This is a genomic window from Microbispora sp. ZYX-F-249, from assembly GCF_039649665.1.
GTDB lineage: Bacteria > Actinomycetota > Actinomycetes > Streptosporangiales > Streptosporangiaceae > Microbispora > Microbispora maris.
In genome coordinates this window covers 1-54,967 of the sequence record NZ_JBDJAW010000012.1, presented here as the reverse complement: position 1 = coordinate 54,967, position 54,967 = coordinate 1, and the positions used below count along the sequence as shown (strand labels likewise).

Genomic DNA, 54,967 nt, shown 5'->3' with positions numbered 1-54,967 from the left:
CCATCACCAGGCGCCCGCCGAAGCCGACCTGATCGTCGACGGCACCGGGCTGCTGTGCGTCACCCTCCTGCTGCGCCTGCGCGCCGCCATCGACGGTCTGCGACCCGGCCGCGTCGTGCACATCATCGCCACCGACCCGGCCGCACCCCTGGACCTGCCCGCCTGGTGCCACACCACCGGGCACACCTACCTCGGGCCCGTCCCCGGCGGCCGGCCGGTGTACGCGGTCAAGATCGGCGCTCGTGTACGCCCCACCCAGCCGAGCAAACCCTGGCACACCCGGCAGGACTGACTCCCGCTCTCGGCGCATGCGCTCGATTTCACGTCATCGCCTGGCACGGGCCCCACACCAGCAGCGCCTGCGGGGCCGGGTCGACGGTAAGCTGCCGCGCCCGTTCATCGGGGGCCTGCCGCGTTGCCCACCGCACCCGTCGTGGCCGCGATCCAGACCTGGACGGCACGCGCGACGGCTGAACGAGGCGGAAATGAGCCGGAGTATCGGGCGAACCGCTGGGTGCACTCCCCGGGGAGGTTGGTGACGCGGCTGAGGGGTGGCACCGTCGGTCATCTACTCTGCGGGAACATTTGTCCAAGATGGATAGTCGACCGCCCGTGCATAGTCTCCGCATGAGTGAGTACGACATCGAGCACTCCCATCGGATGCACGTGGTCCATGACGGCCCGCGGCAGGCGCCGCCGTTGCTGCTCATCCACGGATCGGGGGCCTCAAGCGGCTTCTGGAGCCCGATGGTCCCGGCACTGGCCGCCCACCATCACCTCATCCGGGTCGACCTGCCGGGCTGCGGCCAGTCCCCGCCCGCGCCGTCCTACGACGTGCCCGCGCAGGCGGGCCAGGTGGCGGCGCTGCTGGACGACCTCGGCCTTCGTCACGTCGCCGTGGCCGGGCACTCCAGCGGCGGCTACGTCGCCACCGCGCTTGCCGAACAACGTCCCGACCTCGTGGGTTCGCTTGCACTGATCAGTAGCGGCCCGAGCCCGGATGCGCTCCTTCGGCAGCCGTTCGTCCTTCGGCTCCTGCTGGCCCCGCCGTTGGGCCCGCTCCTGTGGCCGAGGCGTTCGGATGCGATGATCCGCAAGGGGATCAGTGCGACGGCCGTCCGCCCGGTGGACCTCCCGGACGACGTGGTCGCCGACGTACGGAGCATCACCTACCGCGTGATGAGAACGGTCCTGCGCCGCAACACCGCCTACATCGCCGCACGGAGCGTGCCCGAGCGCCTGGCCGCCCTCCGGGTCCCCGTTCAGGTGATCTTCGGCTCTGCCGACCCCCGTTGGGAGCCGTCGTCGGCGCACCGGTACGACGCGGTGCCGAACGCACGGGTCGAGCTGCTGCCCGGCGTCGGGCACCTCCCCATGATGGAAGCGCCCGAGACGACCAGCGAACTACTGCTGCGCTTCACGGCAACGACCGCCGACAACCCGTGACCCCTGATGCCTAGATGGCGGCTGGGCGCCCACCCACCGGTCGATCCGCAGGTCGCCTACGTCTGGCGGCGGACGCTCACCAGCCGGGGGCGGGTGCGGGTCGACGGCCTGGCGGACGAGGTCGGCTGGAGCCGCAAGCGCCTGTGGTCCCGCTTCCGGTCCCAGCTCGGCATCACACCCAAAACGCGCCGCCCGGCTGGTGCGCTTCGACCACGCCGCCCACCTGCTCGCGGCGGGCCACACTGCCGCCCGCGTTGCCGCCGAGAGCGGCTATGTCGACCAGTCCCACCTGCACCGCGAGGTCACGACGTTTGCCGGGCTCACGCCCACGGCCCTGGCCGTCGCGCCGTGGCTCGCGGTCGACGACGTCGCGTGGCCGGCTTCATCGCCGGCCCAGCCCGGCGAAGGATGGCGAACGCATCCCCGGCTTTCGTGCGGCATGCCGCCCCACAACGGACCTTCCCCCCGGCGTCTAGCATCGGGTCATGGGTTCCGGCGTGCGCGTACGTCACGACGACGCGGCGGTGTGGGACGTCGCACGCCCGGCACGGCCCGGCCGGATGGCCGGGGTTACCATGGCCGGGTTCCGCGACCGGGGCATGACCCCGGCCGGCCTCCGGCTGATCCCGCACCCGGCCGTGACGCTGGCTCTGGTGTTCGGCGCCGGTCCGGTCGTCGTCGACGACGCCGGGCGGCAGCGGCGCGGGAGTCTCGTCGCGGGACTCGCGTTCGGGCCGGCCCGGGTGCGGCGGGCGGAGGCCTTCGAGTGCGTGCAGGTGCGTCTGTCCCCAGTGGTCGCACGCGCGGTCCTGGGTGTCCGCCCGGCCGACCTGGACGGCGCCGTCGTGGCTCTTGAGGACCTGTGGGGCCGGGAGGCGGCGCGGATCGGCGAGCGGCTGGGCGGCCTGTCCTCCTGGGAGGATCGCTTCGCGCTGACCGAGGCGCTGCTCGCCCGCCGGCGTGAGGCGGGGACGCCCGTGGACCCCGAGGTGGCCTGGGCCTGGCACCGGATCGTCGCCGGTCGCGGCAGGGTCCGCGTCGACCGGCTGGCGGCCGAACTCGGCTGGAGCCGTAAGCGCCTGTGGTCCCGGTTCCGCTCGCAGATCGGGCTGCAGCCCAAGCGTGCCGCGAAACTGGTCCGCTTCGACCACGCCGTCCACCGTCTGGCCGCCGGGCAGGACGCGGCCGGTGCCGCGGCGGACTGCGGCTACACCGACCAGTCGCATCTGCACCGGGACGTCGTGGCGTTCACCGGGGTCTCCCCCGCGGCAGTGGCCGGTGCGCCTTTTCTGGCGGTCGACGACAGGGCGTGGGCCTGGCCGCGGAACCTCCGGTGAGGGCTCAGCCGTCGGGGGCCACGCCGTACACGCGGGACAGGTCGGCGACGGCCTCGGCCATCAGCGCGCGCAGCCCGGCCGGCTCCAGCACCTCGATGAGGGCGCCCATCCGCAGGAACAGCCACCGGGCGTGCGTGAGGGACTCGATCGGCAGCGTCAGCCAGGTCCAGCCGCCGGGCTCCGGCTGCCCGTCCGCCAGCGCCTTGTCGACGACGTCGCGGCCGAGGGTGTACCGCAGCAGGTCCTCGGCTCCCGGCGCGAGCCGTACCACCGCCTCGGCCGTGTACATGCGTGCGGCGAACTCCGCGGCGAAGCCGCGCCAGAACTCGGCGAGGTCGAAGTCCGGCGGCCGGTCGAAGCGCTCGGGCAGCACCTCGGCCTCGATGATCCGGCTCACGCGGTAGGTGCGCACCGTGCCGTCGCAGGCGGCGGCGAGGTACCAGGATCCGCCCTTGAGCACCAGGCCGTAGGGATGCACCAGCCGATCGACCTCGGTCGGCCCCCACCGGCGGTAGCGCAGCCGCAGCGCCCGCTCCTCCCAGACGGCCTCCGCGACCTCCGTGAGGAACGGCGCCTCGTCGGCCCCCCGGTACCAGCCCGGCACGTCGAGGTGGAACTTCTCCCGCATCCTGGCCGCGTGGGATCGCGGCTCGGGCGGCAGCGCGGCCAGCAGCTTCAGCTCCGCCGCCGCGGCGAAGTCGGCGAGCCCCAGCTCGGCGGCCGGGCCCGGCAGGCCGGCCAGGAACAGGGACGACGCCTCCTCCACGGTGAGCCCGTTGAGGCGCGTGCGGTAGCCGTCGAGCAGCCGGTATCCGCCGAGCGGCCCGCGATCCGCGTAGACGGGCACGCCGGCGGCCGACAGTGCCTCGACGTCGCGGTAGACCGTGCGAACCGACACTTCGAGCTCTTCGGCGATTTCCGTGGCGGTCATCCTGCCGCGGGTCTGCAGCAGGAGCAGCAGGGACAGCAACCGGCTCGCGCGCATGTGCCCAGTGTGCCACCTTTACAAAGTAGATTTATTTGCTTTCGCACATCCAGTGTGTTCAAATGCACACATGGAAAGTGCCGACCGGATCCGGGCCATCATGAACGCGCTGCGCACCTCCGACAGCGTCTCCGTGGCAGAACTGGCGCTGGCGTACGGCGTGTCGGAGATGACCATCCGGCGCGACCTCGACGAGCTCGCCCAGCAGGGAGTGGTCCGGCGCGTCCGCGGTGGTGCGCTGAGCCTGCTGCTGCGCGGCGAGGAACCGCCCTTCGGCGTGCGAGAACGGGAGGCGATCGACGCCAAGCGCCGCATCGGCGCGGAGGTCGCCGCCCTGCTGGCCGACGGCGAGGCCGTGCTGCTGGACGGCGGCACGACCGCGCTCGAAGTCGCCCGCGCCGTGCGCGAGCGCCGCCTGACCGTCCTGCCGCTGGCACTGCAGGCGGCTCAGGAACTGACGGGCGCCCCCCGCGTCCGCCTCGTCCTGCCCGGCGGGGAGGTGCGGCACGGGGAGTTGAACTTCGTCGGGCCGCTCACCGAGACCTCGATCAGGGCCCTCCGGTTCGACACCGCGGTGATCGGCTGCTGCGGCCTGTCGGCCGAGCACGGCCTGACCGCGCACGACCTGCCCGAAGTGGCGATCAAGCAGGCCGCGATCGCCTCGGCGCGCCGGGTCGTCGTCGTGTGCGACTCGGGCAAGTTCACCCGCACGGCCTTCGGCGCGGTCTGCGGCCTCGACCGGCTCGACGTGGTGGTCACCGACGAGGGCATCCCCCGGGACCAGCACGACGCGCTCACCGCCGCCGGAGTGACCGTGAGGACCGTCCCCGCCTCGGCTCCCGTCTCGACCACCGATTCCAGCCCCGTCACCTGAGCGTCGCCCTCCCCGAGCACGCTCCGCCCAGGCTCACGTCCGCGCCGTACAGGCCCGGGGCGGACGCGAACCAGACGACCACCCCACTCCCCCGCCCGCCCTAACACCCGGCCTCCGCCTCATGGCAGCGCGCCGCGAACGCCACATGTGAGCGTTCGCACAGCGCGCCACCACCATTCGGCACGGGCCGTCCACGCAGCAGCGGGCCTCGGCCCGCCGCGCCGTCCACCGGACCTTCACCCCGGCCCTTCACCTCGGCCCTTCACCCCGGTCACGCCCCGGCCCTTCACCCCGGTCACGCCCCGCCCGGGCCTGCACAGAAGAACCTTCCACTCCGAACCTCCAGTGCCCCCGAGGAGCACGACATGGTTGCTGCCCTGTCCGCCCCCGCCCACCCGGCGCTCCTACGCGCGCGCGTGGCCGTCTACGGACTGTTCCTGCTGTCCGGCATGGCCATCGGCACGTGGACCAGCAGGATTCCCGCCATCAAGGCGGACCTGCGGCTCAGCGACGGCGCGCTCAGCCTGGGACTGCTCGGCATCGCGGCCGGCGCCATCACCGGCATGCAGGTCGTCGGCCGGCTGGTGGACCGGCACGGCAGCTACCGGACCATGCTGCCGATGGCCCTCGTCCAGGGGCTCGTCCTGGTGATCCCCGCCTACATGCCGAACCTCCCGGCGCTCGCGCTGTCCCTGTTCGCGTTCGGCGCGGTGCACGGCACCCTCGACGTGGCCATGAACGCCAACGCCGTCGTGGTCGAGCGGGCCTACGGCAAACCGATCATGTCGTCCTTCCACGCGGTGTTCAGCGTCGGCGGGTTCGCGGGGGCGTCGGCAGGCGGTCTGTTCGCCCACGCCGGGGTGAGCCCGGGAGTGACCTTCGCCGCGATGGGCGCGGTGATCCTGCTGATCGCCCTGCTGAGCGCGCGCTGGGCCGTCCGGGACGACCCGGCGCGAGAAGCGGCGCCGGTCGCGTCCCCCGCGGCCGGCCCGGCACGGCGGCGGCGTGTCAACAGCGCCGTGCTGTTCCTCGGCGTCCTGGCCTTCTGCTGCCTCGTCGGAGAGGGCGCCTCGGCCGACTGGGGCTCGGTCTACCTGCGCGACAACCTGGGCTCCTCCCCCGGCTTCGCCGCCGCCGCGTACGCCGCGTTCTCGATCATGATGACGGCCGGCCGGTTCGCCGGGGACCGTCTCGCCGCCCGGCTCGGGCCGGTCACGCTGGTCCGCTGCTGCGGAGGGCTGGCCGGGGTGGGTCTCGCGGCCGGGATCCTCGTCGGTCACCCCGTCGCCGGGGTGGTGGGGTTCGGGCTGTTCGGCGCGGGCCTGTCGTGCATCGTCCCCCAGGTGTTCTCGGCCGCCGGGCACCGCGACCCCGCCCAGTCGGGCCGTGCGCTCGCCGCCGTGGCGAGCCTCGGCTACACCGGTTTCCTCACCGGGCCCGTTCTCATCGGCGGCCTGGCCGAGGCCGTCACCCTCCCGTACGCGTTGCTGGTGCCCGCCGTGCTCGCGTTGTTCGTGGCCCTCGCAGCACCGGCGCTGCGCTCGCCCCGGCCGGAACCCGCGGCCGATCGGGACGCCGAGCCCGCCCGATGACGGCCGGAGGGACGGTGCCCGGTCAGGGCCGGAGCAGCGCCTTGACGGCGCGGCGTTCGTCCATGGCCCGGTAGCCCTCGGCGGCCCGGTCGAGGGGCGGTGTACCGGCAGGGCACCCCTCGGGACGCGGCCGAGGGCGAGGGTTGGAGAGGGACGGGCCGGGCAGGGGTGGGGCGTGTCCGTCACCAACGATCCCCAGAAGCCGGTCCCGGCCTACCGGAGGCTCGCGGCGATGCTCCGCGAGGAGATCGTGCGGGGCCGCATCGAACCCGACCGCCCGCTGCCGCCGGAGGAGCGCCTCGTGCGCGAGCAGGGAGTCGCCCCCGAGGACGTGCGCCGCGCCGTGGAGGTGCTCAGCGGCGAGGGCCTCGTGTACACGATCGAGGGGCGGGGGGCGTACGTGTCCACCCGCGCCGAGGAGACGGGCGGCGGCTGAGCGGCCGACCGTCCCGTCCCCACCGGCGGGTGCTATCCGGCCTGACCGGACGAGCGGGGCTCCCGCCACATGGGATACATGACCGGGCCGCCGGGAATCCGGAGCAGCTCCGGCATGTCGGTGTAGCCGTGGCGGAGATAGAGCCGCCGGCTCGCCTCGCTGCTGGCCTCGAGGTAGGCCGGGATCCCTTCGGCGTCGAGCCTGCGGTGGTGCTCCTCCAGCAGCAGGCTGCCGAGGCCGCGGCCGGTCCTGCCCCGCTCCAGGGCGATGAACGCCAGGAAGTGGTGCGGCTCATGGGGGTGGAGCTTGTCCATCAGCTCTCCGAGGACGCGGTAGCGTTCGGCGTTGTCGCCCGCGAAGGACGCGATGGCCTCCTGCTCTCCGGGGATCTCGGGGAACGGCGCGGCGAACCAGACCGCCACACCGGCCAGTTCACCCGATTCGTGGATGCCGTACACGTCGCCGTGCTCCAGCGCGTGCCCGGCCCACATGGTGAAGAACCGCCGCTGCATGGGCAGGCGGTCCTCCACCCGCGGGACGAGCCATCTGGTGATCTCGTCGACGTGGAAGGTGTCGGCGATGAGCCCGCCGGCGGCGTCCGCGTCCGTCATCCGGGTGATCTCGACCGTCATTTCACGCCCCCGCCGACTGCCTGCGCGCCCAGTCCGATGTTGGCGTACACCTCGGGCCGGATCGACTTCAGCACCCGGCCCCAGACGAGGCCGAGGATGATCGCGACGACGAAGATGCCAGGCAGGATCCAGCGGAGGATCGAGTCGGGCTCGACTCCGAGGACCGTGTCGAAGTTGACCAGGGTGAGGCCGATGATCACGCAGAGCGCCAGGATCGCCAGCGCCGGGGCGATGCGGGTGCGCCAGGTCGTCTCCCCCCGCGGATCACGGGAGAAGAACACGATCACCGAGATCGAGGTGACGGTGAGCAGGGTCAGCAGCCCGAGACCGCCGAATGTGCCGAAGATGAAGAACATCTTGGTGACCGGGTCGAGGCCGGAGATCGCGTACACGGTGATCACGATCAGCCCGAGCACCGTCTGCAGCAGCGAGCCGGCGATCGGAGCGGCCGTGCGGGCGGACGTACGGCCGAAGATCGAGGGCAGGACGTTCTCCCGGCCCAGGGCGAAGATGTAGCGGGCCGTGGTGTTGTGGAAGGCGATCATGCAGGCGATGCTGCTGGTCACGAACAGCACCGAGCCGATCGTCGAGACGGCGGAGCCCAGGTGTGCGGCGGCCTGGTTGAAGATGAGCTCGGTCCCCTGCTCCGAGGCGGCCTTGACGATCCCGTCCGGCCCGGTCGGCACCGTCTGCGCCCAGGCGGAGAACGAGTACAGCAGGGCGATGATCGCGATGCCCAGGTAGGTGGCGATCGGCACGGTCCGGTGGCGGTCCTTGGACTCCTCGGCGAAGACCACCGACGACTCGATGCCGGCGAAGCCCGCGACGACGGTGGCGAGCGCCGCGCCCACGCCGGGCACGAACAGCGCGCCGGGGCTGAAGCCCTCGAAGCTGATCCCGCCCGCGCCCGCGTGCGTCACGTCGCCGAGGTCGAACAGCAGCACGATGGCGATCTCGCTGATCAGCAGCACGGACAGGATCTTCCCGTTGACGTCCACCCGCAGCAGCCCGAGCAGGCCGGTCAGCGTCCAGGCCACGAGCGCGATCACCCACCACGGGGGCGAGCCGCCGAACCAGCCGACGAGCAGCGGCTCGGCGGCCGACCCGATGATGCCGTAGAGGCCGAGTTGCAGCGCGTTGTAGGCCAGCAGCGCCACCCACGCGGTCGCGACTCCCTGGGTCCGGCCGAGCCCCTGGGCGGCGTAGGCGTAGAAGGCGCCCGCGTTCACCACGTGCCGTGCCATGGTCACGTATCCGACGGCGAAGAGCGCGAAGACGGCGCCCAGCAGCAGGAACGCGAACGGGACGCCGATGACGCCCGTCACCGTGTACGCCGTCGGGACCGAACCCGCGACGACCATCAGCGGCGCCGCCGCGGAGATGACGAAGAACACGATGGACGGCACGCCGAGCCGGTCCTCGGCCAGTGCGGCGTTGACGACGCTGGGCCGTTGCTCTGTGAGGGACACCTGGAACTCCGTGTGAGGGGGTCGGAGGTCACCGGCGGCTGATGACAGCCTCGCCGACGGCGACCTTGGTCTGGGCGATGAGTCGCTGCAGGGCTGCGGGGAGCGTGGCGGTCACGGCGGCCACGAACCGGGGATCGTGCTCGGACAGGACCCGCTGCGCGCAGCCGGCCGCGGCCAGGAGCCCCAGCAGGACGCAGTCCCGGACCGCCGGCGGCTTGCGCCGCTGCACGGCGAGGTTCAGCCGGGCGAGCGGCCACGCGGCCGTGTTGATGTCCGCCGGGGCCGCGGGCTGCTGCTTCAGCAGGTGCCTGACCGGGGGCTTCAGCAGGTTCGCGACGATCATCCGGGCGGTGACGTCGGCGTAGATCGTCCGGGCGAAGAAGCGCAGCCACGTGCCGACCGGGTGGTGCGGTTCGGCGATGACGTGACCGAGCACCGAGCTGGTGAGCGGGTCCCCCGTTGCCTCCCGGACCGTCGCGTGGAGGCGCTCGGGGTTCGAGGTGAGGTCGAACGCCACGCGCTCGGCGAGCATCAGCTCGGCGAGGACCGCGCCGGCCAGCGCCAGGCCCGTGAGCCGGGGATGAAGCAACGGATGACCCGTCACATCGTCGTGCAGGACAAAGTACAGATCATCGACAAGGGACGGGCTCGAAAGATCGCTTTCAGCCACGGTCGGCGATCATATAGGCGAATTGTTTCATCTGTCATCGCACGAAATCGCATTGTGTGGGCGACTTCGCGTTTCTCCGCCCGATACTCAAATTATGCCAACCGGAATGCGCTTTTCGGGTAATGCAATTACAGCGCGTCGCACCGGCGGGTGCGGAACGTGTCAGCGGATCAGGACATTCACCAGGATCGTGAGCAGGATCGACGCGACGATCGAGATGACGATCATCATGAGGCAGCCCGACGCTCCCCCGAGTGGCCGAATCTTGAAATTTCCTGGCATGGCGCCCTCCTCCGCTGCTGCTCGATGTGCGCCTACCCCCGGACTGCAGGCCGAACCGAGCGCGGTTTGTCCGTTTTGCGGCCGGGCATCGTCGGCCTATGACGATCCGGGACGACAGGAGCGCGGCGGCTCTGGCCCGCGCCCATGGGCTCTTCAACATCGCGGGCGGGCTGTGGCCGCTCCTGCACATGCCGAGCTTCGAGAAGGTGTTCGGCGCGAAGACCGACCGGTGGCTGGAACGCACCGTCGCCGGGCTGCTCGTCGGGATCGGCTGGACACAGGTCCGCGCCGCGTCCGCGCCCGGCGGCGCCGACCACGCGCGCCGTCTCGGCATGGCCACGGCGGCGGCGCTGCTCGCCGTCGATCTGGTCTACGTGCCCGCGGGCCGCATCCGGCCCGCCTATCTCCTCGACGCGGCGGCCGAGGCGATGTGGCTGCGCGCCTGGCGGGCCCGGGCCGTACGGCCGGAGCCTCCGTCCACCCGGACCGGCTCGGTGTTCGCCGCCGCGGCGGCGCTGGCCGCGGGCTGTGCCACGGGCGCCGTGCTGGCCACGCGGATGCTGCGGCGGCGGTCGGAGCCCGGCGACTCCGAGCTCACCCGGGCCCGCTACCTGCGCCATCCGGCGGCGCGGTGAGCCAGGTTACGGGCCACGACGACGGGTAGAGCGAACGGCAGTTCGACAATGGAGGAGTCATGGACCGAGGACCGGTGGAGAAGGACCCCGAGGAGTGGGCGACGGGGGACGAGCCGATGACCGCGCCGCAGGAGTCCTACCTGCGCACGCTGGCCAGGGAGGCCGGGCGGGACGTGCCGGAGGGACTCAGCAAGGCCGAGGCCTCCAAGCTGATCGACGAGCTGCAGGACCAGAGCCGCCGCCTGAGCGACAACGGGTGAACGGAGCCGAAGGGCCGCCCGGGACGACCCCGGGCGGCCCTTCGGCATGCTCGGGCGCCCTCACCCGGGCAGCGTCTCGCCGCCGATCGGGGCGAGGACCTCTCCCGTGTAGTACGACGACAGCCGGTTGGCGGCGAAGAACACGTACGAGGGAGCGATCTCGTCCGGGTCCGCCGGGCGGCCCATCGGGACCTGCTGACCGAACTTGTCCACCTTCTCCTCCGGGAACGTGGCCGGGATGAGCGGCGTCCAGACCGGCCCGGGAGCCACGGCGTTGATCCTGATCCCCCGTTCGACCAGCACCTGGGCCATCGAGTAGGTGAACGCGTTGATCGCGCCCTTGGTCGCGGAGTAGTCGATCAGCTGCTTGTTGCCGCGCAGCCCGTTGATCGACGAGGTGTTCACGATCGATCCGCCCTCGGGCATGTGCCGCAGCGCGGCCTTGGTGACGCGAAAGTAGCTGTGGATGTTGACGGCGAAGGTGCGCTCCCACTGTTCGTCCGGCAGCTCTTCCAGCGACTGCACGGGGGTCTGCGTGGCCACGTTGTTCACCAGCACGTCGATCCCGCCGAGCTCGCGGACCGTGCGCTCGACGACCTCCTCGCAGTGGCGGGGATCGGCGAGGTCGCCCGGGATGGTCACACAGCGGCGCCCCTCCTGCTCCACCAGCTTCCTGGTGTGCTCGGCGTCCTCGTGCTCGGTCAGGTACGCGATCGCGACGTCCGCCCCCTCCTTGGCGAACGCCACGGCCACGGCCCGCCCGATGCCGGAGTCGCCGCCGGTGACGAGCGCGCGCTTGCCGGCCAGCAGGTCGCGTCCGGTGTAGTCGCGCATCTCGTCCCTGGGCTCGGGCGTCATCTCGCCCGTCCGGCCGGGATACTGCTGCGTCTGCGGTGGCGGTGTGGAGTTCGGCTGCTCAGACATGCACGTCGGGTACCCCTGGCCCGCCAGGGCAAACGGCCGCCGGCGAGCCCCCGGGGCGATCGCGATCGATACACAGTGTTACCTATCCATCACGCTTTAACGTCCCGAGATGGGACATCGGGTATGACGTTGCCATGACACCCCGGTCGCGGATCGCTCCGCTCGACGTGGTCTGGAGAACCTGCGACGCCGTGCCCGAGTGCCTCGGCGTCGCCTGCGCACCGTACGGCAGGTGCCTGGCGCACCTCACGCCGGTCGAGTCGGCCGGGGTCCTGCGGGGCCTGGTGCCGGGTCAGTCCCTCGACCTGCGCGGCACCGTCCTGCCGGAGGACCTGCTCACGCGGGTTCTCGACGGCGTGGAGCGCCGTCTCGGCCGGGCCAGGTTCGACCACGCGGTCTTCCCCGGCCCGGCCCGCTTCGCCGAGGTCGTCTTCGCCGGTGACGCGACCTTCGACCACGCCCGTTTCGAGCGTCTCGCCTCGTTCTACGGAGCCCGGTTCCTGCGCAACCTCTCCTTCCGCCAGGCCCGGTTCCTGCGCGAGCTGTCCCTGCACGACGCCCAAGTGGGCGGCCACGCCGCCTTCGACCGGGTCACGGTGCGCGGCGACGCCCTGTTCAGCGAGGCACGGTTCGGCGGGGCACGGTTCGGCGGGGCACCGTTCGGTGGGGCGCCTCCGGGAAGGACGGGGACGGCGTCGTTCCAGGGCACGCGGTTCCACGGGTTCGCCACGTTCGACGCGGCCGTCATCCACGGGGACGCCGCATTCCGCGGGGCCCGGTTCCACCGGGCCGTCTCCTTCCGCGGCTCGGGCTGGGAGTCGGGCGCCGACTTCCAGGGGGCCCGCTTCGAGGGGGCGGCCTACCTCGGCCCGATGCGGATCGCGCGGCGGCTGTCGCTGGCGGGCGTGCGGGCCCGCGCCTCGTTGCACCTCGACACCGGCACCGGCACCGGCGGGTGCCGGGTGGTGCTGCGCTCGGCCGTGCTCGCACGGCTCACCGCGCGGCTGTCCGACGCCGAGGTCGACCTGCGGAACGCGACGCTGGCCGGGCCGTCCGCCGTCACCCGTCGCGCCGGGCGGCTGCGCGTGACCTCGCTCGACGGCCTCGACGCGGACGTGCTCACGCTGACCGGGGCCGACCTGCGCGGGTGCGGTCTCGGCGGGCTGCGCCGCCCCGAGGGCCTGCGTCTGCGGGAGTGCCTGTTCGCCGCGCCGCCGGGCGGGCTCGGGCTGCGGCTGGGCTGGCCGCCCGTGCGGTGGTGGAGCCGCCGCCGGGTCATCGCCGACGAGCACCTGTGGCGGGGCTGGCCGCCGGAGGCGGATGGGCGCACCGCCGTCCCCGCCGCGGACAGCGCACCCGGCGCCGCACCCGACCCGGCGCGCCTGGCGGCCGTGTACGAGCGGCTGCGGCCGGGCGTCGACGACGCGCGGGTGGCGGCCGACTTCGCGTTCGGCGCGATGGAGATGCGGCGGCTGGGCAGCGCACGCGGCCGGGCGAGGCTGCTGCTTTCGCTGTACTGGCTCGCCTGCGGGTACGGCCTGCGCGCGGGGCGGGCCCTCGGGTGGCTCACGCTGGTGGCGGCCCTCGCCGCGGGCGCGGTGGGCTGGACCGCCATGGCGCGCCCGGCGGGCAAGCACGGCGTCCAGCGGGCCCGGGTCGCGGTCGTGCGGCCCGCGGCGTCCGCCTCCCGCCCGGCGCACAACGCCGGCGGCTGAGGCACAGCGCTGAGGCACAGCGCTGAGGCGCGGGGCGCCCCGAGCCGCCCTGCGGTTCCCAATAGTCGGGCCAGGTGACGTACGTGGCCGCGTGTCCCCGGCCGGCCTTCCGCGGCCCCTCGAACTCGGCGTGTGCCCGGCGCCTGCCCACGAGCATCGAAATCTTCGATGCTCAGACCCGCAAGCGTTCACGAGTGTTACAGCCGTTACCTCCCGTCGCCAGCATAAGCTCAATCGTTCGCAAAACAGGAGGTTCCATGACAAAGCGCCTTTATGTGGCCATAGTTGGCGCGCTGATGGTGTCGGCGCTCGCCGGCGGCTGCGGGCGTTCGTCGTCCGGGACCGCCGCGGGCGAGAACGCGGCGGCGACGACGGGCAAGACCGCGAAAGACCTGGTCCCCGAGGACGTGCGCAAGACGGGCACGCTGCGGGTCGCCACGTCGGAGGGCTACCCCCCGATGGAGATGTACAAGGAGGGCACCCAGGAGCTCACCGGGGTCGACCCCGATCTCGGCGCGGCCATCGCGGCCAAGCTCGGGCTGAAGTTCTCGATCACCAACGCGGCCTTCGACGGGCTCATCCCCGGCCTGCAGGGCGGGCGCTGGGACATCGTGATGTCCTCGATGAGCGACACCGAGGAGCGGCGCGCGGCGGTCGACTTCGTCGACTACTTCAACGCCGGCGGCGCCATCATGGTGAAGAAGGGCAACCCCGACGGCATCAAGAACCTCGAGGACCTGTGCGGCCGCACGGTGGTGCTGGCCAAGGGCAGCTCCAACCTCGCCATCGGCGAGAAGCAGAACGAGAAGTGCGCCACGAAGATGAAGATCATGCAGAGCGAGGACGCCCCCACCGGCCTGCTCTCGATCGACTCCGGGCGCGCGTCCGCCACGATCGTGGACTACCCCGTCGCCGTCATGTACGCCAAGGACACCGGCAAGTACGACGTGCTGCCCGAGCAGTACGACGCCGGGCCGTGGGGCATCGCCATCGACAAGCGCAAGACGGCGCTGCGCGACGCGGTCGCCAAGGCGATGGAGGAGCTCCAGGCCGACGGCGGCTACAAGGCCGTGCTCGACGAGTACGGCGTGACGGCCAACGCCGTCGACGGCGTGCTGGTCAACACCCAGCCGTGGAAGTGACCCGGGAGCAGGAGGCCGCCGCCGAGCTGCCGATCGAGGCCGTGCGTCCCGTGCGTCCCGGCCGGTGGCTCGGGGCGGCCGCCGCCCTCCTCTTCCTGGTCTGGCTGGCCTACACGGTCATCGTCAACGAGAACCTGCACTGGGACGTCATCGTCGCCTACCTGACCGACGGCAGGATCCTCGGCGGTCTGTGGGTCACCGTCCAGCTCACCGTGCTGTCCATGGCCATCGGCCTGGTGCTCGGGGTGCTCGCCGCCGTCATGCAGCTGTCGGACAACCCCGTGCTGCGCGGCACCTCCGCGCTCTACACGTGGTTCTTCCGCGGCACGCCGCTGCTGGTGCAGCTCATCTTCTGGTTCAACATCGGGCTGGTCTTCCCGACCTTCGCGATCGGCGTCCCGTTCGGCGGGCCCAAGCTGATCGAATGGCAGGCCAACGAGGTCATCACGCCGTTCACCGCGGCGCTGCTCGGCCTGGCCATCAACGAGGGCGCGTACATGGCGGAGATCGTCCGCGCCGGCATCCGCTCCGTCGACCCCGGCCAGCGGGAGGCGGCCGAGTCGCTCGGCATGTCGCACCGGCAGGTGCTGCGCCGCGTGGTGCTGCCGCAGGCCATGCGGGTGATCATCCCGCCGACGGGCAACCAGTTCATCTCGATGCTGAAGACCACCTCGATGGTCTCGGTGATCGCGGGGGCCGAGCTGCTGACCGTGGCGCAGCGCATCTACCTCGGCAACTTCGAGGTCATCGCGATGCTCGTGGTCGCCTCGATCTGGTACGTCGTGCTCACCACGATCGCGAGCGTCGGCCAGCACTTCGTGGAGAAGCGGTTCGAACGCGGCCACGTGCGGCTGTCCTCCCGGGTCCGCCGCAACCTGCGGCCCCTGCAGAAGGAGCCCTCATGAGCGAGCGGCGCGAGCGAATCAGTAAGCACAGCGGTCTCGACCAGCCGATGGTGCGCGTCCGCGCGGTCCGCAAGCGGTTCGGCGCGCTGGAGGTGCTCAAGGGCATCGACCTCGACGTCCCCGCCGGCGAGGTGGTGTGCATCGTCGGCCCGTCGGGGTCGGGCAAGTCGACCCTGCTGCGCTGCGTCAACCGCCTGGAGACGATCGACTCGGGGCGGATCTGGGTGAACGGCGAGCTGATGGGCTACGCCGAGCGCGGCGGCCGGCTGCACGCGCTGCGCCCGGCCGAGCTGTCCCGGCAGCGGCGCGGCATCGGCATGGTGTTCCAGCGCTTCCACCTGTTCCCGCACCGCACCGCGATCGAGAACGTCATGGAGGGGCCGGTCACCGTGCTGGGCACGCGCGCCGCCCAGGCCAGGCGGCAGGCGGAGGAGCTGCTCGAGCGGGTCGGCCTGGCCGACCGCGCCCACCACTACCCGGCCCAGCTGTCCGGGGGCCAGCAGCAGCGGGTGGCCATCGCCCGCAGCCTCGCCATGCGGCCCAGCCTGATGCTGTTCGACGAGCCGACCAGCGCCCTCGACCCCGAGCTGGTGCAGGAGGTGCTGGCCGTCATGCGGGACCTGGCGGCGACCGGCATGACCATGATGGTCGTCACGCACGAGATGAACTTCGCCCGCGAGGTCGGCGACCAGCTCGTGTTCATGGACGACGGCGTCATCGTCGAGCGCGGCGACCCGCGCGAGGTGCTCTCCGCGCCCCGCCACGAGCGGCTGCGCACCTTCCTCGGGCAGGTCCGGTGACCGGCTTCGACCTGCTCGTGCGGGGCGGCCTGCTGGTGGACGGCACGGGCCGCCCCGGACGGCCCGCCGACGTCGGCGTGGCCGCCGGGCGGCTGACCGTGCTGGCCCCGGGCGAGGCCCCCCGCACGGGCGGCGCGACGGAGGTGATCGACGCGCGCGGGCGCGTCGTCTCCCCCGGGTTCGTCGACGTGCACACGCACTCCGACGGCGTCACGCTGCTCGGCCCGTCCGGCGGCGGCGCAGACGACGGCTCCGGCAGGGCGCTGGTGCGGGCGTCGGTGCTGCAGGGCGTCACCACCGAGATCTGCGGCAACTGCGGGTCCGGCCTGTTCCCTGCCCTGCCGGAGCGGCTGCCGGCCATGCGCGCCGAGGCGCGGATCACCTTCGGCGGCGACGTCGGCATGTACGCCGACTTCGCGGCTTTCGCCGCCGCGCACGCGCGGGTGCCCCGGGCCAACCACCTGGCCTCGCTGGTCGGCCACGGCACGCTCAGGGCGGGCGTGCTCGGCCCGGTCGACCGGCCCGCCCGGCCCGCCGAGCTGCGCACGATGTGCGCGCTGCTCGACGCGTCCCTGTCGCAGGGCGCGGCCGGGCTGTCCACCGGCCTCATCTACACCCCCGGCTCGTACGCCGGGACCGACGAGGTCGTGGCGCTGGCCGCGGTGGCCGCCCGGCACGGCAAGCCGTACGTCACCCACCTGCGTGACGAGATGTCCCGCGTGGAGGAGGCGCTGGAGGAGGCGATCGAGATCTCCCGGCGCAGCGGCGCGGCGCTGCACGTCTCGCACCACAAGACCGCGGGCCGGTACGCCTGGGGACGCACCGAGCGCACCCTGCCGCGCATCGCCGCGCTGCGGGCCGAGGGGATGGACGTCACCTGCGACGTCTACCCCTACACCGCGGGCAGCACGGCGCTGGCCGCCATGCTGCCGCCCTGGGCGAACGACGGCGGCCTGGCGGCGCTCACGGCGCGGCTCGGCGACCCCGCCGAGCGGGACAGAATGCGCCGGGCCATCGCCGAGGGCGTGCCCGGCTGGGAGAACACGGTCGGCAACGGCGGCTGGGACCGCATCTCGGTCGCCTGCGCGCCCCGCCATCCCCACACCGAGGGCAGGACCATCGCCGACCTCGCGGCCTCGGCCGGCGCCGACCCCCTCGACGTGGCCGCCGGCCTGCTGGTGGCCGAGGCGGGCGAGGTGACGATCATCAGCCACTCGATGGTGGAGGAGGACGTGCGGCGGGTGCTGGCCGCGCCGTACGCGATGATCGGTTCCGACGGCGTGCCGAAGCCCGGCGGGCGTCCGCACCCGCGCTGGGCCGGGACGTTCCCCCGGGTGCTCGGCCGGTACGTCCGGGAGCTGGGGCTGCTCCGGCTGGAGGAGGCGGTGCACAAGATGACCGGGATGGCCGCGGCCCGTTTCGGGCTGGCCGGGCGCGGTGTGATCCGCGACGGCGCGCACGCCGACCTGGTGGTCTTCGACCCCGCGGCGGTGGCCGACCTGGCCACGTTCACCGAGCCGCTGCTGCCGCCCGCCGGGATCGACGTGGTCGTCGCGGGTGGTCGGGTGGTCGTGCGCGACGGTGAGGAGACCGGCGCGCGTCCGGGTTCGGTGCTGGCATTGTGAAAGGGACGACGTGGTGAGCGGAAAGGACGCCGGCGGCGTGCCGGGGGCGGCGCGGCTGGCCGCGGCGGCGGCCGCCTGTCCGGGCACGCTGGCGGTCTGCGTGCCCGGCCTGCTCGGCGTGAACGAGGACGTGGTGCTGCCGCTGGCCAGCACCGGCAAGGTGCTGCTGCTCGCGGCGCTCGCCCAGGACATGGCGGCGGGAGTGGTGGACCCGGACGAGCAGGTGCCGCTGCTCGAGGAGGACTACGCGGGCGGGTCGGGCCTGCTGACCGATCTTTCGGCCCGCGTCTGGACGGCCGGCGACCTCGCGCTGCTCACCGCCTCCGTGAGCGACAACACCGCGACGAACGCGCTGCTGCGGCGGCTCGGCCTCGCGCGCGTGGACGCGGCCGCCGCGGCGCTCGGGATGGCCAGGACCCGGATCCACGACAGGATCCGCGAGCCCAGGCTCCCGGTGCATCCGCCGGCCTTCGCCACCGGGACGGCGCGCGAGCTGGCCGGGCTCATGCGGTCCCTGGCGCACCGCCGCGAACCGTGGCAGCGGCTGCTGCTCGGCTGGATGGCGCACAACACCGACCGCGCGCTGGTGCCCGCGCTGCTCCCGCACGAGCCCGAGGACCGCGACCCGCCGGTGGCCCTGCCGTACGCCGCCGGGGTCTGGGTGGCGAACAAGACCGGCACGGACGCCGGCACCCGGGCCGACGTGGGCGTCATGGCCGGGACGCGGTGGGAGGGCTACGCGGTGCTCGCGCACGGGCCGGTGGGCCGCGAGCACGCCCTGGTCCAGGCGATCCGGCAGGCGGGCCTCGCCATGGCGGAAACCGTCCTGCCGTTCGGGGACGACCGGGTGCACCGGCCGTAGACGCCCGGGTGGACCGCCGGCGGCCCGCGGAACGCGGGGAGGGGGAACAGTGAGAGGATTGCGAGGGTGACGGCAGGAACCAGTGACATCGAGAAGGCGGCCGGTGTGCTGCGCGCCGGAGGCCTGGTGGCCTTTCCCACCGAAACCGTCTACGGTCTGGGCGCCGACGCCGGCAACTCCGCCGCCGTCGCGCGGGTCTTCCAGGCCAAGGGGCGCCCGCCCTCTCACCCGCTGATCGTCCACCTCGCCGACCCGGAGCATCTGGGCGAGTGGGCCGAGGACGTGCCCGCGACGGCGCGCCTGCTGGCCGAACGCTTCTGGCCGGGGCCGCTCACGCTGGTCCTGCGGCGCGGCCGCAGGGTGTCCCTCGCGGCGACGGGCGGCCTGGAGACGGTGGGCGTGCGCGTGCCGAGTCACCCCGTCGCGCTCGCGCTGCTGTCGGCCTTCGGCGGCGGTGTCGCGGCCCCGTCCGCCAACCGCTTCGGGTCGGTCAGCCCCACGACGGCGGACCACGTCCGCGCGGAGCTCGGTGACGCCGTCGACTTCGTGCTGGACGGCGGCCCCTGCGAGGTCGGCGTCGAGTCGACCATCGTCGACGCCACGGGCGACACCCCGAGCATCCTTCGCCCCGGCGGGGTGACGCGGGAGGACCTCGAAGCGGTGCTGGGGTTCCCTCTTGCCGTTCCCGCGACGAGCAGCGTGCGGGTGCCGGGTCAGCATCCCTCCCACTACGCGCCGCGGGCGCGGGTCGTCCTCGTCGAGCCCGAGAAGGTCGTCGCCGAAGCGGAGCTCGCGCAGGAGCTGGGGCACCGGGTGGGCGTCCTCGTTCCGCCCGCCTTCGCCGGCGTCCCGGTGAAGGCGCACGCCGTGGTGGCGGTCCCCGGCTCGATGGCGGCCTACGCCCGCCGGCTGTACGGGTTCCTGCGGGAGCTCGACCAGCGGGGGTGCGACCTCGTCGTCGCCTCCGTGCCGGAGGAGCGGGGGCTGGGACTCGCGATCGCCAACCGGCTTCGCCGCGCCGCGGGCCCCCGGCCCTCCGACTGACCCGGGCCGCTATCACCTCTGACCAGGCCCGATACTGGGGGGATGCTCAGCAGCCACCGCCTCAAGGTGCTCCTGGAGGTCTTCAGGACCGGGAGCATCGCCGGAGCCGCCAAGTCCCTGCGGCTGTCGCCCTCGGCCGTCTCCCACCAGCTCGCCCGGCTGGAGGAGGAGGCCGGGGTCGGGCTGGTGGAGCGGGCCGCGCACAGCCTGCGGCTGACCGCGGCGGGTCACCGCCTGGCCGGGCGGGCCCAGGAGGTGCTCGACCTCATCGAATCCGCCGAGAAGGACCTGCTCGCGCAGGCGCGGGCGGACGCCGGGCAGTTGCGCATCGGGTTCTTCGCCTCGGCCGGTTACCGCCTGCTGCCGATGGCGCTGTCGTCGTTCACTGCCCGCCATCCGGGGGTCGTGCTCGACCTGGTGCTCGGGCAGCCGCACGAGCTGCTGACCGACGTGGAGCGCGGCGAGCTGGACGTGCTGGTCGTCTTCGAGCACGCGCTGGACCCCTGGAAGGCGCCGAAGGGCGTGGAGGTCGTCCACCTGTTCGACGAGCCGCAGCTCCTCGTCATGCCGCTCGGCCATCCCGTGGGACACCGGCCCCGCGTGCGGCTGACCGACCTGGCCGACGAGCCGTGGATCACCACGTTCGGCACCGAGACCCCGGTGTCGGTGCTGGAGCGGGCCAGCGCCCTGGAGGGGTTCACGCCCACCATCCGCTGCCGCAGCGACCACTACGAGGTGACGCTCGGCCTGGTCCGGGCCGGGCTCGGCGTGGCCCTCGTGCCGAGCCTCGGCGTGCAGGGCGCGGCGGGGATCCAGGTCTGCCAGGTGGAGGGGCAGAAGCTCTACCGGCGGGTCGGCGCCGCCCTCCGCCCGACCAACCCCAACCCCGCCCTGCGCGCGTTCGTCGACTACCTGCGAGACGCCTCGGCCCGTCTCAGCGTCACCCTTCGCTAGGGTCGCGGACATGCGATGCACCGTGGCCGGGGCAGGCGCGTGGGGGCCGTCCGCCGCGGCCGAGCTGTCCGCGCGGGGCCACCGGGTCACGCTCGTGGAACGCCACGGGATCGGCAACCCGCTGTCCTCCTCCCGCGGGCCCCGGGAGCGGTGGTGCTCGGCCACCTCACTCGAGTCGGCGCACCGCAACATGGTCGCCACCGCGGCCCATTGTGTGTACGACCCCGCCGTCACCTGCGAGGTCATGGACAGTGGGTCTTCGTCCCCGGTTTCCACCAGGGCAAGAGCCCCTACGGGATCTACGTGGGCGAGCGGATCTGGACGCACCGCAACTTCGACGCGGCCGAGGACTACGACTTCGACTACGCCTTCGCGAACGTCTACAACGGCGTCCGGCTGTCCTCGATCACGCAGGTCTCGCAGGCGGAGTACGACGCCCACACCGGTGCGAAGTGGATCCAGGACGGTGTGCCCTACACGGCGACCGCCCAGGACACCGGCCGTCTCGGCGACCGGGTCGGCGGCCAGGGCCTGATCTACAACAGACGGCCCGACTACTTCATTTCCGCCTTCGGCTACCCCGCGAGCCCTCATCCCGACGGCAACTCGCCTTATTCGGGGGTCACGATGAAGTGGAGCTACGGGCGCGTCGACCGCTGGTATGTCTCGACGAACCCGGCGACCAACAGCGCGGACAACCATGTCGGAATCAAGAGCACGTTCACGCCGGGGGCCGACGGCGCGCCGATGCTGGCGTCGTACAGCGACGGCGAGCGTCTCGGCTATGTGAGCGGGCTGGTCAGCTATTTCGTCGACTATGACCTGAACGGCCGATACGACCAGATCACCTCGGCGTACTTCGACGGCGAGACCGGCGCGGTCTACCGGGAGGCCGCCCAGGTGGCGACCGGCCGCGTGGGGTGAGAACACGGCGCCCGGCCCGCCTGCCGCGGGCCGGGCGCCGGATCCGTCACCAGTTGCCTAGCCTGCGCGCGCTCCGCTCGCCGCGCTCATGCCGGCGGAACGCCTGTGCCATCGCCAGTGCGGCGGCTCCCAGCGCAAGGGTCACGATGCCGATCGCCACGTTGTTCCAGATGGTCGTCGCCGTGGCCTCACGCCCGGCGCGCACCACAAACGGCGAGACGATCGCCCACACTCCGAGCAGCGGGAGCAGCCACCCCAGTCCGTACGTGCGGCCGTAGGCGGACGCGAGCCCGAGAGCGAGGGCGGAGATCACGAGGCCGGTGACGAGGTTGCTGACGGTCAGGCCGCGAAGTCCGAAGAACCCGACGATCCACGGCGAGAGGGCCAGGTAAAGACCGGCCAGGAAGGACAACCCCTCCAATACCTGGGCGGGGGCCGTCGAGCCCGCCCGATCGTACGTCTGTCGCAGTTCGGTGACGTCGGGATGACGCTCGAGGCCGGTGGGTCCAACCATGTCTGGTTCCGCCTTTCCTGCTGCGTGCGTTTGTGCAAACGGCCATACCCCTAAAAATCCCGGCATTCTCGATTTTTATTAATAATCGCGTCTTTCTTTGGTCTTGGGTGAATAAAAAGGGTTCGGAGCGTTCACGGCGACATGCGGCGGCCATCGCCGGGGAGGGTACTGGCAGGGCCTCGACCGGAGAGCCCGCGACGACGAGAAGCCTGAGACGGGGCACTGGGGTCATGATCGCTGTTGTCCTGGCGGTGCTCGCCGCGGCGGCCAACGCCGTCGCGTCCGTACTGCAACGCCGGGCCGCCCGTGCCGCCCCCGCCGCCGAGGCGTTCCGGCCCGGCCTGATCTGGGACCTCGTGCGGCGGCCCGCCTGGCTGGGCGGCATCGCCGCGCTCATCGCCGGTTTCCTGCTGCAGGCGGCCGCCCTGACGAGCGGTGGGCTCGCGCTCGTCCAGCCCCTGCTCGTCGCGGAGCTGCCGATCACGATGCTGGTGGCCGGCTGGATGTTCCGGGTCCGGGTCGATTCCAAGACCTGGCTGGCCGTCGGCTCGCTGACGGCCGGCCTGGCGGGGTTCCTCGCGGCGGCCTCGCCCACCCCAGGCCACCGGCTTCCCGGCCTGCTGACCTGGGTGGTCTCGGCGGGCGTGACCATCGGGCTCCTCGCCTGCTGCGTGGCCGCCGCGATCGCCCTCGGCGGGGCCGCCCGCGCGGTGCTGCTCGGGATGGCCGCCGGGCTGGGGTTCGCCTACACCGCCGTCCTCATGAAGCGCACGGTGGACGAGTTGCCGGCCGGCGCGCGGACGCTCGCCGGCTCCTGGTCGCTGTGGGCCATGGTGGCCGCCGGGCTGTGCAGCCTGTTCCTGCTGCAGAACGCCCTGCACAGCGGTCCGCTCGTCGCCGTGCAGCCCGCGCTGACCGTGACCGACCCCGTGGCGAGCACGGCGTACGGCGTGGCGATGTTCGGCGAGGACATCCGCACGGGCCCGTGGGTGGTGCCCGAACTGACCGGCATGGCCCTCATCCTGTACGGCAGCGTGCTGCTGTCGCGGTACGCGCCGCTCAGGAAGCAGGCTCACATGCTCGGGACGCGGCGGCGAGGCCCGGGAGAAGAAGGGACTCGGCCGGCGACGCGGTGAACAGGGCGGCCGCCCGCGCGGTGAGCGCGGCCCGCCCGGGCAGGCCGGGCTGGAGCCGGTCGAGCGCCCGCAGCAGGTCCCTGCGGCGGCGCACGTGGACGCTCACCCCGGCGCGTGCCATCGCGCGCACGCCGTCCCCGCCGTGGCCCGCGATGGGCCGGTAGGTGACGACCGGCACCCCCGCCGCGAACGCCTCCCTGCAGGTCAGCCCGCCCGCGTTGTCGACCAGCGCGTACGCGGAGGCGAGCAGGCCGGCCAGGTCGTCGCGCCAGCCGAGGGCGGCGCCCGCTCCGGCGCGGCCGAGCAGCCGCCCGAGACGGCGGCGCAGCCGCTCGTTGCGCCCGCACAGCACGACGGGCGCGTACCTTCCCGACCGGGCCAGGATCCCGGCGGTCTCCGCGACCCGGCCGACCCCCCAGGATCCCGCACAGACGAGCACGATCGGCCCGCCGTCCCGCAGGCCGAGCCGGGCCCGGACGTCCGCCGTGCCGGCGTGGTCGCGGGACGCCGCGAACCCGGGGCGGACGATCGGGGCGCAGCGGAAGGCCGGACGGCCGAGGGCGGCCGTCACGGCGAGGGCCGTGGCCGCGTCCGGGCACAGGTAGCGGTCGTTGCCGGGGTGCAGCCAGAGGCGGTGCACGGCGAAGTCGGTCAGCACGACCACGCTCGGCGCCGCGAGCCGGCCGCGCGCCCGCAGGTGCCCCGCGGCCTGCGCGGCCACGTGGAAGACCGGCACGACCAGCGAGGGGCGGACCCGGCGCACCACCCGGGCCAGCCCGGCGGCGGCCACCACCGTCAGCGGCGAGGTGGACGGGGCCCGGCGTGAGACGAAGAAGACGCGGTAGACCAGCGCGTACAGCCACGGCGCCCGCAGCATCACCACGCGGTACCACCACCGCAGCAGCGCGCCGAGCCGCAGCGGCAGCAGGGCGAGCACGTCCACGGTCTCCGCGCGCACCCCGGCGACGGTCAGGCGGCGCGCCAGCTCGGCGGCGACGGCGTCGTGGCCCGCGCCCATCGACGCGCTGACGATCAAAGCCCGGTCCTTCATGGCCCTCCTTCCCGGGTGGGGGGCGGCGTGGCGGACACTGGAAGACGATGCGACCTCACGCACTCGCCGCCGCCGGACTGGCCCTGCTCCACGCGGGACCGGGGGCGGCCTGGCTGCCTCCGGTCCGCCGCCTGCTGCCGTCCCTGGCGGGCGAGGGCGATCCCGGGCACGTGGCGCTGACCTTCGACGACGGGCCGGACCCGCGGTCGACCCCGCTGTTCCTCGACGAGCTGGACCGGCTCGGGTGCCTGGCGACCTTCTTCGTCCTCGGCGAGCTGCTCGAACGCCACCCCGAGGTCGGGCGGAGCATCGCGCGGGCCGGTCACGAGGTGGCCGTGCACGGCTGGCGGCACGGCAACGCCCTGGTCGCCCGGCCGGGCAGGGTCGCGGCGGAGATCGGCAGGGCCGCGCGCCTCGTCGCCGCCGTCACCGGCGTACCGCCCTCGTGGTATCGGCCGCCGTACGGCGTGCTGAGCGCCGAGGCGCTGCTCGCGGCCCGGTGGCACGGCCTGCGGCCGGTGCTGTGGACGGCCTGGGGCGCGGACTGGACGGCGCGGGCCACGCCCGGCTCGGTGCTGCGCACCCTGGAGCCCGGCCTGTGCGGCGGGGCGACGCTGCTGCTGCACGACTGCGACCACACCTCCGCCCCGGGTTCCTGGCGCTCGGCGCTGGGCGCGCTCGCCGGCGTGGTCGGCCGCTGCCGGGCCGCCGGACTGCGGGTCGGGCCGCTGGGCGCCCACGGTGTGGGTGTACCCGGCGCCGCGGGGGCCCATCGGTTCCCGGCTCCGGCGAGCTTTTACCCCCGGCCGGAAGCGCGGCCGGAAGCGTAATAAGCGGGAAAATAGGCCGCTCGCTTCCACGGTATTTCCCGGCCGCGTTTTTACCGCTCTTTCCGTTTGCGGCACGGCGCCGCACCCCGCTTTTACCGGGGCATTCCGCGGGCAAAAACGCGCGCCCGCTCTGTCGGGTTTTGTGGTGAATTGCGGTGGAGATTCTTCAGGCATGTCCGCAGCGGACGTACGCGACGCCGCGCGCCGGGAGAACTTCCCGGTGGCCGCCCGGCTGCTGCCGCGCGCGTACCGCCGCGACCTGATGGCGGTGTACTGCTTCGCCCGTTACGTGGACGACGTCGGCGACGAGGCGGACCCCGCCGAGCGGCCCGCCCTGCTCGACGCGGTGGAGGCCGACCTGGGCCGCCTCTACGCCGGGGGGAGCCCGCGGCTGCCCGCCGTGCGGGCGCTGACCCCGCTGGTCGCCGGGCGGGGCGTGCCGCGGGCGCACTTCCTCCACCTCGTGGAGGCCAACCGGCGCGACCAGGTGGTGCGGCGTTACGACACCTTCGCGCAGTTGCTGGCCTACTGCGAGCTGTCCGCCAACCCGGTCGGCCGGATCGTCCTGCACGTGTTCGGCGCGGCCACGCCGGATCGGGCGCGGCTGTCGGACCGCATCTGCTCGGCCCTGCAGGTGATCGAGCACTGCCAGGACGTGGGCGAGGACCACGCCCGCGGCCGGGTCTACCTCCCCGCCGAGGACCTGCGCAGGTTCGGCTGCCGCGAGACCGACCTCGCCGCCCCGCACGCGTCCCCGCGGCTGCGCCGGGCCGTGGCCCTGCAGGCTCGCCGCGCCGCGACGCTGCTGGACGAGGGCATGCCGCTGCTGGAGACGCTGAGCGGGTTCGCGCGTACCGCGGTGGCCGGGTACGTCGCGGGCGGCCGGGCCGCGCTCGCGGCGCTGGAACGCGGGCGGCACGACGTCCTCGGCCGGGCGGTCCGCGCGCGCCGCCGCGCGGTGCTCGGCGAGTGGGCACGCGTGCTGAAGGAGGTGAACGGTGACGGTTCCCGGCGCGATTCCTGATCCCGTCCCCGACCGCCCGCCCGGCCCCGCGCTGCGCCCCGTCGGCGCGGGACCGGCACGCGCGCCGGCGCCCGTGCCGCTGCCGCTGGCCTACCGGCACTGTGAGCGCGTCGTGCGCACCCGGGCACGCAACTTCGCCTACGGGATCCGCCTGCTCGCCCCGCCCGAGCGCCGCGCGCTCAGCGCGCTCTACGCCTTCGCCCGGCGGATCGACGACATCGGCGACGCGGCCGGGCCGGTGGACGAGCGGCTGGCGGCGCTGGAGGAGGAGCGGGCGGGGCTGCGGGCGCCGCGGCCGGACCCGGCCGACCCCGTGCTGGTGGCCCTGCGGGACACCGCCGCGCGCTTCCCCGTCCCGCTGGAGGCGTTCGAGGAGCTGATCGACGGATGCGCCGCCGACGTCGCGGGCGCGCACTACCAGTCCCACGACGACCTGGTCGGCTACTGCCGGGAGGTCGCCGGGTCCATCGGGCGGCTGTCGCTCGGCGTCTTCGGCCTGGCCGACGGCCCGGGCCGCGACGCGGGGGCGCTGCGGCGCGCGGCGCGGCTCGCGGATTCCCTGGGGGTGGCGCTGCAGCTCACCAACGTGCTCAGGGACCTGCGTGAGGACCGCTGCGCGGGGCGGGTGTACCTGCCGGCCGACGACCTGCGCAGGTTCGGCTGCACGCTCGGCCTGGACGCGTCGGGGGCGTTCACCGACCCGCCCGAGCGGCTGGCGCGGCTCGTCCGGTACGAGGCCGGGCGGGCGCTCGGCTGGTACGCCGAGGGGACGCGCCTGATCCCGCTGCTCGACCGGCGCAGCGCGGCCTGCACCGCGGCGATGGCCGGGATCTACCGGCGCCTGCTCGCCCGCATCGCCGCCGACCCGGCCCGGGCGCTGGCCGGGCGGCTGTCGCTCACGCCCTGGGCGAAGGCGATGGTCGCGGCCCGGGCGATCGCGGGAGCGGCCCGATGAGCGGCCCGATGAGCGGCCCGGGGAAGGGCGCGGGGAACGGCGCGGGTCACGGCGGGGTCGCGCCCGTGGCGGTGGTGGGCGGCGGCCTCGCCGGAATCACCGCGGCCCTCGCCCTCGCGGAGGCCGGCCGGCCGGTCACCCTGTACGAGGCGAGGCCCCGGCTCGGCGGAGCCACCCATTCATTCGTCAGGGGCGGCCTGACGGCCGACAACGGGCAGCACGTCTTCCTGCGCTGCTGCACCGCGTACCTCGGCCTGCTCGACCGGCTCGGCGGGACCGGGCGGGTGCGCCTGCAGGAGCGCTTCGACGTGCCCGTGCTCACCCCGCGGGGCGGGCGGGCGCGGCTGCGCCGGGCCGCGCTTCCCGGGCCGTTCCACCTGCTCCCGGCGCTCGCGGGCTACCGCCTGCTGTCCCCCGCCGACCGGCTGCGCGCGGTGCGCGGCGCGTTCGCGCTGCGCGGGCTCGACCCGGCCGAGCCCGCCCTCGACCGGGCCGCGCTCGGCGGCTGGCTGGCCGCCAACGGCCAGCGGGAGGCCGTACGACGGGCGCTGTGGGACCTGTTCGCGGTGGCGGCGCTCAACATCCCGTCCGACGAGGCGGCGCTGGGGCCGGCGGCGATGGTCTTCAGGACGGCCCTGCTGGGCCGCGCCGACGCCGCCGACATCGGCGTGCCGTCCGTGCCGCTCGGCGACCTGCACGGCGGCGCCGCGCTCGCGGCCATCGCCCGGCTGGGCGGCGAGGTGCGGCTGCGGGCGAAGGTGGACGCGGTGCTGCCCGGGCCGTCGGTCCTCGTGGGCGGCCGGCGGGTCGAGGCGTCGGCCGTCGTCGTCGCCGCCCCGCACGGCCAGGCCGCGCGGCTCGTCCCCCCGGAGGCGGCGCCGGACCGGGACGCCTGGGCCGGCCTCGGCGCGAGCCCGATCGTCAACGTGCACGTGGTCTACGACCGGCCGGTCACCCGCCTGCCGTTCGCCGCCGTCGTCGGCTCACCGGTGCAGTGGATCTTCGACAGGACCGAGGCGGGCGGGCTCGCCCGGGGCCAGTACCTGACGGTCTCGGTGTCGGCGGCGCGGCACTGGATCGACGTGCCCACGGCCGTGATGCGGGAGGTGTTCGCGCCCGAGCTGGAGCGGCTGCTCCCGGCCGCGCGGCAGGCGCGGGTCGTGGACCTGTTCATCACCAGGGAGCGGCGGGCGACCTTCCGGCAGGTCCCGGGGAGCGGAGGGCTGCGCCCCGGCGCGGCCACCCGGTGGCCGGGGCTGTTCCTCGCCGGCGCGTGGACCGACACGGGCTGGCCCGACACGATGGAGGGTGCCGTGCGCAGCGGACTCCAGGCGGCCCGCCTCGTGCGGCGGCATCTCGGACGGGAGCAGGCGCCGTGACCGGCGTCACCACCGGCGTCACCACCGGGGTAGCCACCGGTGCCGCCCGCGCCGGGACCGCCCTGAGGGCGGCCCGCGACCACCTGCTCGGCCTGCAGGCGCCCGGGGGATGGTGGAAGGGCGAGCTGCGGACCAACGTGACGATGGACGCCGAGGACCTCCTGCTGCGCGAGTTCCTCGGCGTGCGGACCGCGCGGGAGACGGCCGAGGCCGCCCGGTGGATCAGGTCGCAGCAGCGGGCGGACGGCACCTGGGCCAACTTCCACGACGGTCCCGGCGACCTGTCCACCACGGTCGAGGCGTACACCGCGCTGCGCCTGGCGGGCGACCCGCGCTCGGCCCCGCACATGCGCGCCGCGGCGGCCTACGCGCGCGAAGCCGGCGGCGTCGAGTCGGCCCGGGTCTTCACCCGGATCTGGCTCGCCCTGTTCGGCCGGTGGCGGTGGGAGGACCTGCCGGTGATCCCACCGGAGATCATGTTCCTGCCGCCGTGGTGCCCGCTGAACGTCTACGACTGGGCCTGCTGGGCGCGGCAGACCATCGTGCCGCTCACGATCGTGACCGCGCACCGGCCGGTCCGCCCGCTGCCGTTCGATTTGCCGGAGCTGCGGGCCGGGCGCGCGCCGCGCCCGCGACATGAACGCGCCGCGCGTACCGGCTGGGACGCGGCGTTCGCGGCGCTCGACCGCGCCCTGCACCGCTACGAACGGCGGCCGCTCGCCGGGCTGCGCCGCGCCGCGCTGCGGCGGGCCGCCGAGTGGGTCGTGGCCCGGCAGGAGGCCGACGGCTCCTGGGGCGGCATCCAGCCTCCCTGGGTCTACTCGCTGATCGCCCTGAGCCTGAGCGGGTACGGCCTGGACCATCCCGTCATGCGGGCCGGCCTGGCCGGGCTGGACAGGTTCACCATCAGGGAGAACGGCACGCGCAGGCTGGAGGCGTGCCAGTCGCCCGTCTGGGACACCGCGCTCGCGATGACCGCCCTCCTGGACGCCGGCCTGCCCCGCGACCACCCCGCGCTGGACAGAGCGGGCGAGTGGCTGCTGCGCGAGGAGGTGCGCGGGCCCGGCGACTGGGCGGTGCGGCGGCCGGGGCTCGCGCCGGGCGGCTGGGCGTTCGAGTTCGACAACGACGGCTACCCCGACGTCGACGACACGGCGGAGGTGGTCCTCGCGCTGCGCCGGTGGGGCCGGCCCGACGCCCGGCCGGCGGTGGCGCGGGGGCTGCGCTGGATGGCCGGGATGGCCTGCCGCGACGGAGGGTTCGCCGCCTTCGACGCCGACAACACCCGCACGCTGTGCCTGCGGCTGCCGTTCTGCGACTTCGGCGCGGTCATCGACCCGCCGACGGCCGACGTGACCGCGCACGTGGTCGAGGCGCTGGCGGCCGAGGGCCTGGCCCGTTCCCCCGTCGTACGGCGGGCCGTGCGGTGGCTGCTGCGGGCCCAGGAGCCCGACGGCTCGTGGTTCGGCCGATGGGGGGCCAACCACGTGTACGGCACCGGCGCGGTGCTGCCCGCCCTCACGGCGGCCGGGATGCCGCCCGGCGCCCCCTGCGTACGGCGGGCCGTGGCCTGGCTGGAGGCGCACCAGCACCCCTGCGGCGGCTGGGGCGAGGACATGCGCTCCTACCGCGACCCCGCGTGGATCGGGCGGGGCGAGCCGACCGCCTCGCAGACGGCGTGGGCCCTCATCGGCCTGCTCGCCGCCGGGGAGCGCGGCCGGTCCGTGGACAGGGGCGCGGCCTGGCTGGCCGGCAGCCAGCGCCCCGACGGCACGTGGGACGAGCCGCACTACACCGGGACGGGCTTTCCCGGCGACTTCTTCATCAACTACCACCTCTACCGTCTCGTCTTCCCCCTCAGCGCGCTCGGCCGCTACCTGCGTGCCCGGGAGGTGACGCCATGACCGGCCTGATCGTGTGCACGGCGCTGGGAATGGAGGCCCGGGCCGTCGTCCGCGGCCTGCGGCCCGGGCGCGACCATCCCCGTGTGCGGGTCTTCCGGATCGGGATGGGGCCGGACCGGGCGGCGCGCGCGGCGGCCCTGCTCCCGCCCGCCGCCGCCCTCGCCGTCACCGGCTTCGGCGGGGCCCTCCACGACGGCCTGCGCCCCGGGGACGTGCTCGTCGCCACCGAGGTCCGCTCCGGCGGCCGGGTCTGGCCGTGCCCGTCGGCCCCGCTGCTCGCCGGAGAGCTCCTCCGGGCGGGACTGCCCGCCCGCACCGGCCCGCTCGTCACCGCGCCGGGGATAGTGACGGGCCGCGCCCGCCTCGCCCTGGCCCGCGAGGGCGCCTGCGCCGTCGACATGGAGAGCGCTCCTCTCGCGCAAGCCGCGGGCGGGCGGCCGTTCGCGGCCGTGCGGGTCATCGTGGACACCCCCGGCGCTCCCCTGCTGAACCCCGCCACTCTGGGCGGCGCGGTCGCCGCGCGCCGCGCGCTCGCCCGGATCGGCCCGGTGCTGGCGCGGTGGGCGGCGGCCGTGGGCCCGCGCCGGGTCCTGCTGGCCTCGCCCCGCTCGTTCTGCGCCGGGGTCGAGCGGGCCATCGAGATCGTGGAGCGCGCGCTGGACCGGTTCGGCGCACCCGTGTACGTGCGCAAGCAGATCGTGCACAACATCCACGTCGTACGCGACCTGGAGCTGCGCGGCGCGGTGTTCGTCGACGATCTCGCGCAGGTGCCGCAGGGCGCGGTGACCGTCTTCTCCGCGCACGGGGTCGCGCCCGCCGTGCGGGAGGAGGCGGCGCGGCGCGGGCTGCGCGTCGTCGACGCGACCTGCCCGCTGGTCGCCAAGGTCCACGCGGAGGCCCGCAGGTTCGCCGCGCGGGGCGACCTCGTTGTGCTGATCGGCCACGCCGGGCACGAGGAGGTCGAGGGCGTGCTCGGGGAGGTGCCCGGCGCGGGCGTGCTGGTCGAGGACGAGGCCGGCGTCGAGGGGCTGCCGCCGGATCGCGGGGTCGCCTACCTCACCCAGACCACGCTCGCGGCCGACGAGGCCGGGCGGGTGGCGGCGGCGGTCCGGCGGCGCTTCCCGGACGCCGAGGGCCCGCGCGGCGACGACATCTGCTACGCGACGACCAACCGGCAGCGCGCGGTGCGCGCCGTCGCCGCGGAGGCGGGCCTGGTCCTGGTCGTCGGGTCGGCGAACTCCTCCAACGCCCTGCGCCTCGCCGAGGTCGCCGGGCGCTCCGGTGACGCGTCGCAAGGTGGCGGGGCGCCGCTCGTCCGCCTGGTCGACGGTCCGGGCGACGTCGCGCTCGACTGGCTGCGCGGAGTGCGGACGGTCGGGCTGACCGCCGGGGCGTCGACGCCCGGCTCGCTGGTGGACGCCGTCGTGGCGGCCCTCGGCGGCCTCGGCCCGCTGGAGGTGGAGGAGCGGCGGGTGACCGAGGAGAACGTCGAGTTCACGTTGCCGAAGGAGGTACGGCCCTGATGCCGATGCCCTTACGTCAGAGCCTGCGCGTCGGCGCTTACATCCTGCGCCAGCGGCTGCGCCGGCGGGAGAGGTTCCCGCTGCTGCTCGAACTCGAGCCGTTGTTCGCGTGCAACCTGAAGTGCGCGGGCTGCGGGAAGATCCAGCATCCGGCCGGCGTGCTGAAACAGCGCATGCCGGTCGAGCAGGCGGTGGCCGCCGTCGAGGAGTGCGGCGCCCCGATGGTGTCGATTGCGGGCGGGGAGCCGCTCATGCACCCCCAGATCGGGGAGATGGTCGAGCAGCTGGTGGCCCGCAGGAAGTACGTCTTCCTGTGCACCAACGCGCTGCTGATCCCGCGCAAGATCGACCGGTTCGAGCCGTCGCCCTACTTCGCCTGGGCCGTCCACATCGACGGCCTGCGCGAGCGGCACGACGCGTCGGTGTGCAAGGAGGGCGTGTTCGACGAGGCGGTCGCGGCGGTGCGCGAGTGCCGGCGGCGCGGCTTCCGCGTCACCACCAACACCACGTTCTTCGCCGGGGACAGCCCGCGCACGGTCGTCGAGGTGCTCGACTTCCTCAACGACGAGCTGCGCGTCGACCAGATGATGATCTCGCCGGGGTACGCCTACGAGAAGGCGCCCGACCAGGACTGCTTCCTGGGCGTGCGGCAGACGCGGGAGCTGTTCCGCGCCGCGTTCGCGGGCGGCAACCGCAGGCGCTGGCGGTTCAACCACTCGCCGCTGTTCCTCGACTTCCTCGAGGGGAAGACCGACTTCCCCTGCACGGCCTGGGCGATCCCGTCCTACTCGGTGTTCGGCTGGCAGCGGCCCTGCTACCTGATGGCCGACGGGTACGCGAAGACCTACCGGGAGCTGGTCGAGGAGACCGACTGGGACTCCTACGGCCGGGGGCGGGACGCGCGCTGCGCCAACTGCATGGCGCACTGCGGCTACGAGCCGACGGCGGTCTTCGCCACCCTCGGCTCGCTGCGCGAGTCCCTGCGCGCGCTGCGCGGCACCTGACGGTCACGCGTTCACGGGCGGCCGAAGCGGCGGGCGAGGACGCGGAACGCCCCGGGCGCGGCCCCGTGCAGGCGGGCGGGCAGGCGCAGCCAGGCCGGCACGTACACCTCGGCCCGCCCGCGCTCGACGGCGACCGCGATGGCCCGGGCCACCCGCTCCGGCGGGACGGGCGCCGGCCTGCGGCGGGTGTACGGCCTGCCGCGCCGGGCGAAGAACGGCGTGTCGACCACCCCGGGCACCACGGCGGTCACGCCGACCTCCGGCAGTTCGTAGCGCAGGCTCTCGGCGAAGGCCAGCAGGCCCGCCTTGCTCGCGGCGTACACCGCCTCCTCCCGCACGCCGACCACACCGGCGATCGAGGCGACGTAGACGAGGTGGCCCCGGCCGCGCTCGATCATCCCGGGCAGCAGCAGCCGGGTGAGCTGCAGGTGAGCCGTCAGGTTGACCGCGATCACGCGTTCGGCCGTGCCGCCGGACATCCGCGCGAGCGGCCCGCTCCAGCCCTCGCCCGCGCACGCCACCAGCACGTCCACCCGCCCGGCGCGTACGGCGAGGTCCGCGCCCCGGTCGACGGTGCCGTCGGACAGGTCGGCGGGCAGCGCCTCGCCGCCGGTCCGGGCGGCGACGCCGGCGAGCGCCTCCTCGTCGCGCCCGGACAGCACCAGCCGCGCGCCGCGCGCCGACAGCTCCAGCGCCGTGGCGGCGCCGATCCCCGACGACGCGCCCGTGACGAGCACCCGTGCCCCCGCCAGCCGCATCCGCCCCACCCCCTCGCCCCTGGGTGTACCCGCCTCGCGGGAGGCGGCCGGCTCGCCGAGCGTGCCGGGAGTGACGGATGCGACCGGAGAATTGCCGGGGCAACCCCAGGCTGCTCGTGCGTACAAGGGGCCGCAAACACCCCGGCCGATACTTCCGCAGCGCTGCCCCCGGCGGTCAGATCCTCCGAGGCCGGAGGGCACGCTTGGGTCAAACGCCCTAGACGGTTTCGCGCGGCCCGGCGGAGGATCGAGACAAGGCCGCAAGGCGCGATGCGCCCGGCGAAACACCCCTCGTCCACCACACCGATTCCCGTCGTCCGGCGGGGCGGCCCAGGGGTGAGCCGCGGCCGGATCCAGGAGACCACGAAACCCTGGTGATCTGATCCGCCCGGCCCAGTCGGGCTCAAGGAGGCACCATGTACCGCAAGTGCAGACAGCTGGCATTAGCGACTGTCTTCGTCTCGGCGATGACGGCGGGAGGCGCCGCGGTCCTGAGCGGTCCCGCCTTCGCCGCCGGCGGCTACGCCGCGGCCGGTATCGCGCCCCGAGGGAGCGAGCCGGGCGGCTCGGCGCAGGCCATCGCGTACTCGGAGAGCCCCCCGATGATGACCGCCGAGCAGGCGCAGGCCGAGGAGCAGAGCATCGTCGATCAGGCGCGGGCGGAACGCGACCGCATCAGGGCCCAGGGCCGGGCCGACCGGGACCGCATCAGGGCCGAGGCCCGCGCCGAACGCGACCGGATCAGGGCGAGCGAGTGGCAGGCGTCCGGGAGCACCGGGTCCGACCCGCCCGCCGCCGACCCGCCCGCCTCGTACCACGACGGCACGCGCACCCGGTCCGAGTACCGTTCCGAGCGCTACCGGGCACGGTCGGTGAGCTACGGCACGGTCCGTACGGCACCGGTGCGCTACCGGATGCGGGAACGGCTGTCCGAGCTGCGCACGAGGGAGTCGGCCCGGACCGCACGGGTGTCCAAGAGGGTCGACGAGCGGCGCTCCCGCCTGGTCGAGAGGGTGTCGGGCCGGCGTGACCGCCTCGTCAAACGAGTGGAGTCCCGGCGCAGCGAGCGCCTGAGGGAGACGGCCTACCGGGGCGGCCCCCGGTACGAGCAGCAGCGGTTCACGAGCGTCCGATACGAGCGCCGGTCGTCGTTCCGGACGCGCTGACCGGCCGGAGCCGCACGGCCCGGCACCACGTGGGTATCCGATCCCGGTATCGGAGGCGGCCCCGCACTCTCCGCGTGCGGGGCCGTCCGCGTGCCTGCGATCGAACACCGCACGATGGAAGAAGGCGCCGCGCGAGCGTGATCGAACAATGGGGCGTACGGGCCCGTGATCCCGTGCCGGGCCCGCAGTCCACCCCTCCCGGATCGAGGTTTGCGCATGGCGACCGAAGCGGTTTCCGCATTCCACCCCTCCCGCCGGGGAGGGGAGCTCAACGCCCGGCACCACCGCGCCGCGCTCGGTGTCTTCGCCTTCATCGTCGTGGCCCACTGGGGCGAGCACATCGCCCAGGCCATCCAGGTCTACGTGCTCGGCTGGAGCCTTCCCGAAGCCCGCGGCGTGCTCGGCCTGCCCTTCCCGTGGCTGGTCACGTCCGAGTGGATGCACTACGGCTACGCCCTGCTGATGCTGGTCGGGCTGATCATGCTCAGGCACGGCTTCACCGGCCGGGCCCGCGTCTGGTGGAACGTGTCCCTCGGGATCCAGGTCTGGCACCATTTCGAGCACTTCCTGCTGCTCGTGCAGGCGCTGGCCGGAGCGAACCTGCTGGGCCGCCCGGCGCCCACCAGCATCATCCAGTTGCTGGTGCCGCGCATGGAGCTGCACCTGTTCTACAACACCCTCGTGACGATCCCGATGGTCGTCGCGATGATCCTCCACCGTCGTCCCAGCACCGCCGAGCGCGCGCTGATGGCCTGCTCCTGCGCCCCGGCGCTCGCGAGGTGACGGCGTGACGGCCGGGTCCGGGGCGGGCGGCCGCTCCCCGTTCTTCATCGCCGTCCTCACCTTCCTCGCGGTCTTCCTGCTCTTCCTGGCCGTGCCGAGCATCGGTCCCGTCGTACGGGCCGCCCGGGCGGACGGCGTGCCCGGGTCGTTCACCGCCCGGCGGGTGGAGTGCGTCCGCCACCCCGGGCACGAGTCCTGCACCTGGACGGGCGACTTCCGCTCGTCCGACGGCGCGGTCCGCCGGACCGGCGTCGCGCTGTACGGCGCCGACCGCGACATGCTGCGCGAGGGGCAGCGGACCGCGGCCGTGGACGTGGGGCGGCAGAACCGGGTCTACGGCCCCGGTGGTTCGATGGAGTGGGTGTTCACCGCGCTGCTGCTGCTGGCCGCGCTCGGCATCCTGTACGCCGCGTACGCCCGGCCGGTGCGGAACCTGCTCGGTGCCCGCACCGCCGCGACGGCCGGCCGGTGACGGACGATCCCCGGGAGGCGTGCCATTCCGCGTCCGACGATCATGATCGTGGGTGACTCGATCAGCCACGGCCTGGAGGGCGACTACACCTGGCGGTACCGGCTGGCCCGCCACTTCGCCGCGTGCGGCGAGCCCGTGCGGTTCGCCGGGCCGTGGACGGGCACCTGCGCCCTGCCCGACCTGGCGTCCGAGGAGGGCGCCGCCGAGGTGCGCGCGGGCGGCTACCGCCCGGGGATCGTCTTCCCCGGCGACCGGCACCACGCCCGCTGGGGCGGCCTGATGGACGAGGCCAGGGGCGGCGTCGCGGACGCCGTCGCCGCCCACCGGCCCGACCACCTCATGGTCGCGCTGGGGTTCAACGACCTCGCCTGGGGCGTGAGCGGCCCCGAGCGGCTGCTGGCCCACGTCGGGGAGTTCGTGCGCCGGGCCCGCGCGGTCCGCCCGGACCTGCGTTTCCTCGTGGCCGACGTCGTCCGGCGCACTCCGCTGCCCCATCTGCCGCACCTGCCGGGGATCGTCGAGGCGTACAACGCGCGCCTGCCGGGTGTCCTTGCCGCCCTGTCCACGCCGGACTCCCCCGTCGTCCCCGTCGGCCTCGCGGCCGTCTACGACCCGTACGCCGACACCTACGACGGGCTGCACCCCAACAGCGCCGGCGAGTTCAAAATCGCCAAGGCCTTCGCGGACGCCTACTCCCGGGCCTTCCACGGCGGGCGGCTGGACTTCGCCACGCCGGTTCCCGCCGTCGCCGAGCCGCTGCCGATCCGCCCGCCCGGCGGGCTCACCGTGGCGGTCCGCGGCTCCACGGCCCGGGTCTCCTGGTCGCGGGTCTTCGGCGCGAGCGGCTACTGGCTCGATCTGCGCGACGTGGACGCCGGAACGGGATTCGAGCGTTCGCCGCTGCCGATCGCGGCCTGCGGCTGCGACCTGCGGCTGCCCGGCGCGGGAACGTACGAGGTGCGGGTGAGCGCGGCCCGCGGCGACCAGGAGACCGCGCCGACGAGAGCCGTCCGGTTCGCCTGCCGTGTGCCCGCCACCTCGCCGGGGCTTTTCCGCGAACCGGTGGACCGCCGACAGTATGACTGGGTAGCCTCCCAAGTATGACCAAGAAGATTACTATCTCCTTGCCGGACGAGCTGGCCGACGAGGCGCAGGCGTCCGGCAACGCCTCGGCCTACATCGCCGCGGCGCTGCGGGAGCGGCGGCGCATCCAGGGCGACCTGGCCATCATGGCCGATTTATGGGGGCCGGGCTGGCAGGACGGGATCACCGATGACGACAGCGCCCGCGCGGCGCGGCTGATGACGGGCGGCGCCAAGGCGGACGCCGCGTGACCGACCCCGTCCCACCGGCCGGCGTCCTGTCCGGCCACGTGCTGGACCTCGACGCCGTCGTCCACCTGATCGAGGGCAAGAGCATGTACGGCAGGGCCGTCGTGCGGCAGTCCTCGGCCCACGGCGTCACCCTCCTCGTCCCCGCGCTCGCCGTCCAGGTGCTGTCGCTCGGCCCCGTCCAGCCCCGGCTCGAACGCTTCCTGCGCATGTCGATGGTGGTCACCGGCGCGCTCTCCCCCGACGACGCCGTCGAAGGCGGCCCGTACGCGCAGGCGATCATGGCGAGCCTGCGGCGCCACCGGCCGGCCGTCGCCGACGCGCACCTGCCCGACGTGCTGGTGGCCGCCCACGCCGCGGTCCACGCCACCCGCCGCGGCTGGCGCATCATCACGGCGACCCCCTACCTGTACGAGGGACTCGACATCCGCCTGGAGATCCTCCCCTAGACGAGCGGGCGACGGGGCCGCGCCAGCGCCAGCACGCTCAGCCCGAACATCAGGACGCCCAGGGGGAGATGGGCCGGCGGCACGTGCGCGATGCCGAGGACGACCTGCACGGAGGCGAGCACGAGGAACCCGGACGCGTGCCAGATCGGCCGGGGCGAGCCGCCGCCCGGCTTCCACGCCAGCACCGCCGCGAGCAGGTACAGCATCGACGCCCCGTACATCACGCGGGCTCCGATGCTGTGCAGCGTCTCTCCGTAGGACGCGGTCAGCAGCAGTCCCGCGGAGACCGCTTGAAGGAAGATGGTCAGGGTCTGCAGGATGATCGCGATCCGCAGAAACGAGAAGGTGCGCTGTGCCGTCGCCGTCTGGGTGGCCATGTCACGGTCCCCTGTTCCGCCCCGGGGGCAGTAGATCGATAAGGTCTCACCAGCCCGACGACGCGGGCCCGCGAAAGGTAAGGCGAGGGGGCCGCCGGGATCATGGGGATGGCGGGGACGAGGACCGACGAGGTGGCCGGTGAGCGGCGGCAACTGATCAACGTCGCCTACCGGTTGCTCGGTTCGCTGGCCGAGGCCGAGGACGCCGTGCAGGAGGCCTACGCGCGCTGGTACGCGCTGCCGCGAAACCGGCGGGAGGAGATCGTGTCCCCCGGCGCCTGGCTGACGACGGTGACCGGGCGCGTCTGCCTGGACCTGCTCGGCTCGGCACGGGCCCGGCGTGAACGCTATGTCGGCGCGTGGCTCCCCGAGCCGCTCCCCGAGCCGCTGCCCGCCTCGCTCCACGGGCTCGCCGTACGGGACCGCGGCCACGGGGCCGACCCCGCCGACCAGGTGGTCATGGACGAATCGGTGACCATGGCCTTCCTCGTCGTCCTGGAGTCGATGACGCCCGCCGAGCGGGTGGCGTTCGTCCTGCACGACGTCTTCCGCTACCCCTTCGCCGAGATCGCCGGCGTCCTCGGCCGGACCCCCGCGGCCTGCAAGCAACTGGCGGCCTCCGCCCGGCGGCGGGTGGCCGCCGCGCGCGTTCCCGTCATGGCGGCCGGGCAGGCCGGCGTGGTGCGGCACGTCAAACAGGCATGGGAGACGAAGGACATCGCCGCGCTCGTCGAGCTCCTCGACCCGGCCGCCGTGATGACCGCGGACGGCGGCGGCATGGCCGGCACCGCCCTGCGCCCGATCGAAGGCGCCGCGCGCATCGCCCAGTACATGGTCGCCATCGCCGGCAAGGCGCCGGGGCTCGAACTCCTGGAGCGGCCGGTCAACGGCCTGCCGGGCCTGGTGGCCCGCAGTGCCGGCGCGGTCATCGCCGTGGCCTCGTTCGACGTCGCCGACGGCCGCGTCACCCGGATCTGGGCGGTCCGCAACCCGGAGAAGCTGCGGCCGTGGGCGCGCGACGGCTGATCCTCCGGTTCCGGCTCGGGTCCTAGATGAGCCCGCGCTCCATGGCCACGACGACGGCGGCCGCCCTGCTGTCGACGCCGAGCTTGGCGAAGACGTGCTTGAGATGGGTCTTCACCGTCGTCTCGCTGATCAGCAGCGCCCTGGCGATCTCCTTGTTCGCCGAGCCCCGCGCCACCAGGCGCAGCACCTCCAGCTCGCGCGGGCTCGGCTCCTGCGCCGCGGGCCTGCTCATCAGCGCGGAGGCGACCGACGGGGCCAGGACGGCTCCGCCCGCGGCGGCCGTGCGCACCGCCCGGTGCAGTTCCTCACGCGGCGCGTCCTTCAGCAGGTAGCCCGCCACCCCGGCGGCCATGGCCCGGGCCACGTCGGCGTCCGTGTCGTAGGTGGTCAGCACGACCACCCTGATCTCCGGATGGTCCGCCCGGAGCCGCTCGATCGCCCCGACGCCGTCCAGGCCGGGCATGCGCAGATCCATCAGCACCACGTGCGGCCGCGCCCGCCTGGCCATGGCCAGCGCCTCGAACCCGTCGGACGCCTCCGCCACCACCTCGATGTCCGCCACGTGGTCGAACATCCCGCGCAGCCCGTCGCGGACCACCGGATGGTCATCGACGATCATCAGTTTGAGGGGATCCGCAGGCACAGCGCCGTCCCCTCTCCCGGTGCGGACTCCACGGTCAGCGTTCCCCCGACTCCGACGGCCCGCTCCCGCATGGCCGCCAGCCCGTACCCCGCGCCGGGCGCGTCCGGATCGAAACCCACCCCGTCGTCGAACACGTCCAGCGTCACCTCGTCGTCCATGTAGGTCAGCGTGATCGCGACCCTGCCCGCCCGGGCGTGCCTGGCCGCGTTCGCCAGCCCTTCCTGCGCCGCCCGCAGCAGCGTCGTCTGCACCTCGCCGGGCAGCGGCCGGGGCGTCCCCTCCACCGCCACGGCCGCCGCCACCCCCGACGTCCGCGACCACCGCGCGGCCACCTCCGCGAGCGCCGCCTCGGGACCCGCGCCGGCCAGGGGGCCCGGCCGCAGCGCGTCGACCGAGCGCCGCGCCTCCTGCAGGTTGTCGCGCGCCAGCTCCTTGGCCAGCGCGATCCTCTTCCGCACGGCGCTGAGGTCGGGCATCGCCTGCTCGGCCGCCTCCAGTTGGGTGACGATGCCGCTCAGCCCCTGGGCGAGGGTGTCGTGGATCTCCCTGGCCAGTCTCGCCCGCTCCTCCAGCACGCCGACCGTGCGGTTCTGGGCGCTCTGCCGGGACACGTAGTCGACGAACAGCCCGATCGCCACGACGAGGCCGGAACTGCCGACGAGCCGCCACAAGACGCCGGGCTCGTCGAGATAGCCCCTGGCGGCGAACGTGCTGAGGACCGTCGCCACCGCCCCCACGTACGACCAGGGGCTCGCCAGCATCAGGTACGGCTGGGGCATGAGCCCGAAGACGACCACGTCGAAGGACCGGTCCCGCATCACCAGCACGATGTAGAGCGCGCAGACGACCGCCAGGTGGAACGCCATCGGATTCGCCCGCCCGAGCAGACGCGGCCGCCTCGCCACGAAGAAGCCGTGCCAGCCGGCCATGAGCGCGACGATCGCCAGTGTCAGCGGGCCGGGGCCGGCGCCTTCCCCGGACGCGAGGACCAGCCCGAGTGCCAGGCAGGCGTAGTACAGCATGTGGAAGGCGCGCAGCCAGCGCGCCTCCCAGACGTTCACGTCCTCACTCCCATCGGAACAGCGCGGCGCCGGCGGCCGTGGCCGCCACGATTATCCCCGCCAGGACCAGCAGGGGGAAGATCGCGGCGGTGCCGGACCAGGCGTCCCCCAGGGCGTCCACGGCCGGGGTCAGGGGCAGGAAATCGCCGATCTGACGCAGCGAGCCGGGCAGGGCCTTCCTGGGCACGGCCGCGCCGGACAGGAAGATCATGGGGAACATGACCAGCATGCCGATCAGGCTCGCGCCCCTGGTGTTGCGCACGACGGCGGCGATCACGAAGCCCAGCGCGCAGACCATCACCGAGCAGAGCAGGAAGGCCGCGGCCAGCATGAGGACGTCGGCGGGGGCCTGCGCGCCGAACACCGTGATCGTCACGGCCACGAGCAGCACGGAGCCCGCCAGGGCCGCGGCGACCTGTGCCACCAGCTGGGCGCCGAGCAGCAGGACGGGAGAGATCGGCGTGGTGGCCAGCCGCTTGAGCACCTTGCGCTCGCGGTAGGAGGCCAGCAGGCCCGGCAGCGCCCCCATGCCGCCGATGGCGGCGATCATCGCGAGGTAGCCGGGGACCGCGCCGCTGTCGCCGCGTTTGAGCACCAGCAGCATGAGGGGGAAGGCCACCATGAAGAACAGCGAGGCGGGGTCGCGCGACAGCAGCCTGAGCTCGGCGGCCGTCAGAGCCGTGAACGCCTTCATCGATCCGCTCCTTCCAGGGCCATGTAGGCCTCTTCCAGTGAGGCCGTACCGGTCCGGGCGATGAGCTCGGCCGGGGTGCCCGTCGCCTCCACGCGGCCGCGGGCGAAGACGGCGACCCTGTCGCAGAGCGCCTCGATCTCGTCGAAGTAGTGGCTGACCAGCACCACGGTGGTGCCCGCCGTCCTCAGGTCGCCGATCAGCCGCCAGGTCTCCCGGCGCGCGATCGGGTCCAGGCCCGTGGTCAGCTCGTCGAGCACGACCACCTCGGGGTCGCCGACCATGGCGAGCGCGAGCATCAGCCGCTGCTTCTGCCCGCCCGACAGGTCGCCGAACGCCTTCCTCGCCAGCGGCCGCAGGCTCCAGCGGTCCATTACCCGCCGCCAGTCGGCCGCGTCGCGGTAGAGGGAGCCGAACATGCGCAGCGCCTCGGCCACCTTCATCCGCTCGGGCAGCGAGCTGTCCTGCAGCTGCACGCCCAGGCGCTGGGCCAGGGCCCGCCGCCTGCGTGCCGGATCCTCGCCGAGCACGCGGACGGTGCCCGCGTCGGCTCGCCTGAGCCCGATCAGGCACTCCACGGTCGTCGTCTTGCCGGCGCCGTTGTGGCCGACGATCCCGAACGTCTCACCGGCCCGGACCGCGAACGTCACCCCGTCCACGGCGTGGGTGCCCCCGTACGTCTTGCGGAGGTCTGTCACCTCGATGGCTTCCATGCTTCGAGGTTCCCGGCGGCGCCGCTCGCGCGGCATCACCCGACACGTCGCCCGGCATCCTCCGTTCGGAGGATGGCGGCACGTCGTCGCAGGTCAGGGGGTACTACGGGACAGGCCGGGGTACCAGCAGGGCATGGCCGGCCTTCCGGCGTACGCGCCGATGATGGCTCAGCTCGGGCGGCTGCCCGAGCCCGAGGGCGACTACGCGCACGAGATGAAGTGGGACGGGGTCCGCGCCCTCGGATACGTCGAGGACGGCACGCTGCGGCTGATCTCCCGCAACGGCAGGGACATCACCGCCGCCTACCCCGAACTCGCCGGTCTCGCCGATGCCACGGGCGGTCACGCGGCGGTGCTCGACGGGGAGATCGTCGCCTTCGACGAGCGGGGCAGGCCGTCCTTCGGGGCGCTGCAGCCGCGCATGCACCAGCGCAACCCGCTGAAGATCAGGCAGCTCGTGGTCACCACGCCCGTGACGTACCTGCTGTTCGACGTGCTGCACGTCGGCGCCGCCACCGTGATCGCGGTGCCCTACGCCGAGCGGCGCCGCCGCCTTGAGGACCTCGTCCACGCCGGGCGCCACTGGGCCGTCCCGCCCCACTACACCGACGGAGGCGAGCACGCGCTGGCCGACTCCCGGCGGATGGGGCTGGAGGGCGTGGTGGCCAAGCGCCTCGCCTCCCCCTACCGCCCCGGCCGCCGCTCCCCGGACTGGGTCAAGGTCAAGAACGTCCGTACGCAGGAGGTCGTCGTCGGCGGCTGGCGGGCCGGCGAGGGCCGCCGCGCGAACACCGTCGGCTCGCTGCTCGTGGGCGTGAACGACGACGGCGGGCGCCTGCGGTACGCCGGGAGCGTCGGCACCGGGTTCACCGACGAGGCGCTGCGGCGGCTCGGCGAGCGCCTGGCCCCGCTGCGGCGGGACACGCCCCCGTTCGAGGGGATCACCCGTGAGGAGGCCAGGGGCGGCCGGTGGGTGGACCCGGTGCTGGTCGGCGAGGTGCAGTTCGCCGAGTGGACCGGCGAGGGACGGCTGCGCCATCCCTCCTGGCGGGGCCTGCGCGACGACAAGGACCCCGGCGAGGTCGTCCGCGGGGAGGGATGACCGCGCTCTGTCACGCCGCGCCCCCGAGCCCGGCCGCCATGGCGAGACGCCGCGGATCAGGCTCCGTCCTCGGGCGTCCGGGCGGCGGCGAGCACGACGGCGCCGACGACCGCGACGAACAGGTTGGCGTAGATCTCATAGCCGGTCAGGAAGTCCAGGCGCGGGATGACCTGGCGGTTGAAGACGTTGAGTATCGCGCCCCAGAACGGCTGCACGGCCAGGTGGTCGATGATTCCGCTGATGCCCGCGGCGACCAGGAACGCCCCGGCGAGTCGGATGACGTTGCGCATGGCCACGACGCTAGGGACCGGCGGACCCCGGGGGGATCGGGTGTCGGCATGCTCCCGTCCGGCGAAGGTCTGCGGCGTGCGCCATGTGAGCCGTCCGAAGTCGGATGCCGCCCGACTTCGGTATGGTCTTCGCCGCACGGCCGTGAGGACGCCCTCCGCCGGGTCGTACGCTGCGGGGGTTATGGATCCCTCCGCCGCCCCCCGGCACCGGCGAAGCCGGCGCGACTGGCTCGTGGACTCGGCGATGTTCGTGCTCGCCGTCGCGTTCGGCTTCTACACGTCGGTGGAGCGTCTGCACGCCACGCCCCTGCCACCGGCGTGGCTGTTCCCCCTCGACCAGCTCGTGAGCATGCTCGGCTGCGCGGCGCTGTGGCTGCGCCGCAGGTGGCCGGTCGGGCTCGCGGTGACGCTCGTCGCCCTGTCGGCCGTCTTCGAGATGATCGCGGGCCCGATGCTGGCCGCGCTCTTCTCCGTCGCGGTGCACCGCCGCCCGCGGACCTCCGGGACGGTGTTCGCGCTCAGCCTCCTCGCCGCGGCCGTCTTCACCCGTCTGCGCCCCGATCCGGACATACCACCGCTCGCGATGCTGACGCTGGGCCTGGCCCTCCAGGGCGCTGCGGTCGGCTGGGGGCTGTTCGTCCACCACCGGCGCCGCCTCGTGCTGGCCCAGCGCGACCGCGTGGCCCGGTTGGAGACCGAGGCGAGGCTGCGGGCCGAGCAGGCGCAGCACCAGGTCCGCGAGGCCATCGCCCGGGAGATCCATGACGTGCTCGGCCATCGGCTGTCGCTGCTGAGCGTGCACGCGGGGGCGCTGGAGTTCAACCCCGGCGCCGACCCCGCCGACGTCGCCCGCGCCGCGCGGGTGATCAGGGAGAGCGCCCACCAGGCCCTGCAGGACCTGCGCGAGGTGATCGGCGTGCTGCGCGCCCCGGCCGGCGAGCCGTCCGCGCCGACCCGGCCCGGCCCGCCCTCCCTCGCCGACCTGGAGCGGCTCGTCGCGGAATCGGGGCAGGCGGGCATGCGGGTCGAGCTGTGCGACGACCTCGGCGCGCGCGAGTCGGTCCCGGACCGGACGGGCCACGCCGCCTACCGCGTCGTGCAGGAGGCGCTGACCAACGCCCGCAAGCACGCGCCGGGGGGCGCCGTCCGCCTGCGGCTGACCGGCGCGCCCGGCGAGGGCCTGACGGTCGAGGTGGTCAACGACGCCCCCGCCCCCGCCCCCGCCGCCGACGTCGTCGCACCGGACGCCGCCGGCGGGGGCCACGGCCTCGCCGGCCTGGCCGAGCGCGTCACCCTGGCAGGGGGACGGCTGGAGCACGGGCCCGTGCGCCGCGACGGCGACGGGGGCCGGGGTGGCTGGCGCGTGCGGGCCTGGCTACCGTGGCCTACATGATCACGCCGGAAGCCGCGCCGATCGGTGTGCTCATCGCCGACGACGACCCCCTGGTCCGGGCCGGTCTGGTGATGATGCTCGGCGGCGCTCCCGACATCCGCGTCCTCGCCCAGGCCGGGGACGGCGCCGAGGCGCTGGCCATGGCCGGGCGGGCGCGGCCGCACGTGGTGCTGATGGACATCCGGATGCCGGTCATGGACGGCCTGGCCGCCACCGAGGCGCTGCGCGCCCGCGACGGCGCGCCCGAGGTGATCGTGCTGACCACCTTCGACGCCGACGAGCACGTGCTGCGCGCCCTGCGCGCGGGCGCCGCCGGGTTCCTGCTCAAGGACACCCCGCCGGCCGAGATCGTCGACGCCATCCGCCGGGTGGCGGCCGGGCATCCGGTCCTGTCACCGGCGGTCACCCGGCGGCTCATCGCCCGGGTCGCCGAGGACGGTCAGGACCGGCGGCGGGCCCGGGCCGCGGAGCGCCTGGCACTGCTCAACGACCGGGAGCGGGAGGTCGCGGTGGCGGTCGGCCGGGGCGGCCCGAACGCCGAGATCGGCGCATCGCTGCATCTCAGCGTCCCCACCGTCAAGACACACGTGTCGAGCATCCTCGCCAAGCTCGGCCTCAACAACCGCGTCCAGATCGCCCTGCTCGTCCACGACGCCGGGCTGCTCGACGACACGACACAATGATCACTTGCGCCGAGATTCTGCCCGGCTCCCGCTACCGCCGTCACCTGCTGCTCCGCTACAGCGTCGTCCGGCGCGAACCCCAGGACCGAACTAGCCGACCCGGTACGGCTCGGCCGCGTCGGCGCGCAGCGTCAGGCCGTGGCCCGGCGCGTCCGCCGGGCGCACGGCGCCGCCCGTGGGATCGGCCGCGCCGTCGAACAGGTCGCCCTCGATGCGCACGTGGTCGTGGAACCACTCCATGTGGCGCAGGTTCGGGGTCGCCGCGGCGACCGGCGCGTGCAGGTTGGGCGCGCAGTGCGCCGACACCTCCAGCCCGTGCCCGGCGGCGATCGCGGCCGCGCCCGCCCAGCCCGTGTAGCCGCCGCAGCGGGTGGCGTCGATCTGCAGGCAGTCGACCGCGCCCGCCGCGCACATGCGGGTGAAGTAGACGAGGTCGCCGCCGTACTCGCCGGCCGCGACGTCGGCGTCGGCCCGCTCGCGCACCAGGCGCAGCCCGGCCAGGTCGTCGGAGGAGACCGGCTCCTCGAACCACCGCACGTCGTGGTCGCGCATCCGGCGCTCCATCCGCACGGCCTGTTTCGCGGTGTAACCGCCGTTGGCGTCCACGTACAGCTCCGCGGCCTCCCCGACGACGCGGCGGGCGAGGGCGACGCGGTGCAGGTCCCGGGCGGGCGCCGTGCCGGCGGACTCGCCTATTTTGATCTTGACGCGGGGGATGCCCTGCTCGTGCGCCCAGCGCGCGAGCTGCTCCGTCGTGACGTCGTCGTCGTACGTGGTGAACCCGCCCGAGCCGTACACGGGCACGGACGGCCTGGCCAGGCCGAACAGGCGGGCGAGCGGCACGTCCAGCAGCCGGGCCTTGAGGTCCCAGAGCGCGACGTCGACCGCGGAGATCGCGTAGCCGGCGACGCCCGTGCGGCCCGCGTTGCGCACGCGGCGGACCATCGCGGTCCACAGGCGCGGCACGTCCATCGGGTCGCCGCCCCGCACCACCGCCGCGAGCAGGTCCGTGACGACCGTCGCGGCGGCGGCCGGCGCGTAGGTCCAGCCGAGCCCGGCCGCCTCGCCCGCGTCGGCGCGGACCACCACCATCGTGGTCGCGTCCCAGCTCAGCGTGCCGTCGGCCTCCGGGCGGTCGGTCGGCACGCGGTACGCCGCCACGTGGAGGTCCCTGATCACAGGCGTGCCCCTACCCGGGCATGACCCTGCGACTCCGGCACGAAGGAAAGATTTTCCATGTGGTGAGTGTTCGGCTTCCCATTCCCCGGGCAGCGCGGCCTATATGACGGAAATCGCCTCCGAAGTACTCATCAGACGACTCGCCGACTGGGGTGTCGACACGGTCTTCGGGCTTCCCGGTGACGGCATCAACGGCATCATGGAAGGGCTGCGCCGCCAATCCGACCGTGTCCGGTTCGTGCTGGTGCACCACGAGGAGGCGGCCGCGTTCATGGCCGCCGCGCACGCGAAGGCCACCGGCCGCATCGGTGTGTGCCTGGCCACCTCGGGCCCCGGCGGCATCCACCTGCTCAACGGCCTGTACGACGCCAAGCTCGACCACCAGCCGGTGCTGGCCATCACGGGCATGCAGGAGACCAGCGTGCTGGGCACCGGCTACCAGCAGGAGGTCCACCTCGACCGGGTGTTCGAGGACGTGGCCGAGTACAACCTGGTGGTGGACAATCCCGCGCAGCTGCCCGGCGTGGTGGACATCGCGATCCGCACGGCATACGCCCGGCGCGGGGTCGCCCACCTGTGCCTGCCCAACGACGTCCAGGTGGCCCCCGCCGACGCCGACCCCTACCAGCACGTCGCCCCCGCGCGGCCCCCCGCGAGCGCCCCCGTCTACCTGTCCCCGCCCGGCGTGCCGCGGCAGGAGGATCTGCGGGCCGCCGCCGAGGTGCTGAACGCGGCCCGGCGGCCCGCGATCCTGGCCGGGGCCGGGGCCCTGCACGCCCGCGCGGAGGTGCTGGCGGTCGCCGAGACGCTGGGCGCTCCCGTGATCAAGACGCTGCCCGGCAAGGCGGTCATCCCCGACGACTCGCCGTACGCCGTGGGCGGGATCGGCCTGCTCGGCACCAAACCCGGCGAGGAACTGGTCGAGGACTGCGACACGCTGCTGATGGTCGGCACCAACTTCCCCTACACCAAGCACCTGCCCGAGCCCGGCAAGGTCCGCGTCGTGCAGCTCGACGCCGATCCCGCCCGCGCGGGCGTGCGCCTGCCGACCGAGGTGCCGATGGTCGGGGACGCCAAGGAGGGGCTCGCCGCGCTGCTGCCGCTGCTGAACCGCAACGAGGACCGGGCGCACCTGGAGAAGTACCAGGAGGCCATGGCCGCATGGCGGGACGACATGACCGCCCTGGAGAACCCCGGGCGCACCCCCGTCGCCCCGCAGTACCTGATCGGCTGCGTGGACCGGGCCGCCGCCGACGACGCCATCCTCACCTGCGACTCCGGCACGATCGCCACCTGGGCGGCCCGGCACTGGACGATCCGCGGCGACCGGGAGTTCTACCTGTCGGGCAACCTCGCCAGCATGGCGCCCGGCCTGCCGTACGCGATCGCGGCGCAGCTCGCCCACCCCGGCCGGCAGGTGATCGCGTTCATCGGCGACGGCGGGTTCGCGATGCTGATGGCCGAGTTCCTCACCGCGGCCCGGCTCGGCCTGCCGATCACGGTGGTGGTGAACAACAACGGCTCGCTCGGCCAGATCCTGTGGGAGCAGATGGTGCTGGGGTTCCCCGAGCACGGGGTCAGGTTCGGCGCGCCCACCTCCGACTTCTCCGCCTGGGCCCGCTCCTGCGGCGGGTACGGCCGCAAGGTCACCGACCCCGCCGAGGTGGACGAGGCCGTACGGCAGGCCCTCGCGCATCCGGGACCCGCGCTCGTGGACGTCGACGTCGACCCGAACGAGCCGCCCATGCCGGGCAAGGTCGCCCGCGACCAGGCGGTCAAGTTCGCCGAGGCGTTCCTCAAGGGGCAGCCGCACAAGGCGGCCATCGCGACGACGCTGTTCAAGGACAAGATCTCTCAACTGGGGCGGTGACGCCATGACCGGCCAGGTTCTCGTACCCACGCCCGTGACGGAGCGGCCGCGACGGCCGTACGTGCGGGTGCGCGACCTGGAGCGGGACCTCGCCGCCCGGGTGGACGGCGAGGTCAGGTTCGACCCCGGCAGCCGGGGCGCCTACTCCACCGACGGGTCGAACTACCGCCAGGTGCCGCTGGGCGTGGTGGTGCCGCGCACGGTGGACGCGGCGGCAGAGGCGATCGCCGTCTGCCGGGAGCACGGCGCGCCCGTCACCTCACGGGGCGGCGGGACGAGCCTGGCGGGTCAGACCTGCAACGCCGCCGTGGTGATCGACTGGTCCAAGTACTGCCATCGGCTGGTGTCGGTGGACGCCGCGGCGCGCACCTGCGTGGTCGAGCCCGGCATCGTGCTCGACGTGCTGAACCGGCTGCTGGCCGACACCGGCCTCATGTTCGGGCCGCGCCCGTCCACGCACTCCCAGTGCACGCTCGGCGGCATGATCGGCAACAACTCCTGCGGCTCGACCGCCCAGGCGTACGGCAAGACCGCCGACAACGTCTCACGGCTGGAGATCCTCACCTACGACGGCCAGCGCATGTGGGTGGGGCCGACCGGCGACGAGGAGTTCGGCCGGATCGCCGCCGAGGACGGCCCGCGGGGGCGGATCTACCGTGAGCTGCGGGCCATCGTGGACGAGCACGCCGGCGAGATCCGCCGCCGCTTCCCCGACATCCCCCGGCGGGTGTCGGGCTACAACCTCGACCAGCTCCTGCCCGAGGCCGGGTTCGACCTGGCCCGGGCGCTGGTCGGGTCCGAGGGCACGCTGGTCACCGTGCTGCGGGCCGAGCTGCGCCTGGTGCCCGCGCCCAAGGCCGAGTGCCTCGTGCTGCTCGGCTACCACGACATCGGCGTGGCCGCCGACGCCGTGCCGCGCATCGCGCGGTACGGCCCGCTCCAGCTGGAGGGGGTGGACGACAAGCTCGTGGACTTCGAGCGGCGCAAGCACATGCATCCCGACGCGCTCACGCGGCTGCCCGAGGGCGGCGGCTGGCTCATGGTCTCCTTCGGCGCCGGTTCGCAGAAGGAGGCGGACGCCAAGGCCCGCGATCTGCTGAAGGAGCTGAAGGGCAGCGAGCACGCGCCGCACATCTCCTTCATCGACGACGCGAAGATCGAAAAGAAGCTGTGGGAGGTCCGCGAGTCCGGGCTCGGCGCCACCGCCCGCGTGCCCGGGATGCGCGAGACGTGGGAGGGCTTCGAGGACTCGGCCGTCCCGCCCGACCGGCTCGGGGACTACCTGCGCGACCTGCGCCGCCTGTTCGAGGAGTTCGGCTACGGCGACGCCTCCCTGTACGGGCACTTCGGGCAGGGCTGCGTGCACACCCGCATCCCGTTCGACCTGGTGACCGCCGACGGGGTGGCGGCCTTCCGGGCCTTCCTCGAACGGGCCGCCGACCTCGTCATCTCGTACGGCGGCTCGCTGTCGGGCGAGCACGGTGACGGGCAGGCCAGGGGCGAGCTGCTGCCGAAGATGTTCGGCCCCGACGTCATGACCGCCTTCGAGCGGGTCAAGGCCGTCTTCGACCCCGGCGACCGGATGAACCCGGGCAAGATCGTCGCGCCGTACAAGCTGGACGAGAACCTGCGCCTCGGCCCCGAGTGGACACCCGCCGACCCGCCCGTCCACTTCGGCTATCCCGACGACGAGGGCAGCTTCCAGCGGGCCGTCATGCGGTGCGTGGGGGTCGGCCAATGCCGCGAGCACACCGGCGGGGTGATGTGCCCGTCCTACCGGGCCACCGGCGAGGAGGAGCACTCCACCCGCGGACGCTCCCGGCTGCTGTTCGAGATGCTGAACGGCCACGCCGACTCCGCGGTGCGGGACGGCTGGCGTTCCGCCGCCGTGCGCGACGCCCTCGACCTGTGCCTGGCCTGCAAGGGCTGCAGGCACGACTGTCCCATGCAGGTCGACATGGCGACGTACAAGGCCGAGTTCCTCGCCCAGCACTACGCCCGGCGGATCCGGCCGGCCGACCACTACGCGATGGGGTGGCTGCCGGTGTGGGCCCGCGTCGCCGCGCTCGCCCCCGGCGTCGTCAACGCGCTGGCGCACGCGCCCGTGCTGTCCGCGTTCGCCAAGCGCCTGGCGGGCCTCGAACCGGCCCGGCCGGTGCCGGACTTCGCGGCGGCCCGCTTCCGCGACTGGTACCGGGCGCGCGGACCCCGGGGAGGAGGCGAGCGCGGGACCGTGGTGCTGTGGCCGGACACCTTCACCGACAACTTCCATCCCCACGTCGGCCGCGCCGCCGTGGAGGTGCTGGAGTCGGCGGGCTACCGCGTGCTGATCCCGCCGGGCACGCTGTGCTGCGGGCTGACCTGGATCTCGACGGGCCAGCTCGGCGTGGCGCGGCGGGTGCTGCGGCGCACCGTGCGGACCCTCGCCCCGGCGCTGCGCCGCGGCATCCCGATCGTCGGGCTGGAGCCGAGCTGCACGGCGGTGTTCCGCGCCGACGCGCCCGAGCTGTTCGCGCACGACCGGGACTTCGCCCGGCTGCGCGAGCAGACCAGAACCCTCGCCGAACTGCTCGGCGAGACCGACGGCTGGGACCCGCCCCGGATCGACCGGGACGCCGTCGCCCAGCCGCACTGCCATCACCACTCGGTGCTCGGCTTCGACGCCGACCTGGCCCTGCTGTCCCGGGCCGGGGTGCGAGTGGAGGCGGTGGGCGGCTGCTGCGGCCTCGCCGGGAACTTCGGCTTCACCGCCGGTCACCTGGAGGTGTCGATGACCTGCGCCGAGCACGAGATCCTGCCGGCGATCCGGGCCGCCGGAGCCGGGACGCTCGTCCTCGCCGACGGCTTCAGCTGCCGCACCCAGATCGAGCAGGCGGGGGTGGGACGCCGGGCGGTCCACCTGGCGGAGCTGCTGGCGGCCGGGGTGCGCGGCACCCCGCTGGGCGACCTGCCCGAGTGCCGCATCGCGTGCAGGCCCGGCCCGGCGCGGGCCCTGGGGACGCGATGAGCGCCGAGACCGTGGAGGAGACCGACCTCGCGCTCGAGGAGGACGCGTGGTCGGTCGAGGACGCCTCCCTCGCCCTGGTGGAGATGACCCTCACCGCGGTGACGCGCGACGCCGGCCTGTCGGTCACCCAGTTGCGGGTGCTGCTCGCGGTCGACCGGCACGGCCCGCTGAACCTGAGCGGGCTCGCCGGCCTGCTGGGCATGTCGGTCTCGGCCACCGGCCGCCTCGTGGCCCGTCTGCACACGGCCGGACTGCTGACGCGACTGCTGTCCCCGCACAGCCGCCGTGAGGTCAGCATCGACGTCACCGAGACCGGCAGGCACTCGCTCGAACGCATCCGCGCGGCGCGGCGCGGGCAGATCGCGGCCGCGCTGCGCCGTCTGCCGCCGGACAGCCGCCGTACGCTCGCGCGGACGCTGCGCGAGCTCACCGCGGCGGCGTCGGACGACCCCGGCGCGGGCGGCCACGACTGACCACCGGGAGAGGAGTCCCGCATGCGTGCCCTCACCGTCGTTCCGCACCGCGCCCACTCGATGGCGCTGACCGAGGTTCCCGATCCCGAGCCCGGGCCGGGCGGCCTCCTCGTGGAGGGCGTGGCCGTAGGAGTCTGCGGAACGGACCGGGAGATCGTGGCCGGCGACTACGGCTGGGGCCCGCCGGGCCGGGAGCGGCTGGTCATCGGGCACGAGTCCCTGGGCCGCGTACGGCAGGCCCCGCCCGGCTCCGGCTTCGCGCCGGGCGACCTCGTGGTGGGCCTCGTGCGCCGGCCCGACCCCGTGCCGTGCGGTGCCTGCGCGCACGGGCAGTTCGACATGTGCCGCAACGGCCGCTACACGGAGCGGGGCATCAAGGAGCTCGACGGCTACGCGAGCGAGACGTGGTGCGTGGACGCGTCCTACGCGGTCCGGCTCGCCCCCGGCCTCGGCGAGTGCGGCGTGCTGCTCGAACCCGCGTCGGTGGTGGCCAAGGCGTGGGAGCAGGTCGACAAGGTGGGGGCGCGCTCCTGGTACGAGCCGCGTACGGCGCTGGTCACCGGCGCGGGCCCGATCGGCCTGCTCGCCGCGCTGCTCGGCGTGCAGCGCGGCCTGGCCGTGCACGTGCTCGACCGCGTCACCACGGGGCCCAAGCCGGCGCTCGTCGCGGATCTCGGCGCGGAATACCACACGGGCTGGGTGGAGGACGTGATGCGGTCGACCCGGCCGGACGTCGTCATCGAGGCCACCGGCGCCGCCGAGGTGGTGTTCGGCGCCATCGCCGCGGCCGGCCCGTACGGCATCGTCTGCCTGACCGGTGTCTCTCCCAGCGGGCGGCGGATCACGCTGGACGCCGGGACGCTCAACCGCGAGATGGTGCTGGAGAACGAGGTCGTGATCGGCACCGTCAACGCCAACCACGACCACTACTCCGCCGCGGCCGGCGCCCTCGCCCGGGCCGACTCCGGCTGGCTCGCCCGGCTGATCTCCCGGCGGGTGCCGCTGCACCGCTACTCCGAGGCCTTCGACCGCCGGGAGGACGACGTCAAGGTGGTGCTCACCCTCGGCTGAGAGAGGAGCTCTAGCGGTCGCGGTCGGCGGCCAGCCGGGCCAGGGCCTCCAGACCCGCCGCCGCCCCGGGCGCGAGCTCCGCCGACCGCAGCGCCTCCAGCGCCTCGGACAGCAGGTCGTCGATCCTCGCGAGGCTCCACGCCCGCCCGCCCGCCTCCTCCACCAGCCGCGCCGCCCGCGGCAGGTCGGTCTGCGCGAGGGGGCGGCGGTACAGCACGGCGAGCGCGCCGCCCGCCCGCGTTCCCGACGTCAGCGCGGCGACGACCGGCAGGGACTTCTTCCGGTTGCGCAGGTCGGAATGGACCGGTTTGCCGGTGACGGCCGGGTCGCCCCAGATGCCCAGCAGGTCGTCGACAAGCTGGAATGCCAGGCCCACGCGCTCGCCGAACACCCGCAGGGCGGCCACCTGCTCGGCGGTGGCGCCCCCGTGCAGCCCGCCGAGGGCGCACGCGCAGCCGAACAGGGCGCCCGTCTTGCCCTCCGCCATGCGCACGCACTCCCCCAGGCTCACGTCCGCGCGCTGCTCGAAGCCGAGGTCGGCGCTCTGGCCGTCCAGCAGCGACTGGACGCAGCGGGCCAGCGCCCGCGTGCTCTCGGCGGGCCTGCCGCCCCCGGCGAGCACGGTGAAGGCCAGCGCGAGCAGGGAGTCGCCGGCCAGGATCGCCTCCGGGCGGCCGAAGACGTTCCAGACCGTGGGGCGATGGCGGCGGACCGTGTCGCCGTCCATCACGTCGTCGTGGACCAGGGAGAAGTTGTGCACCAGCTCGACCGCGACGGCGGCGGGCAGCGCCGCGTCCGCGTCTCCCCCGGCGCCCTCCGCCGCCAGCAGCGTGAACGCGGGCCGCAGGACCTTGCCGCCGCTCGCCCGCGCCGGCCGCTCCCGCGCGTCCCACCATCCGAAGTGGTATCCCGCCACCCTGCGCATCGACGGAGGCAGGGTGCCGACCGCATGGCGCAGGGCGGGTTCCACCAGGTCACGCGTCCGGGCGAGCACGTCCTCCGCGGTCCGCACTCCCGCTGCCACCGGTTCCGTCACGCTCCCACCACCTCGGGCTCGAGTGGACCCACAGGCCGGCTGGACTTGTCGGCATACCCCGGCCGTCACCCCACGACACTTTCGTCCTCGATCTTGACTGCACCATGTCGTCAAGCCATCATCCTGCTGCTTCGAAACCAGCATTTTTCATACCAATGACCCGCCGAGGATACGTATGAAAATTATCGAGTGGAGCACCAGAGATTTGGCCGTACAGGATCGTTTGTCCTATTGGATCGACACCATGTCGCGGCTTGTGCGGGTGCGGTTGAGCACGGATGACCCCGCCCGCTTCGCGGGGTCGGCGCAGGCATTCGACCTCGGCGCGGTGCAGCTGTCGGTCATGGACCACCACATGTTGCAGGCGAGCCGGCCCGCGAAGCTCATCCGGCAGTCGGATCCGGAAGTTTTCCAGTTACACGTCATTCTCGAGGGCGGTGGCCGTATGACGCAGGCGGGCCGGGATGCCGTTTTCCACGCGGGACAACTGCTCCTCATCGATTCTTCCCGGCCGTTGCGGATGTGGCGGGGAGCCGACGGCGATCCGGCCAAGTCACTGA

The 54,967-nt window shown here is 73.9% G+C and carries 56 protein-coding genes and 1 pseudogene (1 of these 57 cut by a window edge); 41 read left to right on the top strand and 16 right to left on the bottom strand.

The window, feature by feature from the left end:
* The 4 genes and pseudogenes from AAH991_RS16490 to AAH991_RS16475 form a co-directional block, all read left to right on the top strand.
* Positions 1-292 carry the 3' portion of a sulfurtransferase TusA family protein gene (locus AAH991_RS16490; RefSeq protein ID WP_346226702.1) on the top strand. It extends 5 nt beyond the left edge of the window, so only the last 292 of its 297 coding nucleotides appear in the window; its start codon lies beyond the left edge, outside the window; the stop codon is at positions 290-292.
* A 335-nt stretch (positions 293-627) separates the two neighbouring features.
* Positions 628-1,446 carry an alpha/beta fold hydrolase gene (locus AAH991_RS16485; protein ID WP_346226701.1) on the top strand — a complete coding sequence of 273 codons (819 nt, stop codon included), beginning with the start codon at positions 628-630 and terminating at the stop codon, positions 1,444-1,446.
* 199 nt (positions 1,447-1,645) lie between these two features.
* Positions 1,646-1,720: pseudogene (locus AAH991_RS16480) on the top strand (hypothetical protein); the annotation flags it as partial.
* A gap of 211 nt (positions 1,721-1,931) precedes the next feature.
* A complete protein-coding gene (locus tag AAH991_RS16475; protein WP_346226700.1) occupies positions 1,932-2,783 on the top strand; it encodes a helix-turn-helix domain-containing protein in 852 nt (283 codons plus the stop codon).
* A gap of 4 nt (positions 2,784-2,787) precedes the next feature.
* On the opposite strand, the gene AAH991_RS16470 is transcribed toward AAH991_RS16475, so the two are convergent.
* Positions 2,788-3,768: a helix-turn-helix transcriptional regulator gene (locus AAH991_RS16470; protein WP_346226699.1), complete on the bottom strand. Its 981-nt coding sequence runs from the start codon at positions 3,766-3,768 to the stop codon at positions 2,788-2,790.
* 70 nt (positions 3,769-3,838) lie between these two features.
* Between AAH991_RS16470 and AAH991_RS16465 the strand changes: the two genes are divergently transcribed.
* The 3 genes from AAH991_RS16465 (at position 3,839) to AAH991_RS16455 (ending at position 6,670) form a co-directional block, all read left to right on the top strand.
* On the top strand, positions 3,839-4,642 hold the full coding sequence (locus tag AAH991_RS16465; protein WP_346226698.1) for a DeoR/GlpR family DNA-binding transcription regulator: 804 nt from the start codon (positions 3,839-3,841) through the stop codon (positions 4,640-4,642).
* A gap of 365 nt (positions 4,643-5,007) precedes the next feature.
* Positions 5,008-6,234: an MFS transporter gene (locus AAH991_RS16460; protein ID WP_346226697.1), complete on the top strand. Its 1,227-nt coding sequence runs from the start codon at positions 5,008-5,010 to the stop codon at positions 6,232-6,234.
* Positions 6,235-6,409: 175 nt separating this feature from the next.
* Complete coding sequence (locus AAH991_RS16455) at positions 6,410-6,670, top strand: winged helix-turn-helix domain-containing protein (protein WP_346226696.1); 261 nt, start codon at positions 6,410-6,412, stop codon at positions 6,668-6,670.
* 32 nt (positions 6,671-6,702) lie between these two features.
* Here the strand turns inward: AAH991_RS16455 and AAH991_RS16450 are convergent, their stop codons facing one another.
* From AAH991_RS16450 to AAH991_RS16440, 3 genes are read right to left on the bottom strand one after another with little or no spacing between them, the layout of a single operon-like run.
* On the bottom strand, positions 6,703-7,302 hold the full coding sequence (locus tag AAH991_RS16450; protein ID WP_346226695.1) for a GNAT family N-acetyltransferase: 600 nt from the start codon (positions 7,300-7,302) through the stop codon (positions 6,703-6,705).
* Entirely contained in the window at positions 7,299-8,771 is a 1,473-nt protein-coding gene (locus AAH991_RS16445) for an APC family permease (protein ID WP_346226694.1), read from the bottom strand. The genes AAH991_RS16450 and AAH991_RS16445 overlap by 4 nt, the downstream gene beginning before the upstream one ends.
* Before the next feature lie 28 nt (positions 8,772-8,799).
* The gene (locus AAH991_RS16440; protein WP_346226693.1) at positions 8,800-9,441 is read right to left on the bottom strand and encodes a GOLPH3/VPS74 family protein; all 642 of its coding nucleotides are present in this window, start codon (positions 9,439-9,441) and stop codon (positions 8,800-8,802) included.
* A gap of 380 nt (positions 9,442-9,821) precedes the next feature.
* Here AAH991_RS16440 and AAH991_RS16435 point away from each other — a divergent pair, with 380 nt between their 5' ends.
* Together AAH991_RS16435 and AAH991_RS16430 are read left to right on the top strand one after the other, a co-directional pair.
* A complete protein-coding gene (locus AAH991_RS16435; protein ID WP_346226692.1) occupies positions 9,822-10,358 on the top strand; it encodes a hypothetical protein in 537 nt (178 codons plus the stop codon).
* 59 nt (positions 10,359-10,417) lie between these two features.
* On the top strand, positions 10,418-10,618 hold the full coding sequence (locus AAH991_RS16430; RefSeq protein ID WP_346226691.1) for a DUF3072 domain-containing protein: 201 nt from the start codon (positions 10,418-10,420) through the stop codon (positions 10,616-10,618).
* A gap of 60 nt (positions 10,619-10,678) precedes the next feature.
* Here the strand turns inward: AAH991_RS16430 and AAH991_RS16425 are convergent, their stop codons facing one another.
* Positions 10,679-11,542: an SDR family oxidoreductase gene (locus AAH991_RS16425; RefSeq protein ID WP_346226690.1), complete on the bottom strand. Its 864-nt coding sequence runs from the start codon at positions 11,540-11,542 to the stop codon at positions 10,679-10,681.
* A gap of 134 nt (positions 11,543-11,676) precedes the next feature.
* Here AAH991_RS16425 and AAH991_RS16420 point away from each other — a divergent pair, with 134 nt between their 5' ends.
* The 9 genes from AAH991_RS16420 (at position 11,677) to AAH991_RS16380 (ending at position 21,513) form a co-directional block, all read left to right on the top strand.
* Positions 11,677-13,257: a pentapeptide repeat-containing protein gene (locus tag AAH991_RS16420; RefSeq protein WP_346226689.1), complete on the top strand. Its 1,581-nt coding sequence runs from the start codon at positions 11,677-11,679 to the stop codon at positions 13,255-13,257.
* 257 nt (positions 13,258-13,514) lie between these two features.
* On the top strand, positions 13,515-14,399 hold the full coding sequence (locus AAH991_RS16415) for an ABC transporter substrate-binding protein (protein ID WP_346226688.1): 885 nt from the start codon (positions 13,515-13,517) through the stop codon (positions 14,397-14,399).
* Positions 14,390-15,304 (top strand): amino acid ABC transporter permease, encoded by a 915-nt coding sequence (locus AAH991_RS16410; RefSeq protein WP_346226687.1) that lies wholly within the window; start codon positions 14,390-14,392, stop codon positions 15,302-15,304. Before AAH991_RS16415 ends, AAH991_RS16410 begins: the two co-directional genes overlap by 10 nt.
* Entirely contained in the window at positions 15,301-16,104 is an 804-nt protein-coding gene (locus tag AAH991_RS16405; RefSeq protein ID WP_428833995.1) for an amino acid ABC transporter ATP-binding protein, read from the top strand. Before AAH991_RS16410 ends, AAH991_RS16405 begins: the two co-directional genes overlap by 4 nt.
* Positions 16,101-17,729 carry an N-acyl-D-amino-acid deacylase family protein gene (locus AAH991_RS16400; protein ID WP_346226686.1) on the top strand — a complete coding sequence of 543 codons (1,629 nt, stop codon included), beginning with the start codon at positions 16,101-16,103 and terminating at the stop codon, positions 17,727-17,729. The genes AAH991_RS16405 and AAH991_RS16400 overlap by 4 nt, the downstream gene beginning before the upstream one ends.
* A gap of 13 nt (positions 17,730-17,742) precedes the next feature.
* A complete protein-coding gene (locus AAH991_RS16395; protein WP_346226685.1) occupies positions 17,743-18,591 on the top strand; it encodes a serine hydrolase in 849 nt (282 codons plus the stop codon).
* A gap of 66 nt (positions 18,592-18,657) precedes the next feature.
* The gene (locus tag AAH991_RS16390; RefSeq protein WP_346226684.1) at positions 18,658-19,635 is read left to right on the top strand and encodes an L-threonylcarbamoyladenylate synthase; all 978 of its coding nucleotides are present in this window, start codon (positions 18,658-18,660) and stop codon (positions 19,633-19,635) included.
* A 42-nt stretch (positions 19,636-19,677) separates the two neighbouring features.
* On the top strand, positions 19,678-20,589 hold the full coding sequence (locus AAH991_RS16385) for a LysR family transcriptional regulator (protein ID WP_346226683.1): 912 nt from the start codon (positions 19,678-19,680) through the stop codon (positions 20,587-20,589).
* 210 nt (positions 20,590-20,799) lie between these two features.
* Positions 20,800-21,513 carry a trypsin-like serine peptidase gene (locus tag AAH991_RS16380; protein WP_346226682.1) on the top strand — a complete coding sequence of 238 codons (714 nt, stop codon included), beginning with the start codon at positions 20,800-20,802 and terminating at the stop codon, positions 21,511-21,513.
* A 46-nt stretch (positions 21,514-21,559) separates the two neighbouring features.
* On the opposite strand, the gene AAH991_RS16375 is transcribed toward AAH991_RS16380, so the two are convergent.
* Positions 21,560-22,027, bottom strand: coding sequence for an SPW repeat protein (locus AAH991_RS16375; protein WP_169982600.1), 468 nt, complete (start codon positions 22,025-22,027; stop codon positions 21,560-21,562).
* 230 nt (positions 22,028-22,257) lie between these two features.
* Between AAH991_RS16375 and AAH991_RS16370 the strand changes: the two genes are divergently transcribed.
* Complete coding sequence (locus AAH991_RS16370) at positions 22,258-23,163, top strand: DMT family transporter (RefSeq protein ID WP_346226681.1); 906 nt, start codon at positions 22,258-22,260, stop codon at positions 23,161-23,163.
* On the opposite strand, the gene AAH991_RS16365 is transcribed toward AAH991_RS16370, so the two are convergent.
* Complete coding sequence (locus tag AAH991_RS16365; protein ID WP_346226680.1) at positions 23,087-24,214, bottom strand: MGDG synthase family glycosyltransferase; 1,128 nt, start codon at positions 24,212-24,214, stop codon at positions 23,087-23,089. The genes AAH991_RS16370 and AAH991_RS16365 overlap by 77 nt on opposite strands.
* Before the next feature lie 47 nt (positions 24,215-24,261).
* On the opposite strand from AAH991_RS16365, the gene AAH991_RS16360 reads away from it, so the two are divergent.
* The 7 genes from AAH991_RS16360 to hpnH all read left to right on the top strand — a co-directional run bounded on the left by AAH991_RS16360 (position 24,262) and on the right by hpnH (position 32,833).
* Positions 24,262-25,044 carry a polysaccharide deacetylase family protein gene (locus AAH991_RS16360; protein ID WP_346226679.1) on the top strand — a complete coding sequence of 261 codons (783 nt, stop codon included), beginning with the start codon at positions 24,262-24,264 and terminating at the stop codon, positions 25,042-25,044.
* 172 nt (positions 25,045-25,216) lie between these two features.
* Positions 25,217-26,068, top strand: a complete 852-nt coding sequence (hpnC, locus tag AAH991_RS16355; protein ID WP_346226678.1) for a squalene synthase HpnC — start codon at positions 25,217-25,219, stop codon at positions 26,066-26,068.
* Positions 26,043-27,023, top strand: coding sequence for a phytoene/squalene synthase family protein (locus tag AAH991_RS16350; protein ID WP_346226677.1), 981 nt, complete (start codon positions 26,043-26,045; stop codon positions 27,021-27,023). The genes hpnC and AAH991_RS16350 overlap by 26 nt, the downstream gene beginning before the upstream one ends.
* Entirely contained in the window at positions 27,020-28,402 is a 1,383-nt protein-coding gene (hpnE, locus tag AAH991_RS16345) for a hydroxysqualene dehydroxylase HpnE (protein WP_346226676.1), read from the top strand. The genes AAH991_RS16350 and hpnE overlap by 4 nt, the downstream gene beginning before the upstream one ends.
* On the top strand, positions 28,399-30,306 hold the full coding sequence (gene shc / locus AAH991_RS16340; protein WP_346226675.1) for a squalene--hopene cyclase: 1,908 nt from the start codon (positions 28,399-28,401) through the stop codon (positions 30,304-30,306). The genes hpnE and shc overlap by 4 nt, the downstream gene beginning before the upstream one ends.
* Complete coding sequence (ispH, locus tag AAH991_RS16335) at positions 30,303-31,829, top strand: 4-hydroxy-3-methylbut-2-enyl diphosphate reductase (RefSeq protein WP_346226674.1); 1,527 nt, start codon at positions 30,303-30,305, stop codon at positions 31,827-31,829. Before shc ends, ispH begins: the two co-directional genes overlap by 4 nt.
* Positions 31,829-32,833, top strand: coding sequence for an adenosyl-hopene transferase HpnH (hpnH, locus tag AAH991_RS16330; RefSeq protein WP_346226673.1), 1,005 nt, complete (start codon positions 31,829-31,831; stop codon positions 32,831-32,833). Before ispH ends, hpnH begins: the two co-directional genes overlap by 1 nt.
* An 11-nt stretch (positions 32,834-32,844) precedes the next feature.
* On the opposite strand, the gene AAH991_RS16325 is transcribed toward hpnH, so the two are convergent.
* Positions 32,845-33,591: an SDR family NAD(P)-dependent oxidoreductase gene (locus AAH991_RS16325; protein ID WP_346226671.1), complete on the bottom strand. Its 747-nt coding sequence runs from the start codon at positions 33,589-33,591 to the stop codon at positions 32,845-32,847.
* Between the two features lie 416 nt (positions 33,592-34,007).
* On the opposite strand from AAH991_RS16325, the gene AAH991_RS16320 reads away from it, so the two are divergent.
* The 6 genes from AAH991_RS16320 (at position 34,008) to AAH991_RS16295 (ending at position 37,792) form a co-directional block, all read left to right on the top strand.
* Positions 34,008-34,757 carry a hypothetical protein gene (locus AAH991_RS16320; RefSeq protein WP_346226670.1) on the top strand — a complete coding sequence of 250 codons (750 nt, stop codon included), beginning with the start codon at positions 34,008-34,010 and terminating at the stop codon, positions 34,755-34,757.
* A gap of 216 nt (positions 34,758-34,973) precedes the next feature.
* Complete coding sequence (locus AAH991_RS16315) at positions 34,974-35,540, top strand: hypothetical protein (protein ID WP_346226669.1); 567 nt, start codon at positions 34,974-34,976, stop codon at positions 35,538-35,540.
* A 4-nt stretch (positions 35,541-35,544) separates the two neighbouring features.
* Positions 35,545-36,012: a hypothetical protein gene (locus tag AAH991_RS16310; RefSeq protein ID WP_346226668.1), complete on the top strand. Its 468-nt coding sequence runs from the start codon at positions 35,545-35,547 to the stop codon at positions 36,010-36,012.
* 48 nt (positions 36,013-36,060) lie between these two features.
* A complete protein-coding gene (locus AAH991_RS16305) occupies positions 36,061-37,116 on the top strand; it encodes a GDSL-type esterase/lipase family protein (protein ID WP_346226667.1) in 1,056 nt (351 codons plus the stop codon).
* The gene (locus AAH991_RS16300) at positions 37,113-37,346 is read left to right on the top strand and encodes a ribbon-helix-helix domain-containing protein (RefSeq protein WP_169982584.1); all 234 of its coding nucleotides are present in this window, start codon (positions 37,113-37,115) and stop codon (positions 37,344-37,346) included. Before AAH991_RS16305 ends, AAH991_RS16300 begins: the two co-directional genes overlap by 4 nt.
* Entirely contained in the window at positions 37,343-37,792 is a 450-nt protein-coding gene (locus AAH991_RS16295; RefSeq protein WP_346226666.1) for a hypothetical protein, read from the top strand. The genes AAH991_RS16300 and AAH991_RS16295 overlap by 4 nt, the downstream gene beginning before the upstream one ends.
* Here the strand turns inward: AAH991_RS16295 and AAH991_RS16290 are convergent.
* Positions 37,789-38,169 (bottom strand): hypothetical protein, encoded by a 381-nt coding sequence (locus tag AAH991_RS16290; protein ID WP_346226665.1) that lies wholly within the window; start codon positions 38,167-38,169, stop codon positions 37,789-37,791. The genes AAH991_RS16295 and AAH991_RS16290 overlap by 4 nt on opposite strands.
* Positions 38,170-38,277: 108 nt before the next feature.
* Here AAH991_RS16290 and sigJ point away from each other — a divergent pair, with 108 nt between their 5' ends.
* A complete protein-coding gene (gene sigJ, locus AAH991_RS16285; RefSeq protein ID WP_346226664.1) occupies positions 38,278-39,195 on the top strand; it encodes an RNA polymerase sigma factor SigJ in 918 nt (305 codons plus the stop codon).
* A gap of 22 nt (positions 39,196-39,217) precedes the next feature.
* Here sigJ and AAH991_RS16280 read toward each other — a convergent pair whose 3' ends face one another.
* Genes AAH991_RS16280 through AAH991_RS16265 form a run of 4 tightly spaced genes read right to left on the bottom strand, consistent with a single transcriptional unit; the run spans position 39,218 to position 42,303 of the window.
* Entirely contained in the window at positions 39,218-39,814 is a 597-nt protein-coding gene (locus AAH991_RS16280; protein ID WP_346226663.1) for a response regulator, read from the bottom strand.
* On the bottom strand, positions 39,814-40,899 hold the full coding sequence (locus AAH991_RS16275) for a sensor histidine kinase (protein ID WP_346226662.1): 1,086 nt from the start codon (positions 40,897-40,899) through the stop codon (positions 39,814-39,816). The genes AAH991_RS16280 and AAH991_RS16275 overlap by 1 nt, the downstream gene beginning before the upstream one ends.
* 4 nt (positions 40,900-40,903) lie before the next feature.
* Positions 40,904-41,593 (bottom strand): ABC transporter permease, encoded by a 690-nt coding sequence (locus tag AAH991_RS16270; protein WP_346226661.1) that lies wholly within the window; start codon positions 41,591-41,593, stop codon positions 40,904-40,906.
* Entirely contained in the window at positions 41,590-42,303 is a 714-nt protein-coding gene (locus AAH991_RS16265) for an ABC transporter ATP-binding protein (protein ID WP_346226660.1), read from the bottom strand. The genes AAH991_RS16270 and AAH991_RS16265 overlap by 4 nt, the downstream gene beginning before the upstream one ends.
* Positions 42,304-42,436: 133 nt before the next feature.
* Here AAH991_RS16265 and ligD point away from each other — a divergent pair, with 133 nt between their 5' ends.
* Positions 42,437-43,405, top strand: a complete 969-nt coding sequence (ligD, locus tag AAH991_RS16260; RefSeq protein ID WP_346226659.1) for a non-homologous end-joining DNA ligase — start codon at positions 42,437-42,439, stop codon at positions 43,403-43,405.
* A 56-nt stretch (positions 43,406-43,461) separates the two neighbouring features.
* On the opposite strand, the gene AAH991_RS16255 is transcribed toward ligD, so the two are convergent.
* A complete protein-coding gene (locus AAH991_RS16255) occupies positions 43,462-43,695 on the bottom strand; it encodes a hypothetical protein (RefSeq protein WP_346226658.1) in 234 nt (77 codons plus the stop codon).
* A gap of 181 nt (positions 43,696-43,876) precedes the next feature.
* Here AAH991_RS16255 and AAH991_RS16250 point away from each other — a divergent pair, with 181 nt between their 5' ends.
* The gene (locus tag AAH991_RS16250; protein ID WP_346226657.1) at positions 43,877-45,088 is read left to right on the top strand and encodes a sensor histidine kinase; all 1,212 of its coding nucleotides are present in this window, start codon (positions 43,877-43,879) and stop codon (positions 45,086-45,088) included.
* Positions 45,085-45,771: a response regulator transcription factor gene (locus AAH991_RS16245; protein ID WP_346226656.1), complete on the top strand. Its 687-nt coding sequence runs from the start codon at positions 45,085-45,087 to the stop codon at positions 45,769-45,771. The genes AAH991_RS16250 and AAH991_RS16245 overlap by 4 nt, the downstream gene beginning before the upstream one ends.
* Before the next feature lie 90 nt (positions 45,772-45,861).
* Here the strand turns inward: AAH991_RS16245 and AAH991_RS16240 are convergent, their stop codons facing one another.
* On the bottom strand, positions 45,862-46,950 hold the full coding sequence (locus AAH991_RS16240; RefSeq protein WP_346226655.1) for an enolase C-terminal domain-like protein: 1,089 nt from the start codon (positions 46,948-46,950) through the stop codon (positions 45,862-45,864).
* Positions 46,951-47,053: 103 nt separating this feature from the next.
* Here AAH991_RS16240 and AAH991_RS16235 point away from each other — a divergent pair, with 103 nt between their 5' ends.
* The 4 genes from AAH991_RS16235 to AAH991_RS16220 are packed head-to-tail and all read left to right on the top strand — an operon-like array spanning position 47,054 to position 53,371.
* A complete protein-coding gene (locus AAH991_RS16235) occupies positions 47,054-48,820 on the top strand; it encodes a thiamine pyrophosphate-dependent enzyme (protein WP_346226654.1) in 1,767 nt (588 codons plus the stop codon).
* Positions 48,821-48,824: 4 nt separating this feature from the next.
* Positions 48,825-51,827, top strand: coding sequence for an FAD-binding and (Fe-S)-binding domain-containing protein (locus AAH991_RS16230; RefSeq protein WP_346226653.1), 3,003 nt, complete (start codon positions 48,825-48,827; stop codon positions 51,825-51,827).
* Positions 51,824-52,300, top strand: coding sequence for a MarR family winged helix-turn-helix transcriptional regulator (locus AAH991_RS16225; protein WP_346226652.1), 477 nt, complete (start codon positions 51,824-51,826; stop codon positions 52,298-52,300). Before AAH991_RS16230 ends, AAH991_RS16225 begins: the two co-directional genes overlap by 4 nt.
* Before the next feature lie 21 nt (positions 52,301-52,321).
* A complete protein-coding gene (locus AAH991_RS16220; protein WP_346226650.1) occupies positions 52,322-53,371 on the top strand; it encodes a glucose 1-dehydrogenase in 1,050 nt (349 codons plus the stop codon).
* A 10-nt stretch (positions 53,372-53,381) separates the two neighbouring features.
* Here AAH991_RS16220 and AAH991_RS16215 read toward each other — a convergent pair whose 3' ends face one another.
* On the bottom strand, positions 53,382-54,407 hold the full coding sequence (locus AAH991_RS16215; RefSeq protein WP_346226649.1) for a family 2 encapsulin nanocompartment cargo protein polyprenyl transferase: 1,026 nt from the start codon (positions 54,405-54,407) through the stop codon (positions 53,382-53,384).
* 175 nt (positions 54,408-54,582) lie between these two features.
* Between AAH991_RS16215 and AAH991_RS16210 the strand changes: the two genes are divergently transcribed.
* Positions 54,583-54,967: AraC-like ligand-binding domain-containing protein (locus AAH991_RS16210; protein ID WP_507185146.1), on the top strand; the 385-nt coding region annotated here is incomplete at its 3' end.

What these genes read in the sequence shown, in the direction of transcription:
- AAH991_RS16485 (WP_346226701.1), top strand. Translation starts at nt 628, where the DNA reads ATGAGTGAGTACGACATCGAGCACTCCCATCGGATGCACGTGGTCCAT.
- AAH991_RS16475 (WP_346226700.1), top strand. Translation starts at nt 1,932, where the DNA reads ATGGGTTCCGGCGTGCGCGTACGTCACGACGACGCGGCGGTGTGGGAC.
- AAH991_RS16470 (WP_346226699.1), bottom strand. Translation starts at nt 3,768, where the DNA reads ATGCGCGCGAGCCGGTTGCTGTCCCTGCTGCTCCTGCTGCAGACCCGC.
- AAH991_RS16465 (WP_346226698.1), top strand. Translation starts at nt 3,839, where the DNA reads ATGGAAAGTGCCGACCGGATCCGGGCCATCATGAACGCGCTGCGCACC.
- AAH991_RS16460 (WP_346226697.1), top strand. Translation starts at nt 5,008, where the DNA reads ATGGTTGCTGCCCTGTCCGCCCCCGCCCACCCGGCGCTCCTACGCGCG.
- AAH991_RS16450 (WP_346226695.1), bottom strand. Translation starts at nt 7,302, where the DNA reads ATGACGGTCGAGATCACCCGGATGACGGACGCGGACGCCGCCGGCGGG.
- AAH991_RS16435 (WP_346226692.1), top strand. Translation starts at nt 9,822, where the DNA reads ATGACGATCCGGGACGACAGGAGCGCGGCGGCTCTGGCCCGCGCCCAT.
- AAH991_RS16430 (WP_346226691.1), top strand. Translation starts at nt 10,418, where the DNA reads ATGGACCGAGGACCGGTGGAGAAGGACCCCGAGGAGTGGGCGACGGGG.
- AAH991_RS16425 (WP_346226690.1), bottom strand. Translation starts at nt 11,542, where the DNA reads ATGTCTGAGCAGCCGAACTCCACACCGCCACCGCAGACGCAGCAGTAT.
- AAH991_RS16420 (WP_346226689.1), top strand. Translation starts at nt 11,677, where the DNA reads ATGACACCCCGGTCGCGGATCGCTCCGCTCGACGTGGTCTGGAGAACC.
- AAH991_RS16415 (WP_346226688.1), top strand. Translation starts at nt 13,515, where the DNA reads ATGACAAAGCGCCTTTATGTGGCCATAGTTGGCGCGCTGATGGTGTCG.
- AAH991_RS16405 (WP_428833995.1), top strand. Translation starts at nt 15,301, where the DNA reads ATGAGCGAGCGGCGCGAGCGAATCAGTAAGCACAGCGGTCTCGACCAG.
- AAH991_RS16385 (WP_346226683.1), top strand. Translation starts at nt 19,678, where the DNA reads ATGCTCAGCAGCCACCGCCTCAAGGTGCTCCTGGAGGTCTTCAGGACC.
- AAH991_RS16375 (WP_169982600.1), bottom strand. Translation starts at nt 22,027, where the DNA reads ATGGTTGGACCCACCGGCCTCGAGCGTCATCCCGACGTCACCGAACTG.
- AAH991_RS16370 (WP_346226681.1), top strand. Translation starts at nt 22,258, where the DNA reads ATGATCGCTGTTGTCCTGGCGGTGCTCGCCGCGGCGGCCAACGCCGTC.
- AAH991_RS16365 (WP_346226680.1), bottom strand. Translation starts at nt 24,214, where the DNA reads ATGAAGGACCGGGCTTTGATCGTCAGCGCGTCGATGGGCGCGGGCCAC.
- AAH991_RS16360 (WP_346226679.1), top strand. Translation starts at nt 24,262, where the DNA reads ATGCGACCTCACGCACTCGCCGCCGCCGGACTGGCCCTGCTCCACGCG.
- hpnC (WP_346226678.1), top strand. Translation starts at nt 25,217, where the DNA reads ATGTCCGCAGCGGACGTACGCGACGCCGCGCGCCGGGAGAACTTCCCG.
- hpnE (WP_346226676.1), top strand. Translation starts at nt 27,020, where the DNA reads ATGAGCGGCCCGATGAGCGGCCCGGGGAAGGGCGCGGGGAACGGCGCG.
- ispH (WP_346226674.1), top strand. Translation starts at nt 30,303, where the DNA reads ATGACCGGCCTGATCGTGTGCACGGCGCTGGGAATGGAGGCCCGGGCC.
- hpnH (WP_346226673.1), top strand. Translation starts at nt 31,829, where the DNA reads ATGCCGATGCCCTTACGTCAGAGCCTGCGCGTCGGCGCTTACATCCTG.
- AAH991_RS16325 (WP_346226671.1), bottom strand. Translation starts at nt 33,591, where the DNA reads ATGCGGCTGGCGGGGGCACGGGTGCTCGTCACGGGCGCGTCGTCGGGG.
- AAH991_RS16320 (WP_346226670.1), top strand. Translation starts at nt 34,008, where the DNA reads ATGTACCGCAAGTGCAGACAGCTGGCATTAGCGACTGTCTTCGTCTCG.
- AAH991_RS16315 (WP_346226669.1), top strand. Translation starts at nt 34,974, where the DNA reads ATGGCGACCGAAGCGGTTTCCGCATTCCACCCCTCCCGCCGGGGAGGG.
- AAH991_RS16300 (WP_169982584.1), top strand. Translation starts at nt 37,113, where the DNA reads ATGACCAAGAAGATTACTATCTCCTTGCCGGACGAGCTGGCCGACGAG.
- AAH991_RS16290 (WP_346226665.1), bottom strand. Translation starts at nt 38,169, where the DNA reads ATGGCCACCCAGACGGCGACGGCACAGCGCACCTTCTCGTTTCTGCGG.
- sigJ (WP_346226664.1), top strand. Translation starts at nt 38,278, where the DNA reads ATGGCGGGGACGAGGACCGACGAGGTGGCCGGTGAGCGGCGGCAACTG.
- AAH991_RS16280 (WP_346226663.1), bottom strand. Translation starts at nt 39,814, where the DNA reads ATGATCGTCGATGACCATCCGGTGGTCCGCGACGGGCTGCGCGGGATG.
- AAH991_RS16270 (WP_346226661.1), bottom strand. Translation starts at nt 41,593, where the DNA reads ATGAAGGCGTTCACGGCTCTGACGGCCGCCGAGCTCAGGCTGCTGTCG.
- AAH991_RS16265 (WP_346226660.1), bottom strand. Translation starts at nt 42,303, where the DNA reads ATGGAAGCCATCGAGGTGACAGACCTCCGCAAGACGTACGGGGGCACC.
- ligD (WP_346226659.1), top strand. Translation starts at nt 42,437, where the DNA reads ATGGCCGGCCTTCCGGCGTACGCGCCGATGATGGCTCAGCTCGGGCGG.
- AAH991_RS16255 (WP_346226658.1), bottom strand. Translation starts at nt 43,695, where the DNA reads ATGCGCAACGTCATCCGACTCGCCGGGGCGTTCCTGGTCGCCGCGGGC.
- AAH991_RS16250 (WP_346226657.1), top strand. Translation starts at nt 43,877, where the DNA reads ATGGATCCCTCCGCCGCCCCCCGGCACCGGCGAAGCCGGCGCGACTGG.
- AAH991_RS16245 (WP_346226656.1), top strand. Translation starts at nt 45,085, where the DNA reads ATGATCACGCCGGAAGCCGCGCCGATCGGTGTGCTCATCGCCGACGAC.
- AAH991_RS16235 (WP_346226654.1), top strand. Translation starts at nt 47,054, where the DNA reads ATGACGGAAATCGCCTCCGAAGTACTCATCAGACGACTCGCCGACTGG.
- AAH991_RS16230 (WP_346226653.1), top strand. Translation starts at nt 48,825, where the DNA reads ATGACCGGCCAGGTTCTCGTACCCACGCCCGTGACGGAGCGGCCGCGA.
- AAH991_RS16225 (WP_346226652.1), top strand. Translation starts at nt 51,824, where the DNA reads ATGAGCGCCGAGACCGTGGAGGAGACCGACCTCGCGCTCGAGGAGGAC.
- AAH991_RS16220 (WP_346226650.1), top strand. Translation starts at nt 52,322, where the DNA reads ATGCGTGCCCTCACCGTCGTTCCGCACCGCGCCCACTCGATGGCGCTG.